This window comes from Acuticoccus yangtzensis (assembly GCF_001927245.1).
Lineage (GTDB): Bacteria > Pseudomonadota > Alphaproteobacteria > Rhizobiales > Amorphaceae > Acuticoccus > Acuticoccus yangtzensis.
Genome location: NZ_MJUX01000002.1, coordinates 115,344 through 172,610 on the forward strand (window position 1 = coordinate 115,344; position 57,267 = coordinate 172,610).

At 69.9% G+C, this 57,267-nt stretch carries 47 protein-coding genes (1 of these 47 cut by a window edge); 20 read left to right on the forward strand and 27 right to left on the reverse strand.

Annotation, left to right across the window (positions count from 1 at the left end):
- The 7 genes from BIX52_RS06755 to BIX52_RS06785 all read right to left on the reverse strand — a co-directional run.
- A protein-coding gene (locus BIX52_RS06755) for an MSMEG_0569 family flavin-dependent oxidoreductase (protein WP_075220739.1) crosses the window boundary here: on the reverse strand, positions 1-375 show its 5' end (the start). It extends 930 nt beyond the left edge of the window; only the first 375 of its 1,305 coding nucleotides appear in the window; the start codon lies at positions 373-375; its stop codon lies beyond the left edge, outside the window.
- Positions 376-401: 26 nt separating this feature from the next.
- Positions 402-689 carry an MSMEG_0570 family nitrogen starvation response protein gene (locus BIX52_RS06760; protein WP_075220296.1) on the reverse strand — a complete coding sequence of 96 codons (288 nt, stop codon included), beginning with the start codon at positions 687-689 and terminating at the stop codon, positions 402-404.
- Positions 682-1,689 carry a sll0787 family AIR synthase-like protein gene (locus BIX52_RS06765; protein ID WP_342743816.1) on the reverse strand — a complete coding sequence of 336 codons (1,008 nt, stop codon included), beginning with the start codon at positions 1,687-1,689 and terminating at the stop codon, positions 682-684. The genes BIX52_RS06760 and BIX52_RS06765 overlap by 8 nt, the downstream gene beginning before the upstream one ends.
- Positions 1,686-2,231 (reverse strand): MSMEG_0567/Sll0786 family nitrogen starvation N-acetyltransferase, encoded by a 546-nt coding sequence (locus BIX52_RS06770; RefSeq protein WP_075220297.1) that lies wholly within the window; start codon positions 2,229-2,231, stop codon positions 1,686-1,688. Before BIX52_RS06770 ends, BIX52_RS06765 begins: the two co-directional genes overlap by 4 nt.
- On the reverse strand, positions 2,228-3,331 hold the full coding sequence (locus BIX52_RS06775; protein ID WP_108676450.1) for an MSMEG_0568 family radical SAM protein: 1,104 nt from the start codon (positions 3,329-3,331) through the stop codon (positions 2,228-2,230). Before BIX52_RS06775 ends, BIX52_RS06770 begins: the two co-directional genes overlap by 4 nt.
- Positions 3,324-4,355 (reverse strand): Nit6803 family nitrilase, encoded by a 1,032-nt coding sequence (locus BIX52_RS06780; RefSeq protein ID WP_075220299.1) that lies wholly within the window; start codon positions 4,353-4,355, stop codon positions 3,324-3,326. The genes BIX52_RS06775 and BIX52_RS06780 overlap by 8 nt, the downstream gene beginning before the upstream one ends.
- Positions 4,356-4,683: 328 nt before the next feature.
- Positions 4,684-5,166: an MSMEG_0572/Sll0783 family nitrogen starvation response protein gene (locus BIX52_RS06785; RefSeq protein ID WP_075220300.1), complete on the reverse strand. Its 483-nt coding sequence runs from the start codon at positions 5,164-5,166 to the stop codon at positions 4,684-4,686.
- 265 nt (positions 5,167-5,431) lie between these two features.
- Here BIX52_RS06785 and BIX52_RS06795 point away from each other — a divergent pair, with 265 nt between their 5' ends.
- Positions 5,432-6,997: an aminotransferase-like domain-containing protein gene (locus BIX52_RS06795; RefSeq protein ID WP_245803145.1), complete on the forward strand. Its 1,566-nt coding sequence runs from the start codon at positions 5,432-5,434 to the stop codon at positions 6,995-6,997.
- Between the two features lie 31 nt (positions 6,998-7,028).
- On the opposite strand, the gene BIX52_RS06800 is transcribed toward BIX52_RS06795, so the two are convergent.
- From BIX52_RS06800 to BIX52_RS06830, 7 genes are all read right to left on the reverse strand, one after another.
- Positions 7,029-8,111, reverse strand: coding sequence for an NAD(P)/FAD-dependent oxidoreductase (locus BIX52_RS06800; RefSeq protein WP_075220301.1), 1,083 nt, complete (start codon positions 8,109-8,111; stop codon positions 7,029-7,031).
- 185 nt (positions 8,112-8,296) lie between these two features.
- Positions 8,297-9,160 (reverse strand): cation diffusion facilitator family transporter, encoded by an 864-nt coding sequence (locus tag BIX52_RS06805; RefSeq protein WP_075220302.1) that lies wholly within the window; start codon positions 9,158-9,160, stop codon positions 8,297-8,299.
- Entirely contained in the window at positions 9,157-9,357 is a 201-nt protein-coding gene (locus BIX52_RS23445) for a hypothetical protein (RefSeq protein WP_170126407.1), read from the reverse strand. The genes BIX52_RS06805 and BIX52_RS23445 overlap by 4 nt, the downstream gene beginning before the upstream one ends.
- Positions 9,358-9,534: 177 nt before the next feature.
- Positions 9,535-12,474, reverse strand: a complete 2,940-nt coding sequence (locus tag BIX52_RS06815; RefSeq protein ID WP_075220304.1) for a M10 family metallopeptidase C-terminal domain-containing protein — start codon at positions 12,472-12,474, stop codon at positions 9,535-9,537.
- A gap of 223 nt (positions 12,475-12,697) precedes the next feature.
- Complete coding sequence (locus BIX52_RS06820) at positions 12,698-14,077, reverse strand: class-II fumarase/aspartase family protein (RefSeq protein ID WP_075220305.1); 1,380 nt, start codon at positions 14,075-14,077, stop codon at positions 12,698-12,700.
- 8 nt (positions 14,078-14,085) lie between these two features.
- Complete coding sequence (locus tag BIX52_RS06825; protein WP_075220306.1) at positions 14,086-15,066, reverse strand: TAXI family TRAP transporter solute-binding subunit; 981 nt, start codon at positions 15,064-15,066, stop codon at positions 14,086-14,088.
- A 35-nt stretch (positions 15,067-15,101) separates the two neighbouring features.
- Entirely contained in the window at positions 15,102-17,213 is a 2,112-nt protein-coding gene (locus BIX52_RS06830; RefSeq protein ID WP_075220307.1) for a TRAP transporter permease, read from the reverse strand.
- A gap of 138 nt (positions 17,214-17,351) precedes the next feature.
- On the opposite strand from BIX52_RS06830, the gene BIX52_RS06835 reads away from it, so the two are divergent.
- The 6 genes from BIX52_RS06835 to BIX52_RS06860 all read left to right on the forward strand — a co-directional run bounded on the left by BIX52_RS06835 (position 17,352) and on the right by BIX52_RS06860 (position 24,036).
- Complete coding sequence (locus BIX52_RS06835) at positions 17,352-18,077, forward strand: GntR family transcriptional regulator (RefSeq protein ID WP_075220308.1); 726 nt, start codon at positions 17,352-17,354, stop codon at positions 18,075-18,077.
- 190 nt (positions 18,078-18,267) lie between these two features.
- Positions 18,268-20,337, forward strand: a complete 2,070-nt coding sequence (locus tag BIX52_RS06840) for a hypothetical protein (protein ID WP_075220309.1) — start codon at positions 18,268-18,270, stop codon at positions 20,335-20,337.
- 243 nt (positions 20,338-20,580) lie between these two features.
- Positions 20,581-22,284 (forward strand): alpha/beta fold hydrolase, encoded by a 1,704-nt coding sequence (locus BIX52_RS06845; RefSeq protein ID WP_075220310.1) that lies wholly within the window; start codon positions 20,581-20,583, stop codon positions 22,282-22,284.
- A complete protein-coding gene (locus BIX52_RS06850; protein ID WP_075220311.1) occupies positions 22,281-22,556 on the forward strand; it encodes a DUF1294 domain-containing protein in 276 nt (91 codons plus the stop codon). Before BIX52_RS06845 ends, BIX52_RS06850 begins: the two co-directional genes overlap by 4 nt.
- Before the next feature lie 10 nt (positions 22,557-22,566).
- Positions 22,567-22,821, forward strand: a complete 255-nt coding sequence (locus tag BIX52_RS06855) for a bacteriocin (protein ID WP_075220312.1) — start codon at positions 22,567-22,569, stop codon at positions 22,819-22,821.
- 321 nt (positions 22,822-23,142) lie between these two features.
- Positions 23,143-24,036: a sugar kinase gene (locus BIX52_RS06860; protein WP_075220313.1), complete on the forward strand. Its 894-nt coding sequence runs from the start codon at positions 23,143-23,145 to the stop codon at positions 24,034-24,036.
- Between the two features lie 21 nt (positions 24,037-24,057).
- Here the strand turns inward: BIX52_RS06860 and BIX52_RS06865 are convergent, their stop codons facing one another.
- Positions 24,058-25,137, reverse strand: coding sequence for a glycosyltransferase family 32 protein (locus BIX52_RS06865; RefSeq protein ID WP_075220314.1), 1,080 nt, complete (start codon positions 25,135-25,137; stop codon positions 24,058-24,060).
- Positions 25,138-25,342: 205 nt separating this feature from the next.
- On the opposite strand from BIX52_RS06865, the gene BIX52_RS06870 reads away from it, so the two are divergent.
- From BIX52_RS06870 to BIX52_RS06885, 4 genes are all read left to right on the forward strand, one after another.
- Positions 25,343-25,957, forward strand: a complete 615-nt coding sequence (locus BIX52_RS06870) for a flavin reductase family protein (protein WP_075220315.1) — start codon at positions 25,343-25,345, stop codon at positions 25,955-25,957.
- Positions 25,958-26,298: 341 nt separating this feature from the next.
- The gene (locus tag BIX52_RS06875) at positions 26,299-26,973 is read left to right on the forward strand and encodes a GntR family transcriptional regulator (RefSeq protein WP_075220316.1); all 675 of its coding nucleotides are present in this window, start codon (positions 26,299-26,301) and stop codon (positions 26,971-26,973) included.
- A 296-nt stretch (positions 26,974-27,269) separates the two neighbouring features.
- On the forward strand, positions 27,270-27,758 hold the full coding sequence (locus tag BIX52_RS06880) for an NUDIX hydrolase (RefSeq protein ID WP_075220741.1): 489 nt from the start codon (positions 27,270-27,272) through the stop codon (positions 27,756-27,758).
- Positions 27,759-27,792: 34 nt separating this feature from the next.
- Entirely contained in the window at positions 27,793-29,283 is a 1,491-nt protein-coding gene (locus tag BIX52_RS06885; RefSeq protein WP_075220317.1) for an inorganic phosphate transporter, read from the forward strand.
- A 99-nt stretch (positions 29,284-29,382) separates the two neighbouring features.
- Here BIX52_RS06885 and BIX52_RS06890 read toward each other — a convergent pair whose 3' ends face one another.
- From BIX52_RS06890 to BIX52_RS06900, 3 genes are read right to left on the reverse strand one after another with little or no spacing between them, the layout of a single operon-like run.
- Positions 29,383-30,423: an ABC transporter substrate-binding protein gene (locus BIX52_RS06890; protein WP_083660086.1), complete on the reverse strand. Its 1,041-nt coding sequence runs from the start codon at positions 30,421-30,423 to the stop codon at positions 29,383-29,385.
- The gene (locus BIX52_RS06895) at positions 30,423-31,973 is read right to left on the reverse strand and encodes a sensor histidine kinase (RefSeq protein WP_075220318.1); all 1,551 of its coding nucleotides are present in this window, start codon (positions 31,971-31,973) and stop codon (positions 30,423-30,425) included. The genes BIX52_RS06890 and BIX52_RS06895 overlap by 1 nt, the downstream gene beginning before the upstream one ends.
- Positions 31,966-32,637 (reverse strand): response regulator transcription factor, encoded by a 672-nt coding sequence (locus tag BIX52_RS06900; protein WP_075220319.1) that lies wholly within the window; start codon positions 32,635-32,637, stop codon positions 31,966-31,968. Before BIX52_RS06900 ends, BIX52_RS06895 begins: the two co-directional genes overlap by 8 nt.
- Before the next feature lie 447 nt (positions 32,638-33,084).
- Here BIX52_RS06900 and BIX52_RS06905 point away from each other — a divergent pair, with 447 nt between their 5' ends.
- From BIX52_RS06905 to BIX52_RS06920, 4 genes are all read left to right on the forward strand, one after another.
- Positions 33,085-34,056 (forward strand): Bug family tripartite tricarboxylate transporter substrate binding protein, encoded by a 972-nt coding sequence (locus BIX52_RS06905; protein ID WP_075220320.1) that lies wholly within the window; start codon positions 33,085-33,087, stop codon positions 34,054-34,056.
- Between the two features lie 464 nt (positions 34,057-34,520).
- Entirely contained in the window at positions 34,521-34,961 is a 441-nt protein-coding gene (locus BIX52_RS06910; RefSeq protein ID WP_075220321.1) for a tripartite tricarboxylate transporter TctB family protein, read from the forward strand.
- Positions 34,962-34,970: 9 nt separating this feature from the next.
- Positions 34,971-36,503: a tripartite tricarboxylate transporter permease gene (locus BIX52_RS06915; protein WP_075220322.1), complete on the forward strand. Its 1,533-nt coding sequence runs from the start codon at positions 34,971-34,973 to the stop codon at positions 36,501-36,503.
- Positions 36,504-36,506: 3 nt separating this feature from the next.
- The gene (locus BIX52_RS06920; RefSeq protein ID WP_075220323.1) at positions 36,507-37,529 is read left to right on the forward strand and encodes an AbrB family transcriptional regulator; all 1,023 of its coding nucleotides are present in this window, start codon (positions 36,507-36,509) and stop codon (positions 37,527-37,529) included.
- 41 nt (positions 37,530-37,570) lie between these two features.
- Here the strand turns inward: BIX52_RS06920 and BIX52_RS06925 are convergent, their stop codons facing one another.
- The 5 genes from BIX52_RS06925 to otsB all read right to left on the reverse strand — a co-directional run bounded on the left by BIX52_RS06925 (position 37,571) and on the right by otsB (position 44,287).
- Complete coding sequence (locus BIX52_RS06925; protein WP_075220743.1) at positions 37,571-39,097, reverse strand: phospholipase D-like domain-containing protein; 1,527 nt, start codon at positions 39,095-39,097, stop codon at positions 37,571-37,573.
- Positions 39,098-39,216: 119 nt separating this feature from the next.
- Positions 39,217-40,629 carry an alpha,alpha-trehalose-phosphate synthase (UDP-forming) gene (locus BIX52_RS06930; RefSeq protein WP_075220324.1) on the reverse strand — a complete coding sequence of 471 codons (1,413 nt, stop codon included), beginning with the start codon at positions 40,627-40,629 and terminating at the stop codon, positions 39,217-39,219.
- 255 nt (positions 40,630-40,884) lie between these two features.
- Entirely contained in the window at positions 40,885-41,688 is an 804-nt protein-coding gene (locus tag BIX52_RS06935; RefSeq protein ID WP_083660087.1) for a delta-class carbonic anhydrase, read from the reverse strand.
- A 101-nt stretch (positions 41,689-41,789) separates the two neighbouring features.
- Complete coding sequence (locus BIX52_RS06940; protein ID WP_208990458.1) at positions 41,790-43,565, reverse strand: glycoside hydrolase family 15 protein; 1,776 nt, start codon at positions 43,563-43,565, stop codon at positions 41,790-41,792.
- Positions 43,562-44,287 carry a trehalose-phosphatase gene (gene otsB, locus BIX52_RS06945; protein WP_075220326.1) on the reverse strand — a complete coding sequence of 242 codons (726 nt, stop codon included), beginning with the start codon at positions 44,285-44,287 and terminating at the stop codon, positions 43,562-43,564. The genes BIX52_RS06940 and otsB overlap by 4 nt, the downstream gene beginning before the upstream one ends.
- A gap of 317 nt (positions 44,288-44,604) precedes the next feature.
- On the opposite strand from otsB, the gene BIX52_RS06950 reads away from it, so the two are divergent.
- Positions 44,605-45,573 carry a zinc transporter ZntB gene (locus tag BIX52_RS06950; protein WP_075220327.1) on the forward strand — a complete coding sequence of 323 codons (969 nt, stop codon included), beginning with the start codon at positions 44,605-44,607 and terminating at the stop codon, positions 45,571-45,573.
- A gap of 39 nt (positions 45,574-45,612) precedes the next feature.
- Here the strand turns inward: BIX52_RS06950 and BIX52_RS06955 are convergent, their stop codons facing one another.
- From BIX52_RS06955 to BIX52_RS06970, 4 genes are all read right to left on the reverse strand, one after another.
- Complete coding sequence (locus tag BIX52_RS06955; protein ID WP_075220328.1) at positions 45,613-46,587, reverse strand: 5-oxoprolinase subunit C family protein; 975 nt, start codon at positions 46,585-46,587, stop codon at positions 45,613-45,615.
- Positions 46,584-47,288: a 5-oxoprolinase subunit B family protein gene (locus BIX52_RS06960; RefSeq protein WP_075220329.1), complete on the reverse strand. Its 705-nt coding sequence runs from the start codon at positions 47,286-47,288 to the stop codon at positions 46,584-46,586. The genes BIX52_RS06955 and BIX52_RS06960 overlap by 4 nt, the downstream gene beginning before the upstream one ends.
- Before the next feature lie 31 nt (positions 47,289-47,319).
- Positions 47,320-48,078: a LamB/YcsF family protein gene (locus BIX52_RS06965; protein WP_075220330.1), complete on the reverse strand. Its 759-nt coding sequence runs from the start codon at positions 48,076-48,078 to the stop codon at positions 47,320-47,322.
- A 72-nt stretch (positions 48,079-48,150) separates the two neighbouring features.
- Positions 48,151-49,488, reverse strand: coding sequence for an aspartate aminotransferase family protein (locus BIX52_RS06970; protein WP_075220331.1), 1,338 nt, complete (start codon positions 49,486-49,488; stop codon positions 48,151-48,153).
- 230 nt (positions 49,489-49,718) lie between these two features.
- Here BIX52_RS06970 and BIX52_RS06975 point away from each other — a divergent pair, with 230 nt between their 5' ends.
- The 4 genes from BIX52_RS06975 to addB all read left to right on the forward strand — a co-directional run bounded on the left by BIX52_RS06975 (position 49,719) and on the right by addB (position 57,105).
- Positions 49,719-52,007, forward strand: coding sequence for a sensor histidine kinase (locus BIX52_RS06975; protein WP_075220332.1), 2,289 nt, complete (start codon positions 49,719-49,721; stop codon positions 52,005-52,007).
- Between the two features lie 87 nt (positions 52,008-52,094).
- Positions 52,095-53,525, forward strand: coding sequence for a tRNA (adenosine(37)-N6)-threonylcarbamoyltransferase complex ATPase subunit type 1 TsaE (gene tsaE / locus BIX52_RS06980; protein ID WP_083660088.1), 1,431 nt, complete (start codon positions 52,095-52,097; stop codon positions 53,523-53,525).
- On the forward strand, positions 53,522-54,238 hold the full coding sequence (locus BIX52_RS06985) for a nucleotidyltransferase family protein (protein ID WP_075220333.1): 717 nt from the start codon (positions 53,522-53,524) through the stop codon (positions 54,236-54,238). The genes tsaE and BIX52_RS06985 overlap by 4 nt, the downstream gene beginning before the upstream one ends.
- Complete coding sequence (gene addB, locus BIX52_RS06990) at positions 54,235-57,105, forward strand: double-strand break repair protein AddB (RefSeq protein WP_075220334.1); 2,871 nt, start codon at positions 54,235-54,237, stop codon at positions 57,103-57,105. Before BIX52_RS06985 ends, addB begins: the two co-directional genes overlap by 4 nt.
- The last annotated feature ends 162 nt before the right edge of the window (positions 57,106-57,267 follow it).

Below are 57,267 nucleotides of genomic sequence, written 5' to 3' on the forward strand. Positions count from 1 at the left end.
TGCGAAGCGCCCGTCCGGCAGCCGCGTCACGCCGGTGACCTCCACGCCCTCGCGGATGTTGGGGCGGGCACGCTCGGCGAAGGCCATCAGATAGTCGGTGATCTCGCCCTTCACCATGAAGCCGTGCGGATCGGTGCCGCCATAGTCGGCGTAGGAGAAATCCGGCAGGCGGCACTGCCAGTTGGGCGTCACCAGGCAGAAGCTGTCCCAGCGGTTCTCGCGCCAGGAGTGGAACATGGCGTGCCGCTCCAGCACCACGTTGCGGATGCCGGCCTTGTCGAGATGGTAGGCGACCGACAGCCCCGCCTGCCCCCCGCCGACGATCAGCACCGGCACATGCGCCCGCCCGGCGCCTCCCGTGGCGGACCCGCCCATGACGGAGGCGCCCATGATCTCGTTCTTCATGAGGTGATCTCCAGGCATGTCACCCGTGCGGCGTCGTCACCGGCGAAGGCGGCGGCGCGGGCCTCGATGCGCACCATCTGGGCGCGGGCGTTGGAGCAGGGGTAGCCATATTTCGCCTCCACCCGGTCCGAGGCGCGGCGCATGGCCTCGCGCGACAGGGCCAGGAAGTCGGCCAACGGATAGGCGGTGCCGGGGGCGAAGATCTCGGCGACGACGCTGGAGGGGGAATAGCACCGCTCCTCGCCGCCGTCGGGCCAGCGCACGGTCCAGAAGGTCTCAGGCATCCATGTCCTCCATGCGGGCGAAACCGAGATAAGGGTCCGCGGCGTGGTCCCAGAAGAGCGCGGTGCGGCCGCCTCCGGTCAGCGTCACCGTGCTGCCTTCGGTCACGTCGCCGATGACGCGGGCGCCGATGCCGCGCACGGAGAACCGGTCCAGCACGGTCTCCGCATGGGCCGGCGCCACGGCGAGCAGGAAGCCGAAGCTCGGGAAGGTGCGGAGCCACCTGACAGGCGCGACACCCTCCGGCGGGGCCAGCGCGTCCACGTCGATCGTGATGGCGACGCCGGAGCATTCGGCCAGCATGAGCGCGGTGCCGATGATGCCGCCCTGGCTGATGTCCTTGCCCGCCTTGACGAGATCCGCCTCGGCAAGTTCCGGCAACACCTCGAGGTCACCGCGCAACCGATCGACCGGCGCATCCAGAAAGGCGCCGAAATTGTCGAACCCGGCATAGGCGCCGCGCGTGTCGATGGCGGCCACCAGGAGGTCGCCCGGCGCGGCGTCGAAGCTCGTGATCAGCGCCGTCGCGCGGCCGAAGATGGAGGCGGCCAGCGACAATTCGGGCGCGGCGAAGTTGGTGTGGCCGCCCACCAGCGGCACGCCGTAGGCTGCGGCGGCGGCCTTCATGCCGTCCATCACCGGGCGCGCGGCCTCGGCGTCGGGCGCCCAGATCTGATCGACTACGGCGACGGCGCGACCGCCCATGGCGGCGATGTCAGACACGTTGACCATCACAGCGCACCACCCCGCGAACCAGGGCGAGGCGTTGACGAAGGCGGGGATGAAACCCTCGCCGGCGAAGAGGTCGTAGCCGCCGTCGCGCGGCAGAACCGCCGCGTCGTCGCCCGGCCGGCCGGCGGACGCGGCACCCAGCCCCAAAGCCGCCGTGGACCGGGCGATGGCGAGCTTGGAGCGGATCGACGGATGCGCCGCGAGTTCCGCCGCCATCGCCTCCACGCTCATCGGCCCTTCACGCACGGCCAGGGGCGCGGTGTCCGTCACGCGGCCCTCCGCACGGGACGGAACCATCCCGCCTCGGGGTCGGCGCAGGCGGGATAGCGCGACAGGTCCACCTGCATCTTGGCGTGCGGCACACCGTGGAGGTCCACCGCGGCGAGGGTGCGCCAGTGCATCCGCTCGAAAAGCGGCACGTTCTGCGTCTGCACGTGGGCGAAGAAGGTGTCCGCGCCGCGCCCGTTGGCGGTGGAGACGGCGAGGCGGATGAGCTCGGTGCCGAGCCGGTGGACGTGGCGGAAGTCCCGGTCGACGGCGAGGCGCGATCCCCACCAGAGGCCCGGCGCCTCCTCGTGGATGCGCACCGTGCCCACCACCTGGTCGGCCTCCCCGGCATAGGTCGATATGGCGACGAGGTGGGTGGCGATGAGGTCGATATCGTCGCGGTCGTCACCGGAAAAGATCGCCTGCTCGTCGACGAAGACGCGCCGCCTGAGGGCGGCCGCGCCGCGCGCCTCGAACGGCTGCGAGGCGGCGCGGATGAAGTAGCCGGGCGAGCGGAACTGATAGTCGCCGAGGTCGAGGATCATGCCGGCACCTTCAGCTTCTCGTAGACCGACAGTGCCGAGCATGCGCCGCAGCGCCCGCAGCCGGCCTTGATGTCCTCCGAGCGCATGCCGGCGGCCACGATCATCTCGCCCAGCGGGCGCAGGATGGCGGCCATGAACTCCGGCGAGGGCGAGGGATGGCTTTCGAGCGGCGTCCCCGAGATCGGCACGAACGGGACGACGAAGGGGTAGACGCCGATGGCGGTCAGTCGTTCGCACATGGCGAGCACCGCTTCCGGCGGATCGCCCAGCCCGGCGAGGATGTAGGTCGATACCTGCCCCCAGCCGAACACCTTCACGGCCGCGGCGAAGCTCGAGAAGTACTTCTCCAGCGGCACCGACGCTTTGCCGGGCATGATGCGCGCGCGCACCTCCGGCGTAACGGCTTCCAGATGCATGCCGAGCGTGTCGATGCCGGCGTCGGCCATCGTCTGGTGCCATGCATCGTCTTCCGGCGGCTCGCACTGGCCTTGGAGCGGCAGGGCGACGCGCGCCTTGATCGCCCGCGCGGACTCCGCCAGCACCTTGGCGCCGCGGTCCTTTCCGGCGGGCGTGCCGGTGGTCAGCACCATGTGCTTCACCCCGTCGAGGCGGACGGCGGCCTCGGCGACTTCGGCGAGCTGCTCCGGCGTCTTGTGCGCGACGGTGCGCCCGGCGGCCAGCGACTGGCCGATGGCGCAGAACTGGCACGTCTTCTTGCGGCTCTCGTAGCGGATGCAGGTCTGCAGCACTGTCGTCGCCAGGACATCGCGGCTGTGGAGCGTGGCGATGTGGCTGTAGGGCACGCCGTCCGCGGTCGTGAGGTCGTAGAAGCGCGGCCGGGAGGGGAAGCGCACGGTGGCGACGGGGGCGCCGTCGCGGGTGACGCGGGCGTTGCCGTGTGCGTCCGGCTTCTCGACCAGGAAGGGCGAGGCGAAGGCGGGGGCGGTGTGGACGGGGACCATGACGGTGACGCCGTCGATGGTGATGGCCTTGTGGTCGCTGGGGCCGGCGCCGCCGCGGCGGGCTTCGTGTCCCGCTCCGGGATCGACGAGGCGCATCCCGTGGCTTTGCAGATCGTTGATGAGATCGCCGTCAGGCATGCTCGCCCTCCTCATCGAAGTGTGCCGCTGCGGGCGGCGCTGCGCCCTCGGGTTGCATATGCCGGGCCATCTCGTGCGCCCCCTTCATCTCAGGCCGTGCGATATGGCGCGGTGCGGTGGGCCGCGTGTCGTGCACGAGGTGGAGAAGCTCGGGCCTGGCATAGTGGCCGACCGAGTCCATCATGCGTTTGCGTTTGGCGATCAGGGCCATGTCGAGGTCGGCGACGAGGATGCCTTCGCCCTCGGTCAATGGCGGCGCCAGGTGGCGGCCTTCGGGCGAGACTATGCAGGTCATACAGCCGTCCGAGATCGCCTTGTGCATCTTGGGGTCGGGATGGATCTCGGCCATCTGCTCGGGCGTCAGCCACCCGGTGGCGTTGACGACGAAGCAGCCCGATTCCAGCGCGTGGTGGCGCATGGTGACCTCGATCTGCTCGCCGAAGACGGGGCCGACGAGGCTGCCGGGGAAGTGGCTGGCGTGGATTTCCTCGTGCTGGGTCATCAGCGCGTAGCGGGCGAGCGGGTTGTAATGCTCCCAGCAGGCGAGCGCGCCGACGCGTCCGACCTTTGTGTCCACCACCCTCAGCCCGGCGCCGTCGCCTTGGCCCCAAACCATGCGCTCGTGATAGGTCGGCGTGATCTTGCGGCGTTTGAGGGCGAGGCTTCCGTCCGCGTCGAACACCAGCTGCGTATTATAGAGCGAGCCGTGGTCGCGCTCGTTGACGCCGAGCACGACGACGGCGCCGTGGCGGCGGGCGGCTTCGGCCACCGCGTCCATCTCTGGCGAGGGAATTGTGACGGCTTCGCGGATGAGCGCCATGTGGGGCGCGCCCTGCTGCACCGGCGGCAGGACAAAGGAGAAGTAGGGGTAGTAGGGCACGAACGTCTCGGGAAAGACGATGAATTGCGCGCCCTTCCCCGCCGCCTCGTCGATGGCGTTCAGCACGCGCTCGATCGTCCCGGCGCGTCCCGAGAGGTCGGGGGCGATCTGGACGGCCGCGGCGCGGATCGTGTCGGTACGCATGGGCGATCCTCGTGTATGGGCGCGCGGTCGCGAGCTTGGAAGTGCCGATGATGGCGGTGCCCGATGGCGGAGTGGGCCGGGGTCAAGTGTTCGCCCGGACCCGCGCGCAGACCGCCTCTTCAGCGGGCGAGCACGGGGAGGACGGGCACTTGATGCCGGTCCGCTCCGCCGCAGCCTTGCATCAGGTGTTCAGAGGGAGGGTGCTCTTCGCACCCTCACCTGAACGCCTGCCCGCTGGCGAAGCGGGGGAGCGCGAGGGGGAACACCCTCGCAGAAGCCTCTCGGGCGGCACCGCGTTCGGGCATCCGGCGCAGCGCCGCCACAGGCATTAGACCGTCCAGGTATCGAGGATGACGGCGTCGGCCTTCTTGTGGATCAGGATGCAGTCGAGCACGTCCTGGGGCGCGATGGGCACGATGCCGGGCAGCAGGGACGGTTCGCCGTGGCCGTAGAGGGCCTGGAGGGCGAAGCGGCAGGCGTAGACCTTGCCGCCTTCGCCCATGAACTTCTTCAGGTTGGCGGCGAAGTTCTGGTGGCCGGGGAAGGCTTCGTCGCCGAGCGTCGGAAAGCCGCGCTGGATGCCGAGGGTGACGCCGGGGCCGTAGAGGAGGATCGAGGTCTCGTAGCCCTTACGGTTGAGGCGGATGGCGTTGAGGATATTGACGAGACCGATGGACCCTTCGAACGCGACCGTATGGAAGGTAACGAGGGCTTTTTCGCCCGGATCGGCTTTGACGTCTTCGAAGACCTTCTGCTCGTAGTCGACGAAAAAGTCGCCGTCTTTGTGGGCTTCCTGGGTGACTGCGGGCATCGGCTGCTCCTTGGGTGGCTGCTGGGGGCGATGCTGCGCCCGACCCAAAATGCCGTCAATACGCATTCAATACACAGTCAATAATTGCTGCACAATGCCATCAATTTAAGCGACGTCTCGGGCATTTTCGCCCGCAGGATGTGCAACCAAGGCGCTCAGCGGAAGGATACAGCATCCGGACGTGGATGCGGCCACCCGTCACTTGCCATGAATCCATACAATGTGCTTCAATGCATGGTGGGACGCAGACGGAGCATCCATCCGCATGATCAATTGGACCCCGGACCTCGGGTCGTCGAACAGGCCGCGCTACATGTCGATCGCCGAGGCGATCGCACGCGACGTTGCGGCCGGGGCCTTGTCGCCGGGTGATCGTCTGCCTCCCCAACGCAAGCTCGCGGCGCGGCTGGGGATCGACTTCACCACCGTCTCGCGCGGTTATGCCGAAGCGCAGGCGCGCGGCCTCGTCGCGACCCATGTCGGGCGCGGCACCTTCATCAGCGCCGCGGCTCCGGCGATGGCCGCGCGGCCGGCCGGGATTCCCGTCCCCCTCCATCGCGCGGCGACTGCCGATGGAGGAGCGCCCACGGACGCCTCCGGTCCGGGCGCGAACCCGCACATCACCAACGGCCCCGCCGCAAACGCTCTCACCGCGAACGGCCCCATGGTGAACGGCCCCATCACGAACGGGCCCGGTGCGGGGGGCCCCGCCCTCGCGGCGCCGGACCCCGCCCGCGTCGTCGCCACCGACCTGTCCATGAACCTGCCGCCGGAACCGGCGGACCCGGCGCTCATCGCCCGCATGCAGGAAGGCCTCGCCACCGTCTCGGCCAACCTCATCCACCTGTTGCGCTATCAGTCGGCGCTCGGCTCGGAGAAGGACCGCGTCGCCGCCTCTACATGGCTCAGCCTGCGCGGCATGGTTCCGCGACTGGAACGCATCGCCGTCACCCCCGGCGCCCACCCCACCATGGTGGCGATCCTCTCCATCCTCGCCTCCCCCGGCGACACGGTGCTGTGCGAGGCGATCACTTATCCGGGCCTGCGCAACATCGCCGGGCGCATGGGCATCACGCTCGCCGGGGTCGCCATGGACGAAGGCGGCATCATGCCGGACGCGCTGGAGCGTGCCATCAGCCAGCACCGCCCCAAGGCGCTCTACCTCAACCCCACGCTCCAGAACCCGACCACCATCACCATGCCGGTGGAGCGGCGCCTCGCCGTCTCGGAGGTGATCAATCACCACGGCCTGCCGCTGATCGAGGACGACGCCTACGGTTTCATCCCGCCCAAGGCGCCGGCCCCGCTCGCAGTCTCCGCGCCGGATCTCACGTGGCACATCGGCGGGCTCGCAAAATGCATCGGGGCGGGGCTGCGCCTCGCATTCACGGTGGCGCCCTCGGGACGCGATGCCTACGCACTCGGCCAGGCGGTCAAGGCGCTCGCGGTGATGCCCTCGCCGCTCTCCATGGCGCTCGCGACGCAGTGGATCGAGGACGGCACCGCCGATCACATCCGCCGCTTCATCCGCTCCGAATCGGCCGAGCGCCAGCGCATCGCCGCCGAGGCGCTGGACGGGTTCGACTTCCTCGCCGCCGACAACGCCTTCAACATCTGGCTGAGCCTGCCGGAGGGCGTCAGCCGCTCCGACGTGATGACACGAATGGCCGGGCGCGACATCGGCATCATGCCGTCCGATGCGTTCACGGTGACAGGCCCGCCGCTGGAGCGCCTGCGCGTGTGCCTCGGCGGCGCCATCACCCGCGAGGCGCTGCACACCGGTCTCTACAGCCTCGCCGACGCGATGGTGCCGAACGCCTTCCTCGGCTGAGCCGGCGGCGCAGGTCCGCCGCGATCCCGCCTCACCCCGTCACGAGGCGTCCCGGATGAAGCGGCGGCAAACGCTCCGGCCGCAGCGCGTCGAGCGAAACGTGAGCGGTGCTTCCGGTGCCGATCAGCTCGGCCAGCGCCTCGCCCGTCGCCGGGGCGTTGAGGATCCCCCACACGCTGTGCCCGGTCGCCACATAGGCGCCCGGCATCGCCTCCACGGCGCCGACGAGGGGCCAGCCGTCCGCCGTCACCGGGCGGAAGCAGGCGCCGCGCGTCACCACCGGGCAATCGTCCAGCGCCGGGGCGAGGCGGCGCACGATGGCCTCCAGCCGCGCGAAGGCGCCGGGATCGGGGCCGACGTCCAAAGGGTCCATCGGCAGCGCTGTCTGGGACGAGATGGCGCAGACATAGGTGTTGCCGTCCGGCCGCGGGAAGATCTCCGGCGTCGCGCGGCCCTCCGGCCCCTCGCACTCCAGAAACAGCGCCTCGGCCGGCAGGCGGTCGCCGGTGCGAAGCACCATGCTGTGCCCCTTCAGCCCGTAGATGATCGGCATCGGCAGCCACGCCGCCGCCAGGATCGACCAGGGCCCCATGGCGATCACGACGCGGTCGGCCTCCAAGATGCGGCGCGCCAGACGAACGCCCTCCACCGCGCCGCTGCGTCCGCGCACCAGCCCTTCCACCGCGCCGTCAACGCGGCGCGCGCCCTTCGCCACCGCGGCCTCTGCGAGAGCGCGGGTGAACGCCTCGGGGATCACCTGGGCGGTGGTGTCCGGCCCGCCCAGCGTCTGCACGATCTCGACAGGGCCGAGCCAGCCGACCGGCCCCTCGCGGGGGTCAGCGGTCTCGCGTCCGGCATAGGCCGTCATGCGCCGGTAGCCCCAATCGGCCGGAAGGCGCCCGGCAAGCTCCTCGTGCAGAGCGAAACTGCGCCGCGCCAAGCCGGCCACGGGTTGACCGTCGCACCAGTCCAGTGCCAGAAAGCCGCCCGACTTTCCGGACGCCGCGCATGCCACATCGGCGCGCTCGACCAGAGTCACGTCCGCGCCCGCCTCGGCCAGAAAGAACGCCGTCGCCGCGCCGACCGCCCCAGCTCCGCACACCACCACACGCATCGTCCGCCCTCCTGCCGTGGCGCCGCCGGGTGCCGGACGGACCGGGTGTCGCCGTCGCGGCATCGGCCGACGCCGCCACGCTGTCGCCCCGCACGAAGTGACGCGGGACGCAATATGCTTGCCATGCGCCGGCTGCGCCACCCTCGCGCAGCGTGCCAACGCCGGCCGATGCGCCGGCGCCCCGCTCAGCCGGCGTGGCCGAACACCGGCATGTCCCCCGCTTCACAGGGCTCGCTCTCGAACTCCAGCGTGCTGTGGCCGATCCCATGGGCCGCTGCGATCGCCCGTTTGATCGCACCCTTGATCGCGTCGACCTCCCCCAGCCGGTGCGGCGGGACGACGATGTGGCAGTCGAGCGCAACTTCGTGCTCCTGCATCTGCCAGAGGTGAACGTGGTGGACATCCTCCACGCCGTCGACGGCGCGGATGGTGGCAAGCACGGCCGCCGGATCCATATCGGGCGGGCTCCCCAGCATCAGCGTGCGCACCGGACCACCGATTTCGATCGCCGCGAGGTAGAGGATGTAGGCGGCGATCGCCAGTGTGATGGCCGGGTCGATCCAGCGGATATCGTAGAGGATGATGAGGATACCGCCGCACACCACCGCCACCGAGGCGAGCGCATCGGACAGGTTGTGCAGGAACATCGCGCGGATGTTCACGCTGTCCCGCTGCATCTTGAACGTCAGAACGACGGTGAAGGCGTCGATCACCAGGGCGACGGCGCCGAGGATGACGACGGTCCAGCCCGCTACCTCGGACGGCTCGATCAGCCGCATGATCCCCTCGTAGACGAGATAGACGCCGACCACGATGAGCGTCGTATAGTTGATGAGGGCGGCGACGATCTCGATGCGGCCGTAGCCGAAGGTCATGCGCTCGTCGGCCGGGCGGCGGGCGATCTTGCGGGCCGCCAGCGCGATCACCAACGACGCCATGTCGGAGAAATTGTGCAGCGCATCGGCCACGAGGGCGAGGCTGCCGGACAAGATGCCGCCGATCACCTGCGCCACGGTCAACAGCGCATTCGCCCAGATGGCGAGCGTCACTCTGACGTCGCCGCTCGACGGGTCGAGGTGAACGTGACCGTGATGGCCGTGCCCACCATGACCATGCCCACCATGACCGTGCCCGCCATGACCATGCCCCGCATGATCGTGTGCGCCGTGGCCATGTCCGCCGTGGTCATGTCCGCCGTGGTTGTGGCCGCCGTGGCGGTGCGCGTCATGACTGTGGTCTCGGCCATCCTGCCCGCGGGCGCCTTCATGGCCACGATCTGCGCCGGTGCGGCGTTCGATCTCCTGCGACACGGCAACTCCCTTCTTTGGCCGGAGGCTCCGGAACGCGCCCCCTCGGCCGATCAGTTGCGCCGAATGCCGTGGCGCATCAAGGCCGCAGACGGCCGCAGCGCCTCGCCCATCCGTCAGAGGAGAAAGTCGGTCCCAAGCGGAACACCCGCTCCGGCGAGGAAAATCTCCAGCTCGGGCGCAGCATAACCCGCGGTATTGATGCCGAGGAGAACACCGCCTTCGACCTCCACCGCCCCCACCTGGCCCCGCGCCGTGACGGCGTCCGTCCCCACATAGACGAGTGGCTGGCCTCCGCCGTCCGCTCCGTCGGCGCCGAACGCGGACAGGTCGATCACGTCCTCACCGCCTTCGAAATCGGTGATCACGTCGCGCGCAGCGGGCCCGGCACCGGCGTCCCCCGGCGCGAACGCGAAGAGGTCCGCCCCCGCGCCGCCCGTCAGCGTGTCGGCGCCGGTGCCTCCGTCCAGCGTGTCCGCCCCGGCGCCCGCGTTCATCACGTTGGCAAGCGTGTTGCCGAGAAGCAGATTGCTCTCCGCATTGCCGAAACCGGCCACGACGGTGGACGCAAGCTGCAGCGTCTCCACATGCCGCGCCAGGTGGTAGTCCTCCACGTAGGCGATCACCCTGTCCGTGCCGGCGTCCTCCGCCTCGATGACGACGTCGTCCCGCGTGCCGTAGACGATGAAGGTGTCGTCGCCCGACCCGCCCTTCATCGTGTCAAGGCCGTTGCCCCCGTTGACGAGATCGTCGCCGCCGCCGCCGCGCAGCAGGTCGTCACCGCCATACCCCACCAGGGTGTCGTCACCCAGATAGGACCGCAGGAGGTTCGCCCCGGCGTTGCCGTGGAGCGCGTTGGCGAGGCTGTTGCCCTCCGCATCCCGCGCTTCGTCGGTCATGCGAAGGTTCTCCACCTCGTCCGGCAGGATCGTGATGGCGAGATCGCTGAGGATCGTATCCGTCCCGCCGTCCGCCTCCTCGACGATCACCTCTTTGGGGCTGTCGATGATGTAAAGATCATCGCCTGCACCGCCGTCCAGAATGTCGGCCGTCCCGTCGCGCGGGTCGGCGCCGTTCAGCGTGTCGTCACCGCGACCGCCGGTCAGCGTGTCGCGGCCCGCACCACCGTTCAGGCTGTCATGGCCCGCCCCGCCGATCAGCGCGTTACGGTCGGCATTGCCGATCAGCGTCACCCCGCCGTCATGGCCGATCAGCGTGTTGCCGACCCCATAATAGTCGTTCCCGGTGAGCCCCGCTGTGACGATGAGACGCTCGACATAGCGCGGCAGGACATAGCCGTAGAAGCTCGCAACCACGGTGTCCGTGCCCTTGCCGAAAGATTCGATGACCTGATCGCCGGGCGTCTCCACATAGTAGACGTCGTCGCCCGCCCCGCCGTACATCCGGTCGCTGCCGCTGTCGCCGTTCAGCGTGTCGTCGCCGTCGCGGCCATAAAGGCTGTCGTCCCCGGCGCCGCCGGACAGCACATTGTCCGCGGCGTTGCCAGTCAGCCGGTTGACCCCCGCGTCGCCCGTCGCCCGCACCGCGCTGCCGGTCAGCTCGATGTGCTCGAACTCGTTCCCCACGGTGACGTCATAGGCCGCACGCAAGGTGTCCTGGCCGTCGCCGCCATTGACCACGTCCTCCGGCGTATCGGAGATGACGACATCGTCGCCGATATTGCCCCGCAGCGTGTCCGCGCCTGCCCCGCCGTCGACCGTGTCGTCGCCGCGATAGCCGGTGACGAGGTTGTCGCGCGCGTTGCCGACCGCCAGCACGTCGTCCCAGGTCCGCACCCGCAGATCCTCGACGTGGTCGGGAAGAGTGTAGGCGGAGGCGTAGAGCCACACCTCGTCGTGACCGCCGCCCTCCACCTCGATGATCGTGTCGCGACCGTCGTTGACGACGTACCGGTCATCGCCTCCGCCGCCGATCAGCGCGTTCGTGCCGGCGCCGCCGCTGAGGTAGTTTTCGGCGTCGTTGCCGATCAGCGTGTCGTTGCCATAGTCGCCGCTGAGGCTGACATAGGGCGCCACGGACCCGCTGGCGTCCAGCAGGTTATCCGCGGAATTGCCGCTTCCGCCCGACCCCTCGCCGATCAGATAGAGGTCCTCGAAATCGTCCGGCAGAAAGGCCGAGCCGGTGACGTAGACGGTGTCGTGACCCTCGCCCGGCGCCTCGATCAGATTGCGCCGCGAGCCCTCGACCACAACGTAGACGTCGTTGCCGGCCCCGCCGTAGAGCGTGTCTAAGCCGAACGCGGACCTCAGCGTGTCGTCGCCATCGCCGCCATGGAGCGCGACGTAGGTGCCCTCGCTCGTCAGCGCGTCGTCGCCGCCGAGGCCGTAGAGCGTCTTGTTGGGCCCGAAGGCGGTCATCACATTGTCGGAGGCGTTGCCGGTCCCGGCGACCGCGCCGGCGCGCAGTTCCAGCCCCTCCACGTTCTCCGCCAGCGTGATGGTGCTGAAGGCGACGATCGTGTCGAACCCCTCGTCGGAGTTCTCCGTCACGAGGTCGCCCGCCACGCCGTAGAGGATGTAGACGTCGTCGCCCGCGCCGCCCTGGGCGACGACGCCGAACGCCTCGTTGCCGCGGATCGTATCGTCGCCGCCGTTGCCGAGGATGGTCGTGAGGCCGTTCTGACTGCCGACGAGGGAATCGTCCGCCGCACCGCCGATCAGCGTGCCGGAGCCGGACGGGACCGCCGAGAGCATCTCGACGTGGTCCGGCACCTCGTAGACCCAGCCATCGTAGAACAGGCGCAGGTAGACGATGTCGTAGCCCTCGTCCGCCGCCTCGACGACCGTGTCGGCCTCGCTCTCCACACGGTAGACGTCGTCACCGGCGCCGCCCGCCAGGGTGTTGGCGCCGGTGTTGCCGGCGAGCAGATCGTCGCCCTCGCCGCCGTCGAGACTGTCGTCCCCGGGGCCGCCGATGAGAACGTCCGCCCCGCCGAGGCCGGTCAGCGTGTCGTTGCCGCCGAACCCGTCGATCCAGTCGTCGCCGGGAGTGCCCGGCAGTAGCTCACCTGCGGGAGTGCCATCAATCGTCGCCACAACGCGCTCCAATACGAAATTGCAAATAAACAACAGCGTTATGGAGCAGAGCCTATACTGAAAGGGCTGTCACGAGTAAGGCAGCGGCGCCCAAAGGTACGATATTTTGTAAAGACGACCGCCACCAGTTAATCGCTCGCACCACCTCCCGCGACGCCTGGCGTTGGCCGCCACGTCCGGCTTCCGCGACGCCAGGCCTCCTCGACGTGAGGCTTCCGCGAGGTCAGGCTTCGGCCGCGACAGGGCGTTCCGGCGCGCCGCCGTCGACCGCGCCGCCGTGCGCCGCCGCAATGCGGGCGAGCACCGCGTCGATCATCACATCCTGCGCGCCGCGGCTACCGGCGACGTCGAACACGGCGGGCGGCAGAGCGTAGCCCTCCTCCGCGGCGACGGCGGCGAGGTCGCGCCCCGTGGCCGCCGCCGTGTGGCAGAGGCCGTGCAGCAGACTGTGCGCCGCCACCCGGCCGTGGGTCGCCGAGAGTGCCATCATCGCCGCCTCGGCATAGATGAGACCGTGGGTGGCGCCCAGGTTGGAGGCCATGCGTTCCGTGTCCACCTCCAGCCCGGCGAGGAGATCACGCGCGACCGCCGCGGCCCCCGCCGTCAACGTCACCGCGCTGACGATGGCGCCGCGCTCCAGATAGCTGGTGCCGATGGCGCGGTCCTGGTCCTGCAGCATCGCCTCCAGCATCTCCGCCGGGGCCGACCGCCCCCGCCGCGCCGCCTCGATGATGGCCTCGCACAGCACAGGATTGCGCTTCTGCGGCATGGTGGAGGAGCTGCCCCGCCCCGCCGCATAGGGTTCGCGCAGCTCCGCCACCTCGGTGGACATGAGGAAGGTGATGTCCCCCGCCATCTTGGCGAGCGCTGCCTGCGCCGCCACCAGCGCGTGGACGAGGTCGGCCAGCCGGTCGCGGCTGACGTGCCAGGTGATGTCGGGAACGCCGAGGCCGAGCCTCCGGGCGAGAGCGGCGCGCACCGGCGCTCCGTCTGCGCCCAGCGCCGACAGGGTCCCCACCGCGCCGCCGAACTGCACCACCGCCGCCGCGTCGAACGCCGCCGAAAGCGCCGCCGCCCGCCGCGCGATCTGGTCGAGCCACACGGCGCAGCGGTAGCCGAAGGTGATCGGCGCCGCGTGCTGCAGCTTGGAGCGCCCGGCCATCGGCGTCGCGCGGTGCGCCTGCGTCAATGCCGCGAGGGTGCCGATCGCCTCGTCCAGCGGCCCCATCACCAGCGGTCGCGCGGCGACGAGCTGGAGCACCAGCCCGGTATCCATCGCGTCCTGGGAGGTGGTGGCGAAATGCAGCCACTCCCCGTCCGCTCCGGCCCGCTCCGCCAGCATCGCAACCAGCGGAACGATCGGATAGCCGACGCGCCCCGCCCCGTCTCGCAGCGCGTCGAGGTCGACGGAATCGGCCCGGCACAAGGCGGCGACACGCTCGGCCGCCGCCGCGGGGATCACACCGAGCGCGCCCTGCACCTCGGCCAAGGCGCGCTCGAACTCCAGATAGGCCTCGACCGTCGACCGGTCATCGAACAGCCGCGCCGTGTCGCGAAAGGCGGGCGTTGCGGCCAGAAGACCGTCGACGATCGCACTCATCATCGCCCCGCTCAGTCGACCGGCTTGATGGCGTCGGGCACGTCCACGCCGATCTCGGCATAGTAGCGCGCGGCACCCGGATGCAGCGGAATGAACGTGTCCTTCGTGATGTTCTCGGCCAGCGTGTCCTTGGCGGCCGCATGGGTCGCCTTCAGCCGGTCGTTGTTCTCCAGGATCGCCTTGGTGATCCCGTAGGCCAATTCCTCCGGCATCGACTCGTCGACGACCACGAAGTTCCACATCGCCGCCGTCGCCAGATCCGTGTCGACGGACTTGTAGGTGCTGGCCGGAATGTCGAACGGCACCGCCGACGGGTTGGCCTCGATCAGCTTGGCGCGCGTCTCCTCGCTCATGCCGAAGATCGTCACGTCCTGCGTGGTCTCCAGCTCGGAGAAGGACGGGTGGGGCATGCCGCCGGCGAGGATGAAGGCGTCGAGCCGGCCGTCGGCGAGCTGGCTCGTCTGGTCGCTGGAGCTGCCATATTGCATGTTGGCCTCGATGCCGAGCGACTCCAGCCAGCGCACCCAGTAGACGCCGCCGGTGCCCGCGCGCGGACCGGAGCCGACGCGCTTGCCCGCCAGATCGTCCAGCGAGTCGATGCCGCTGTCCTTCAGCGCGATCATCTGGAACGCGGTCGGATACATCGCCACCAGCGCGCGCATGCCGTCATAGGACTTGCCCGGCATCAGCTCGGACGTGCCTTCCATCGCCTCGAGAGCGGGACCGGAGGTGACGAGGCCGATTTCCGTCTGACCGCCCATCAGAAGGATGAGGTTCTGCGGCGGGCCCTGCGTCTGGCGCGTGGAGGTGGGAATGCCGACCTCGTCGGTGATGATCTTGGCGAGACCCTCGCCATAGACCGCGTAGACGCCGCCGGGCGCCGCCGTCGCGATCGTCATCGACGAGGGCATGTCCTGCGCCATCGCCGGCGCGGCCATGGCGAGCACCGCCGCCACGGCGGTCGCGGTCAGCCAGGTGTTGCGTTTCGTCATTGTCGTCCTCCCGAGTTGATTTGATTGAGGTGCGTTCACGCCGGGGCGAGGCTGCGGTGGCGCCAGCGGCACCAGGCGAAGAGCGCCGCCGCCAGAACGAGCCCGGCGATGTCGGTCGGGATGCTCGCCCACAGGATGAGAATGCCCGCGATGAGCGCCACCGCCCGCTCCGCCGGTCCGATGGGGCCGAACATGTAGGCCTCGCTGGCGGTGGCGAAGAGGTAGACCGCCACCAGCGCCGTGGCGAACACGAAGACCGTCATGCCCCAATGGCCGAGGAGCAGGATTTCCGGGCTGGTGTAGAACATGAACGGCAGCAGGAACGCGGCGAGGCCGAAGCGCATCGCGCGGACCGACGTCGCCCACGGCTTGCCGCCCGACAGCGCCGAGGCCGCGAACGCGGCGATCGCCACCGGAGGCGTGATCGCCGAGATGACCGCGCAGTAGAACACGAACATGTGCGCCGCCAGCGCCTCCACGCCCATCTGCTGCAGCGCCGGCGCCACCACGGATGCGGCGATGGCGTAGGCCGCGGTCGTCGGCATGCCCATGCCGAGGATGATCGACACCGCCATGGCGAGGATGAAGGCGACCATCAGGTTATCGCCCGCCACGTCGAGCAGCACCGAGGAGAACCGGCCCGACAGCCCGGTGAGGCCGAGCACGCCCACCACGATGCCCGCGCACGCCATCACCGAGATGAGCTGCAGCGACTTGCGCGTGGTGTCCGAAAAGCCGTTGAGGCAGGCCGAGCCGAGCGCCGGAAGCACGCCGCGTGCGCTGCGGCCCGTGGCGAGCGCGGCCACCAGCATCGCCGCCGCCGCCGCGAGGCTCGCCCACAGGCAGGCGACGTTGATCGCGAAACCGGAGAAGGGCGCCAGCGTGTAGAGGACGGCCGGCAGCGCCAGCACCGCCGAATGCAGCTTCAACTCCCGCCCCAGCATCACGATCAGCGTCGAGACGAGGCCCCAGGTGCCGGCCGCGATGATCGAGTAGCCGGACAGGAGGATGTAGAGGAGCACGTAGAGCGGCAGCAGCAGGAAGACGTCGTTCTTCAGGCTGGCGAAGGTCGGCAGGTCCGCCCGCTTCACCCCGTGCAGATGATTGCGCCGGGCATGCTTGTCAACGTTCATGTACATCGCCGCGTAGAAGAGCAGGCACGGCAGCGCCGCGGCGAGGATGATCTCCGCATAGGGAATGCCGGTGATCTCGGCCATGATGAAGGCGCCCGCCCCCATCACCGGCGGCACGAGCTGCCCACCCGAGGACGAGGTCGCCTCGATCGCGCCGGAATCTTCCTTGGAGTAGCCGAGCCGGCGCATCAGCGGGATCGTGAACGTTCCCGACGCCACCACGTTGGCGACCGCCGAGCCGGAGATCGTGCCGAAGAAGAGGCCGGAGAACACCGACACCTTACCCGGCCCGCCGCGCGCCGCACCGAACACCGCCATGGCAACGCGCATGAAATAATCACCCACGCCCGACGCCTGCAGGAACACCGCGAACGCGACGAAGATGATGATGTAGCGCGACGAGGCTCCCACCGTCAGGCCGAAGATGGCGTCCTGGCTGTAGAGGAAGGAGAAGGCGTTGGCGGTCTCGAACCCGGAGTGGCGCAGGATGCCCGGCAGCCACGGGCCGATGAAGATGTACGACACGAAGGCGAGCGCGATCAACGGCAGCACGACGCCCGAGGTGCGCCGCGCGAACTCGATCACCACCAGCGTACCGGCGACCCCGCACGCGAAGTCCCACGGCGTGGTGATCACCCCCGCGCGCATCATCAACTGGTTGAGATTGACGCCGACATAGACCGTGCAGGCGAGCGCCGCGGCGATCAGCAGGACGTCGTACACGGTGATCCGCGTGCCGCGCTCGAAGCTGAAGCCGCGCAGCGCCACGAAGGCAATGACCGCGCCGAGGTTCACGTGGAGGACGCGGTACATCCACTCGTCGATCGACCAAAAGTTCAGCACCGCGAGGTGGAACAGCGCGTAGGCGCAGGAGGCGACGATCAGCGCGCGAGTGAGGACGGGACCGAACAGCCGGTCCGCACCTTCCGCGTCGTAGGCGGCGGCCTTTTCGGCGTCTTCAACGCCTGCGGCTCCGGTGGCCGCCGTCGCACCGGCAACATGTGCCCCGCTCATCGTCCCTCCCCTGGCGCGCCGGTCATCGCGGCTGCACCCACGCGACTTATTCGAACAAGTCATCTTGTGCGGACGCTAGTCTTCAGCGCGCTCTTATGTCAAGCAGGTTCCCCATAGGAGAGGAGGCGCACCGGAACCATGAAACGACGCTCCGACGAGGTCGCCCAGCACATGATCGAGGCCATGACAGGCGGCACCTACGCCGTCGGCGACGCCTTGCCGCCGGAGTCCGAACTTTGCCGCCAGTTCGGTGTCAGCCGCGCGACGGTGCGCACCGCGCTCGCCCAGCTTCAGGCGCTCGGCCTCGTCAACCGCCACCAGGGCGCGGCGACGCGGGTCTTGGCGACCGAGGTGGCGCCGCTTTACGTCCACACCATGCGCGCGTCGGGCGATCTCATGCAGTTCGCCGGGCCGACGACGCGCACCGTGCACGGTATCGAGCCCTTCATCGCCGACGAGGCCTTCGCCCGCGAGCTGGACAACCGCCCCGGCCGCCGCTGGGTGCGCATCGGCCAGACCCGGCACGAGACGGCGCGCGACACCACCCGCCCCGTCGCCTGGACCGACGTCTATGTGGCGGCTGAGTATGGCGACATCGCCGAGGAGGTGCCGGGCTTCGGCGACCTCGTCTACAAGCTGGTGGAAAAGCGCCACAACGTGATCATCAAAGAGATCCGCCAGACCATCGTCGCCACCACGCTTTCGCCCACGGCGGCGGCGCGGCTTGATGCCGCTCCCGGCGAAAGCGCGCTGAAGCTCACCCGGCGGTATTTCTCCATCGACGACGGCTGCGCGCTGGTGGCGATCAGCCTCCTGCCCTCGTCCGTGTTCAGCTACGACATCACCTTGACGCGCCAGGTTTAGCGCCGCCGCAACGCTGCGGGGTCACCTGCCCCTTCACCCGCCTCCGGTCGCGGCGCCTTCACGCCATTGTGCCGATGCGTGCCCCAACACCGCCCGCTTTAAGGGGTTGGTCAAAGACACCACGTGTGCCAGAACCTCGTCCGGCTGTGGCTCGAGGGCAACAGTCACGCGCATCAATGAAGGGAACTCTATGCGGCTCCGCACGATCGCAACGGCAACCTTCGCCGTCACCCTCAGCTCGGCCGGCGCATTCGCGCAGGACACTGCCGCACCCGAAACCGCCCCGCCCCCGGCGTTCGACGCTCTGGGCGCGGTGCAAAGCTTCCTCACCTCGCCCGAGACGCTCGGCGCGGAGACCGCCACCGTCGGTGCCGTGTCCGACGAGAACGGCACCATCACCGCCACCGACGTTTCGATGAGCTGGCAGATCATGCTCGGCGACGGGCCTGCCGACGCGGCCGACGTCACCGTCACCATGACGATCCCCACGCTGGAGATCGGCGACTTGGCGCAGGACGGCGCAACCTACAGCGCCTCGCTCATCGCCGCACCGCGGTCGTCCCTGTCGATCAGCGCCGAGGGCGCGACCGAAAGCTTCGCCTACGACGCGACGTTCAACAACTACCGCGTGACGAATGTCACCTGGAAGCCCTTCCCCGCCATCGTCGACGATCCGGAGAGGCCGATCTCCCGCTTCATCCCGATCGTCGAATCCATGCTGGACCAGAGCTTCGACAGCGCCCGGCTCGGCGGCATCACCGGCACCATGACGCAGGATGGAAGCACCCAGTCTTTCGACTATGGTCCGAGCACGTTCGGCCGCTACAGCGACGGCATGCTGGAATCCTTCACCACCGGCGCCAGCTCCTCGACCCAGTCGATCGACGGCGCCGAGGCGGGAGGCGACGCGGCGGCGGGTGCGGCCGTGCCCACCACGCTCACCATCAACTATGGTGCGGGTGAAGGCGCGATGCTCGACTTCAAGCCGCTCATCGGTCTCCTGACCGGGCGCGGCGCGACGGACGGGCCCCAGACCTTCATGGGCTCGCTCAGCACCGGGCCGATCACCTTCGGCGCCGGCGACGTGATGAGCGTGCGCCTCGGGGATGCCAACGTCAGCGATGTCACGATCGATTCCAGCCGCGGCCCGATCCTGCCGCAGCTCGACGGCATCTATGACGCCATCGCCACCAACGCCGAGCCCGACCCCGGCGTGCTGATCGAGCTGCTCCTCAACACCTACGGCGCATTCGGCCTCGGCTCCTACACCATCGACGGGCTGACCGTGGCCACCCCGCAAGGGAGCGGCGAGATCGGCGGCTTCACCATCGAAAAGCTCGACGCAGGGGGCCTCGGCCGCCTCGCCTTCGACGGGCTGTCCATCCAGTCGCCGCTGGCCTCCGGCTCGCTCGGCAAGGTGGAGCTCGCCGACGTCGCCTTCCCCGAGCGCCAAGCCTTCATGAGCGCGATGATGGCCTCCGTCGCCGGGCTGGAGCCTGACCCGCAGACCATCTTGAAGGCGATCCCCTTCATCGGCCGCTTCACCATCGGTGATCTCGACTTCTCCAGCGGCCTGATCGGCGACATCGCCCTCGGCCTGTTCGAGACGCGCACCGGCAATTATGTCGAGGCGATCCCGACCGAGATTTCGGTCGAGCTCCAGGGGCTCAGCTTCCCGGCGGCGCTGCTGCAGAACCCGATGCTGCAAGGCGCGGCCACCGCCCTCGGCGCCGATCCGGTGGAGGCCAGCGGCGTCGTCGCGCTGAACTGGGACGAGGCGACGCAGCGCGTCACCTTGGACGAGGACGTCAGCATCACCGGCGTCGGCCGGCTCGCCATCAACGCGGCGATGTCGGGCATCCCGCGCTTCGTCTTCGCCGATCCCAACCGCGTCCAGGAGGCGATCGTCACCGCCGCCATCGACGGCTTCAGCGCCCGCTTCGAGGATGAGGGCGTGACGCAGTTCGCGCTCAGCACCATCGCCCAGCAGTCGGGCATGCCTGCGGCGCAATATCCCGCGATCATCTCCGAGCAGGTCGGCGCGCAGATCACCATGCTGACCAACGACGTGGCGCTCGCCAACAGCGTGTCGAGCGCGATCTCGTCCTTCCTGTCGAGCCCGCAGTCGCTGTCGATCGCGGCGAACCCGTCGAACCCGGTCCCGCTCGCCCAGGTGATGGGCGCGGCGATGACGGCGCCCCAGGCTATCCCGGCGCTGTTGAAGCTGGCGGTGGAAGCCAACACCCCCGCCGCGCAATAAGCCGGCCGCCCGGTCAGGGCGGGAGTTCACGAGGGCCGCCCCGGCGGCCCGCCCCTTCGCCGGCGGAACCAATGATGGACCGCTCGTGTTGTGCCGTCAGGGCGCCGCGTTCACCACAAGGTGCAACGCGGCGTTTTCATGTGCGGGGTCGCCCTGCGGTGCGCCGAGAGAGGCGGGCCCCGGACGGCCGGCCGGGAGGGCATCCAAGCCCGCGCCCCGGCGCCAGCGAACGGGGACAGCACCATGGCCATGCGCCACACCGGATCCGACCACGCCAGCCTGCCGGTCGAACCCGCGCCGAACGGCCCACCGCACCCTGCGCCCGGGCGTGGTCTGGAGCACGGGCAGGCGCATAGGCATGGGCAGGGGCGCGTCCAGGGGCGGGGCAGCGGCTGGGCCAAGTCGGGCGGCTGGCTGGGCGCGGCCGCGGTCTATGGCGGCGCCGCCCTCCTCGGCGCCTACCTCTACCAGAAGCGCTCGCGGAGCCAGGCGGAAGAAACCCATCCCCCCACCGGCCGCTTCCTCGATGTCGAGGGCACCACCCTCCATTATGTCGACATCGGCGAAGGGCCTGCCGTCGTCTTCATCCACGGCTCCGGCACCACGCTGGAAGACTGGTTCCTGTCCGGCGTGCTGGACCATCTGATCACCGGGCACCGGCTCATCGTGGTGGACCGCCCGGGCTACGGCTATTCGGAGCGCCCCGCCGGGGTGCGCTGGTCGCCCGAGCGGCAGGGCCGGGCCATCGCCCACCTGATGAGCCGCCTCGGAGCGGAGGGCGCAACCCTTGTGGCCCATGGTGACGGCGTGTTGCCCGCGCTTTCCATCGCCGTTCACGAGCCGCGCCGGGCGGGCGCCCTCGTCCTCCTCAGCGGCCTCTATTTCCCCGACGGTATCGGGCCCGAAAGCGCCGCGGTGCGCATGCCCGAGGTGCCGCTGGTCGGACCGCTGGCGCGCGTCACCGTGAGCCCCATGCTCGCCCGCTCTGCCCTTCCGGCGGTCACCCGCGCCGCCTTCTCGCCGCAGCCGGTGCCGCAGCGTTATATCGACAGTTTCCCGGCCGGGCTGGTCACGCGCCCGTCCCAGCTCGATGCCAGCGCCGAGGACGGGCGCTTCGTCGAGCGCGCGACCGCCCGCCTGTCGCGGGCCTATGGGCGCATCACGGTTCCGGTAACGGTGATCGCCGGCACCGGCGACGGGATCGCCGACCCGGCGCTGAACGCCCGCCGCCTGGCCGCCACCATCGGCCATGCGCGCCTGATCCTCGTGCCGGCCGCCGGTCACATGGTGCACCACAGTGCCCCCGCGCGAATCGCCGCGGCGGTGGTCGAGAGCTTTGCCGCGCCCGCAGCAACCCGCCCCTCTCGCGGCACAGAGGTGCGTCCGCGTGCGCTCGTCGACCCGGCGACGCCGATCGAGCCGGCATCCAGCAGGGCGGCCGCGCAACAGGCCGCCGCAGCGCCGGCCGATCCGGCGCGTGCCGATCCCGCACCGCAGGCGCCTTCGAACGACACCGGCCCCACGACAACGACGAGCGCCGCAGATCCGGCTCCGAAGGTCGCCACGCAAAAGGCCGAAGCCGCCTCGCCCGCCGTTCGCTCGCCCTCTCCCGGCGCGCGGACAGGCTCAGCCCAGCGCGAAAAGCCCGGCCCGCGCAGCAAGCCCGCCCGGCCCAAAAGCAGCGCGAAGAGCGGCACGGCAAAATCGGGCTCGGGTAGATCAGGCTCGGCGAAGTCCGGTTCGGTGAAGTCCGGTTCGGTGAAGTCGGGCGCATCCAGATCCGGCGCAGCGAAGTCCGGTTCGGGTCGGTCCGGCACGGCGAAATCCGGCGCGGCCGGGACAGGCGGGAGCAACGCTCGCGACACCAGCAGCGGTGGTGCAAAAGACGGCGCCTCCAAGCAGGGCGGCGCGAAAGTCGGTCCCGCCTCGTCTATACCGGAGGCATGACGCTACCCGCACTCGCCGCCCTCTGGCTCGCCCTCGTCAACCTCGTCTGCTTCATCGCCTTCCGGCACGACAAGCGCGCCGCCATCGCCGGGCGGCGCCGGGTGCCGGAGCGTGTCTTTTATGCCATGGCCGCGCTCGGCGCGGTCCCCGCCATCCTGATCGGTGCAAAATTCATCCGTCACAAAACCCGAAAGCAACCTTTTCGGGCTATCGTGTTCGTGATTTTTGCGCTCCAGGCCGCCTCTGTCATCGCCTGGCTGTCGCTTGGATGATGGAGTGACCATGAAGAAAATCTTCGCGATCGCCCTGGTGGCGCTGAGCGTCGCCGGCTGCAATTCCAACAACAAGGGCGACCGTGCGCTGGTGGGCGGCGCGCTCGGGGCGGCGACGGGCGCCACCATCGCCGCCGTCGCGGGTGGCGGCGCGGGCGCAGTGGTCGCGAGCTCCGTCGTCGGCGGTGCCGCGGGCGCGATCATCGGCTCCGAAACCGCGCCGCGCTGCGTGAACCAGTACAACGAGCGCGTTCCCTGCCCCTGATCCTGCGTCGACACGGCGGGCCACGGCCCTCCTTGTTCTCCGGCCACCCCGGAAATGAGAGCCGCCGGACGCGCCGTTCATGACGGCGTGAGCGCGTAACCCGCAGGCGATGCGGGCGCTTGCGCTCCACCGCGCCCTTCATCACTCTATGACCGGACGGCCCCTGCGGACGGGGCCATCCGGCGAGCGGCCGCCCCGGCTCCGGTTGGCACCGCGCGTGCCTCTTCGCGCCGGAGCGTCCGCGGCCCGCGCCGCGCGCGCCACCGAATCCGCGCCCACCGATCCCGCGTGTGGCGGCATCGCGAGACATGGAGTTTTCGTATGGAGGCCCTCTTCATCGGCCACGCCTACATCGACATCACCTTCCTGGCCGATAGCATCCCCACGGGCGACGAGAAGACGATCGCCGACGACTACGCCGTGGCCTTCGGCGGCAATGCCACCACCGCCGCCTTCTGCGCCGCGAAGCTGGGCCTCAAGTGCGACCTTCTCTGCCAGCAGGCGGACGACTGGCTGGCGCGCATGTTCCTCGACATGGCATCGCGCTACAAAATCTCCGTCCACGGCCGCAAGGTGGCCGAATCCTCGCTCTCCTTCATCATGCCGAACGACGGCAAGCGCGCCATCGTGCGCTGCCGCGACGCTCAATTCCTGCACCCTTTCCCCACGCTGAACCTCTCCGGCATCCGCGGCCTCCACATCGACGGCCACATGCACGACGCCGCGCTCCACTACGCCAAGGCCTGCCGCGAGATGGGCGTTATGACGTCGCTGGACGGCGGCTCGGCACGCCCCGGCACGGACGAGCTGCTGAACTATATCGACGTCGCCGCGATCTCCGAGCGCATGTGCGAGCAGATGCACCTCAACCCGCTGGCGATGCTGGACTATTTGCGCTCGCACGGGGTCAAGACCGGCGCTGTCACATTGGGCGAGCGCGGCCTCGTCTATTACGAGAATGGCGGCGAGGCGAAGACCATGCATGCGCTCGGCGTGCCGCATACGGCGGTGGTCGACACCTCCGGGGCGGGCGACGTGTTCCACGGCGCCTATTTCTACTCCGCGCTGGAGCGGCCGGGCCTCTCGTGGGCCGAGCATTTCGACTTCGCCCGTTCCGCCTCCGCCTTCGCCGTGCAGCACCTCGGCAACGAGGAATCGCTGCCGACGCTGGACGATATCGCCGCGATCCGCAGCGCCTACCCCGAAGCGGCCTGAGGCCCGGCGCGCCGGGACGGCTCAGTCGGCCGCCGCCTCGCGCTTCCAGTGCAGCCCTTCGCGCTTGTACTGGGGCGGGTTGGCGAGGAAGCGCCGCGCCGGCATTACGAACGTGTGGCACCAGCCGACCGGCATGACGCCGGCCGGCGCACGAACGCCGGACGCGCCCTCCCCCAGCCCCGCCTCGGCGAGATAATCCTCCACCGCGCGGGCGACGATCGCGGGGCCGGTGAGCTTTAGGAGGTTCACTTTGGCGAAGCGCCCGTCCGGCTCGCGCGCCGCGTCGGCGAGCTGTCCGGCGATGGCCGACAAAATTGCAGCGAAGAGCGGATGTCCCGGCGGCGAGGACAGGAACCAGTTGGCGATGTTGGTGCGCATCTCGCCGGTCCACTGGGCGAACAGCGGTACGGTGGGCGGCGCGTAGGGGATCGGCCGGGCGAGCGTCATATCCGCGTCGATATAGGTGCCGCCGTGGTGGTAGAGCTCCAGCACGCGGAAGATGTCGGCCTGCATGGCGGGGTGGAAGGCATCGTCGAAATGCGCCAGCCAGGGCACGCCGTCGTCCGGCATGGCGGCGATGCGGGCGCGCGCGCTCTCCAGCGTGTAGACGACGTGCTCGTAGCCCGTGTCGGCGGCGACGAGGGCCACCTGATCGATCAGCGTGCGGATCTCGTCCGGCGGCGCCTTGTCCCAGAACTGGACGATGCGGCGGGGCGTGGCGTCCGCGCCGGAGACCGCGGCGAAGTGGGCCGCCCAGTCGAGCCCCGACAGGTCGAGCGCGGCCTCCCATTTCGCGGCGGCCTTGGCGGCGTTCGGCCGCTTGCCGTTCGCCTTCGCGGCGGGGCCGGCCAGCGCACCGGCAGGCTTTTGCGCACGGGCGATGGTGTAGACGCGCGCGGCATTGGTGGCGGGCCAGCGATTGGCGGCCGCGTCGGCGGCGGCCTCGGTCGGCGCGACCTTGCCGAGCGCCGTCCGCTCCCCGCGCTCCGCTCCGCCTTTGGGCGCGGACGCCCGCGCTTTCGCGCCACCGGCCGAAGCCTCGCCCGTTGCGGGCAGGCCGTCCGCGCCGCCCTTGCCGCGCCCCAGCTTGAAGATACGCACGTTCAGACCCTCGTTCCGGACGGCGGCCCTACCTGGACGCCGCCCACCGCGGAACGTTATCGCCGCCGACGCGCAATTGCCACTCATCCGCCGCGCCGCCCCGTCCAGCGCCGGGCCGGACCCGGCCGAACTCTTTCGCTCCCCCGCCAGGGGGCCTAGACCTAACCGCGCCTCCCCGCATGGGCGGGCCACCCGTGGAGCCCCGATGTATTACGAAGACGATCTTCCCGCCGCGCTCTCCTTCGACCCCTTCAAGGCGATCGTCGCCCCCCGCCCGATCGGCTGGGTCGGCACCTTGAACGAAGACGGCATTCCCAATCTCGGCCCCTACTCCTTCTTCAACGCCATCTCCACGCGGCCGAACCTCGTCGCCTTCTCGTCGGAGGGGATGAAGCATTCGGCCGCCAATGCCAGGGCCACGGGCGAGTTCACCCTCAGCCTCGTCACCTATGCGCTGCGGGACAAGATGAACGCGTCCTCCGCCCACCTCGCGGACGGCGCCAACGAGTTCGCGGCGGCCGGCATCGAGATGGGCACCTCGCGCCGCATCCGCCCGCCCTTCGTCAAGGCGAGCCCCGCCGCGTTCGAGTGCAAGGTGGTGCAGACGATGGAGCTGACGGGGCTGGACGGGGCGTCCGCCGACAGCTTCCTCACGATCGGCCAAGTCGTCGCCGTGCATATCGACGATGCCTATGTCAGCGACGGCAAATTCGACGCTGCACGGGCCGAGCCGCTCGCCCGTTGCGGCTACCGCAACTACGCGGTGGCGCGCGAAATGTTCGAGCTCGGCCGGCCCGACGGACCTGCCGTCCCCGTCTGACCCGTCGCGCCGCCCCCTCGGCCGCTGGATCCAGGCAGCGGGGGTCGGCGTCCAGCGCGTGGATCCCGGCAAGATTCGCGCGGTCAGACATCCGCGAAGCGGCGCTTCAGAGAAAGAAAGGAACGATGCGCCACGCGAAGCATTGAGCAAGGGTGACGCGCTGGGCGGGGTGACTAATTCTGCGCAGCGTTCAACATGTTGAGTCTATTGGCGCAGCAGCGAACGGTACTGCATCCGGTGTCGCGCCGTTCAGATGTCGAGCCGCAGGGATGCCGAATATGCATGCTTGCATGAAATATAGGCTTGAATAGAGCGCCGATCCGATCTGTCGTTTGCCAAATATGCAGCCCGCCCATCCCTTCGATCCCATCGTTCCCGATGATCTCGTGCTGAAAGTGCGCGAACGGCTCGTCGAAGCCATCATCTTCGGCGAGATTGCCGGAGGCGAACGGCTGGTGGAGGAGACCTTGGCGGAGCGCTTCGGAATCTCACGCTCGCCCGTCCGCCGCGCGCTGCACGAGCTGGCGGCGCAGGGGCTTCTGGTGCGCAGCGAGTCGCGCCGTTTGATGGTGGCTCCGCTCGACCGCCGCACGCTGGACGAGCTCGTCGTCTGCTGCGTCCCGCTGGAGGGGATCGCTGCCGCGGGGGCCGCTGAAAACCCGACCGACGCCGAGCACAAAGCGGCGCTCGAACGTCGCTTGGATGCGCTGGAGCGGGCGCGCAGCGGCGGCAACATCCGCGACTTCTTTCACGCCACCGTCGCATTTCGCCAGTCGATCCACGCCATGTCGGGCAACCGGGCGTTGATCCGCATTCTGGGCGCGCTCGGCCTGCAATCGCAGCGCTACCGCTATGCCGCCTATCTCATGTTTCCGAGCGTGATCGACCTGTCGATGACGGCCAGTGAGGCGATTGCCGCGGCGGTGATCGCCGGTGACGCGGCCGCAGCGAGCAGCGTGACGGAGAACGTGATCACGCAGTGCTGGCAACATGCCCGCGGCGGCTTTTGTGACTGAGGCGGCGCGCGGGGTCCGGCGCGAGGCCGCGGGCTCCTGCCCGGCCGTCCGGCGATCGACGAACATTTAGACAGCACGCCCAAACAATTGGCTTGAATTATGCCACAATCCGGAGACAATCGCGGTTCAATGGCAGACTGCAGGCGCAACGTCCGTTCCTCGCGACAGGAGCGGGTGCTGCGGCTTATACTGATTCCGCGGTGCAGCGGGTCGGCCATCGGCCGCCTTCTCCCGGCGCATCGCGCTGGCCCCACCGCCACGACAACGCTCTGCCGCGAAGAGGAAACGGTTTGGTGATGTCGCTGATGAAGTTGGCGGTCGACGAGTTCCTGCGACCGCTGGTCCAACGTCCCTGCCTGCTTCAGGTGGCGGCCCTTTGTGTACGCGGCAGCGAGAGCGGACCGGAAATTCTCCTCGTCACCAGCCGCGGCCGCGGCCGCTGGATCATCCCCAAAGGCTGGCCCGAAGCGGGGATGGACGCCGTCTCCGCCGCCCGCCGCGAAGCCTGGGAGGAAGCCGGAGTCACCGCCGGCCCCGCCGCGAGCGCACCTTTCGCCCGCTACCGCACGGTCAAACGGCGCGAGAGCGGATTGGAAGAGCCGTGCGAGATGCTGGTCTTCCGGTTCGACGTGACCTCCGTCGCGTCCGAGTTTCCGGAGAAGGGGCAGCGGCAAATCACCTGGGCCAGCCCCGCCGCCGCGGCCGAACTGGTGGACGAGCCGGGCCTGCGCGACATCCTCCGCCGCGTCGGTGCGCCGGCGGCGGCCCCGTCGCGCGCCGAATAGACCCCGCGACCTCACGCTTCTGGCAATAGACGCCTTGCCCTCAGACGATTCCCGAACGCCCTTCAAGGACCTAGACAAGGATCTCGGCCGCATCGGCTCGGTCGAATTCGCCGCGCAGACGGTGGGCCGGCCGCTCGTCGCCCCGGCCATCGCCTTCGCCTTCATCGCCCTCGCGGCGGCCATCGCGTCGCTCTTCAGCGGCCTCACCCATACTCCGCTTCTGATCGTCGTGGCGGCGGCGATGTCCGCCTATATGGGCCTCAATATCGGCGCCAACGACGTGGCCAACAACATGGGCCCGGCGGTCGGAGCGCGGGTGATGACGATGGGCGGGGCACTCGTCCTCGCCGCCGTCTCGGAGACGGCGGGCGCGCTGCTGGCCGGGGGCGACGTGGTCGGCACACTCGCCGAAGGCATCATCGCCCCGGACAGCGTGGCCTCGCCGCGTCTCTTCATCATCGCCATGATGGCCGGCCTCGTCTCATCGGCGGTGTGGGTGAACATCGCCACCTTCCTCGGTGCGCCGGTGTCCACCACGCATTCGGTGGTCGGCGGCGTCCTGGGCGCTGGCCTGGTCGCGGCCGGCGCGTCGGCCATCAACTGGCCCATGCTCGGCGCCATCGCCGCAAGCTGGATGGTCTCGCCGCTGGCCGGCGGCGCCGTCGCCGCACTCATCCTCGCCTTCCTGGAATGGCGCATCGTGCGCAAAGACGACATCATCGCCGCCGCGCGGGTCTGGGTGCCGGCCTCGGTCGGGCTGATGGCCGGCGCCTTCACCACCTACATCGCGCTGCGCGGCCTGCCGCGGGTGGTTCCCATCTCCTTCCTCGCCGCCGCTTCGGCCGGCGTGGCCGCAGGGCTTGCCGCCGCGCTCGCCAGCGTGCCGTTGGTGCGCCGGCGCGCGGCGGGGCTGGAGAACCGCAAGCGCGCGCTGAAGACACTGTTCGGCCTGCCGCTGATCATCGCCGCCGCACTCCTGTCCTTCGCCCACGGGGCCAACGATGTCGCCAACGCGGTCGGCCCGCTGGCGGCCATCGTGCAGGTGGCCATGGCCGGCAACGTCAGCGCCGATGTGGCACTGCCCTTCTGGGTGCTGATCCTCGGCGCTGCGGGCATCTCACTGGGCCTCTTCCTGTTCGGGCCACGGCTGATCCGCATGGTGGGCGAGGAGATCACCAAGCTGAACCCGGTGCGCGGCTTCTGCATCGCCCTGGCGACGGCGATCACGGTGATCACCGCGTCCGGCCTCGGCATCCCCGTCAGCACGACGCATATCGCCGTGGGCGGCGTCTTCGGCGTCGGCTTCTACCGCGAGTGGGCGGAGGAGCGCCGCGCCAAGGACAAGGCGCCGAAAGAGGGGGACGGGGAGAAGAAGTCCAAGCGCCAGCCGGCCGAAGAGCGCCGGCGGCGCCGCCTCGTGCGCCGCTCCCACGTGCTCACCATCTTCGCCGCCTGGGTCATCACGGTTCCCGCGACGGCGCTGCTGTCGGCCGCGCTCTTCGTCATCATCAACGCCCTCGACTGATCGCCGCGCACCCGCCGTCCGCGGCGCCGCTTCTCGCGCGCCACCGCGGCGGATCGGCGGCGGATCGAAGCCGGCGGGGCTTCCGCCTCGCCGCCGCCTTCAGGGCGCCTGCACCATGAAGGACAGGCGCCACTCGTGCAGAAAGCGCGCCTTCTTCAACTGGTCCAGGAATGTGAGAAGGCCCGGTCCCAGGCGCACGGGCATGCGCGACGCCTTCGCCTCGGCATCGCCCGCCGCGGCGGCCAGCGGAAGAAGCTGACCGCCCGCCTCGATCGCCGCCTGACCTTCATCGGAGACGAGGTAGGCGACGAAGCGCTCGGCCGCATCCGGCGCCGCCGCCCAGACGGGCACGAACGCCGATCGGGCGAAAACGAGCGTGTAGTCGCTGAGAAAGTGGACGGCGAAGCGCGGGTCGCCCTCCGCCGCCGCGAGCGCGTAGGAGCCGATCACGTTGTAGGCCAGCATCATCCGGCCGGACGCCACCTCTTCGATCATCAGGTTGGTGCAGCAGAAGGTCCGCGCGCCTGCCCGCCCCAGCGTCTCGACCAGGCGGGTGGATTGGTAGCCGCGCGCGGCATCCTGCGTGGCGAACATGTAGCCGACGCCCGACCGCTCGATATCGTAGGTGCCGACACGACGGTCGTAGATCTCCGGCGCGTCGCGGATCATCGAGGCGAGCTCGGAACGGCTGCGCGGCAAGCTGCGGTCGGCGAAGGCGTCGACGTTGTAGATCATCGCCACCGGCTCGGCGGTGAACCCGAACAGCTCGCCGCGCCAATTGGCCCAATCCGGCCCGGCGGCGCCGATGTCGAGCCGGCGGGCGAGGCCGTCATTGACGAGGTCGACCTGAAGGTCCGCTGCGGACGATATGACGACGTCGGGCCGGATGGCCCGTTCCGGCGCCCGCGCCGCATCGCGCACGGCCAGCGCCAGCTCGCTGGTGTTGAACTCGGTGTATTCGACGTGGATGTCCGGGTTGGCGCGGGCGAAGGCGTCGAGCGTCCCCCGCAAGGCGCCGACGTCGGTCGCGCTCCAGATGCGCAGAAGCTGCGGCTCCTCCTCCGTGCAGCCGGCAAGGACGAGGCAGAGCGCCAGAATGAGGCCGGGCGCCGCAAGGAGGCCGGCGAGCCGCGAGCGCATCAGCCGCGCCCCGCAGCGCCCGGCGGGATCCGGCCCCGCTCCGGCGACGGGCTCCGGCCCTGCTCCTGTGAAGGGCTCCGGCCGCGCTGCACCGCCCGCGGCAGGACGAGAACCGCCTCCAGCCCGCCCTCTGCCGCATCGCGCAGGAGAAGGCGGCCCTTGTGCCCCTCCGCCACCGCGGCGGCGATCGCCAGGCCGAGACCCGAGCCGCCGCGGTCGTCGCGTGTCACGAAGCGCTGCAGCACCGCGGCCTTGTCCACCTCGGCGATGCCGGGGCCGCGGTCCGCCACGACGAGGTCCACCGCCGCACGCCCGCCGATCTGTGACGCGGCGAGGCGCAGCTCGATCGTATTGTCGGCCGGGCCATGGCGGATCGCGTTGTCGATCAGGTTCTTCAGCGCCTCGCGCAGCGCCACGGGGTCGCCGATCACCCGCGCCCCGTCCGCCCCCGGCTCGACCTCGACGCCGAGGGCGATGGTGTCGGGCACGCCGTCGCGCAACGTGTCCTCCAGCGTGCGGCGGAACAGGGCGGCGAGATCCACCTCCGTCTCCTCCGGGTTGTCGGCACGGTGGATCACCATGGCGTGGGACAAGAGCTGATTGGTGAGGTGGATCGTCCGCCGCACCCTCTCGCGCCCCTTGGCGAGCTGCTCTTCCGGCGGCATGGCGGCGGTCGGCTCCAATGTGCTCTCGACACCGAACAGGGAGGTACGCAGCTGGTGCGCCACGTCGGCGATGAAGCTCTGCGCATTGTCGCGGCTGGCGCCCAGGCGGCGCATGAAGTCGTTGATGGCGCCGACGAGCGCGTCCGACTCGCGCGGCGGGGCGATGGTCAGCGGCGACAGGTCGCTCGGCGCGCGGCGGCGAATGTCCCGCTCGATGTCGACCAGCGGGCGGATGGCAAGCGCCACCCCGGTGCGCACCGCGAAGAGGCCGGCGACCGCCACCGCCGCCAGCGGAATGAGGCCTTTGAGGAAGAGGTCGTTGCGCATGTCCCGCCGCGCCAGCGTGGTCTGGCCGACGGCGATGCCGATGCGCGTCACCCGGCTCGCATCCGGCAGGTCGAGCCACGAGACGGCGAGGCGCAGCGGCTCGCCGCCGAACCGCGCGGCGGTGAGGCGAATGCCGTCGCGCGCCCCGGCTTCTGGCGGCGGGGTAAGACCGGGCAGACCGTCATCGCCGGTCAGCGTCACGCCCGTTTCGTCGGCGATGCGGTAGAAGACGCGGTCGTCCGGCGCGAGGGCCAGGATCTCGAATGCGGAGACCGGCACGTCGATCTCCAGCCCCGCGGGGGTCAGGGCGATGCGCTCCTGGATGGCGATGGCGGCGCCCGTCAGGATGAGGTCGTAGGTGCGGTCCGCGGCGGCCTGCGAATAGCGCCAGAGGCCGATCGACAGCAGCGCGACGATGACCGCGAAGAGGCCGGAGGCGCCCGCCGCCAGCCGCCGCTTCAGCGAGTAGGGCCGCCCGCTGCGCGTACCGTGCGGCCGCGTTACGGTCGCCGCCGCGCCGCCGCCGTCCGCGCCTCCGCCGGGGCGCGGCTCAGCCATCCGTCACGCTGGCGATGTAGCCGAGCCCGCGAATGGTGCGGATGTTGAGCGGCGTGTCGGTCAGCTTGCGGCGCAGGCGCGTCAACGTCTGCTCCACGGCGTTGAGGCTCGGCGCCTCGTCGAAGGTGTAGATGCGGTCCGCCACCTCCTCCTTGGTCATCACCCTGTCGAGGTTGGCGAGGAACAGCTCCAGCGCCTGCACCTCGCGCGGGCGCAGCTCCAGGTCCCGGTCGTCGATGCTGGCGCGGCGGGCGGAGCGGTCGAACACGAAGCCGCCCGCCTGGAAGCGGTTCGACGCCGCGCCCGAGCGTCGCCGCACGATCGCCCGGCAACGCGCCGCCAGCTCGCGGAAGTCGACAGGCTTGACCATGTAGTCGTCGGCGCCGACGTCGAGCCCGGTGACGCGGTCGTCAACCTGCGAACGGGCGGTGAGGATCAGCACCGGCGTGGTGTTGGCGCGGGCCCGCAGGCGCGACAGCACGTCGAACCCGGAGAGGCCGGGCAGGTGGACGTCGAGGATCACGAGGTCGAACACGGCGTGGGACAGGAGCTGATCGGCGCTGGTGCCGTCGTGCTCCACATCGACCGCATGGCCTTCCGCGGTGAGGCGTTCGCGGATCGCGGAGGCGAGTTCGGCGGTATCTTCCACCAGAAGAATACGCATGTGAGAGGTCCCCGCGCGCCGCTCCGCTTCGCCGCCCGCGCCACGGCTTGGGCGAGGCGCCGGAACGCCGCCCATCAGCCCCTGCACAATGCGCCGATGCCGGTCAATCGCAAATCGGTGTTGGCCCGGCCCGCTGCTGCGTCGCCGGTGCGCTGGTCGCCGACAGACCCTGCGCGCGTGGCGCCGCCTGTCGGCCGTGTCGCACCCAGCGCTGACGCGGCGCCCGTGGCATCGGCCTAACCGACCACTGCACATAATTTAGGCAGCTTCGGCCGCCTTGAGCCCGGCCTGTCAGCTTCGGGTCAGGTAGCGGTCAAAGTCGTGTCAGCCCTGTCAGATATTCATAGCTGCGATGCATCGGCGACTGGCCTGGCAGCGGATCCCCGCCCGCCGCTCCGATCCTCAAGAAACGCTTCGGTTCCGCGGAACCATTGGGAAGGAATCATCATGCGATTTGCCACCATCGCCTCCGCGGCGATCCTGTCGGCGCTCCTCGGCGGCTCGGCTCTGGCCGAGGACATCGCCCGGCCGGAGTGCGTCGCCCCGGCCAAGCCCGGCGGCGGCTTCGACCTCACCTGCCGCATCGCCCAGTCCGGGCTGAAGGATCAGCTCGCCAACCCGGTGCAGGTCACCTTCATGCCCGGCGGCATCGGCGCGGTTGCCATCAACCAGTTCAACACCAACCGCACCGACGATCCTAACGCCATCGTCGCCTTCTCCTCCGGCTCGCTCCTCAACATGGCCATCGGCAAATATGGCCAGTGGAACGAGGACGACGTGAAGTTCACCGCCACCGCCGGCCAGGATTACGGCGCCATCATCGTCAAGGCCGACTCCCCGTTCGAGACGCTGGACGACGTGCTCGCCGCGCTGAAGGAGAACCCGACCGGCGTGGTGCTGGGTGCGGGCGGCTCCGTCGGCTCGCAGGACTGGATGAAGGCCGCCCTGCTCGTGCGCTCGGAAGGCATCGACCCGCGCCAGATGCGCTACGTCGCCTTCGACGGCGGCGGCGACGCCATGGCCGGCCTCCTCGGCGGCTCCATTCAGGTCTATACCGGCGACGTCGGCGAGATCGTTTCGATGATGGAAGCCGGCAACATCCGCGTTCTGGCGGTGATGAACGACGAGCGTCTGCCCGCCCCCTTCGCCGACACGCCGACCACCGTCGAACTCGGCTATGCCGACGCCGTGTGGCCGATCATCCGCGGCTACTACATGGGCAAGAACGTGTCCGACGAGGCCTACAAGGCTTGGGTCGACGCCTTCGAGGCCGCCTATGGCACGGACGCCTGGAACAAGACCGTGACCGATCAGGGTCTCCAGCCCGTCGCGCTCGCCGGTGAGGAGATGCAGGCCGAGATGCTGAAGCGCGTGGAGCGGATGCGCACCATCGCCAAGGAAGCCGGCCTCATCCAGTAAGACGACCCAGCGGCGGGGGGCCTGCAACCGGGCACCTCCCTACCCGGCGAGGCTCCTTCGCCGCCGTCGCCCCTCGACGGCCACTCGCGCAGGGCCGGCCCTCCACCCGGCTTCGGCCGGCCGCTGATCCTCCGCCCGGCTTCGGCCGGACGCTGATCCTCCGCCCGGCTTCGGCCGGACGCTGAACCTTCGCCCAGCTTCGGCCGGACGCTGAACCTTCGCCCGGCTTCGGCCGGACGCTGAACCTTCGCCCGGCTTCGGCCGGGCATGGGCGGAGCTGCCGCCGGCGTCTCCCGGCAGCGGCTCCTCAACTGCCCCAGGGCCAGCTCCCCCGGTGCCCTGGGGCCCCTTTCGCGCGCCGCGCTCGGCGCCCCCTCAACGCAGTTCGCCCGCCCGTCCCGCGTCACGGGCCCGCTCCACGAACTCACGCGTGCCCGGCACGCCTCGCACCTTAAGGCACCACCATGGTCGACAGGCTCTTTGCCGGCGTCCTTCTCCTGGTCGCGATCGGCTACACCTACATCGCCTTCACCGCGATCAAGGCGCCGTTCCAATACGACCCTCTCGGCCCCGAATCGTGGCCGCAACTCCTCGGCATCGCCGCCATCCTGTGCGCCGGCTATCTCGTCGCGAAGCCGGATGTCGCCCGCTTCGGCCTCGCGCTCCCCACCTGGGCGCGCCTCGCCGTGCTCGTCGTGCTGCTCTTCGGCTACGCCTACCTGTTCCAGCCGGCCGGCTTCATCCTCGCCACATTCGCCTTCTGCACGCTGCTGTCGGTGATGCTCGGCTCGCGCATCCTGCCCGCCCTCGCCTTCGGGGCTTCGACCGGCGTCGTCGGCTTCTTCCTCTGCACGCGCATCCTGGAACTCAACCTTCCCGCCGGCGTGTTCGCCGCGTATCTCTAAGAGGCGAACATGGACGCCATTCTCACCGGCCTCGGCCAGGGCTTCGCCACCGCCCTCGACCCGCTCAACCTCTTCCTCGTCCTCGCCGGCTGCTTCGCCGGCACGCTGATCGGCGCACTGCCCGGCATCGGCCCCATCAACGGCGTGGCGATCCTGCTGCCGATCGCCTACGGCTTCGGCCTGCCGCCGGAATCGGCCATCATCCTCCTCGCCGGCATCTACTACGGCGCCGAATATGGCGGACGGATCTCCTCCATCCTCCTCAACGTGCCCGGCGACGCTGGCGCGGTGATGACCACGCTCGACGGCAACCCCATGGCCAAGCGTGGCGAGGCCGGGCGCGCCCTGTCGCTTTCCGCCATCGCCTCCTTCATCGGCGGCACCTTCGCCGTCGTCCTCATGTCGATGTTCGGTCCCGCCCTCGCCTCCTACGCGGTCACCTTCTCGCCGTCCGACTACGTGGCGCTGATGGTCTTCGCCTTCGCCTCGCTCGCGTCTCTCGTGGGCTCCAACCCGGTGAAGACGCTGTTCGGCGCCGTCATCGGCCTGATGCTCGCCTCCATCGGCATCGACGCCAACACCGGCGTGGAGCGCTACACCTTCGGCATCCCCGACATCCTCGCCGGCATCGACTTCCTCGTCGTCGTCATCGGCCTCTTCGGCATGGCCGAGCTCATCACCCTGGTGGAGCATCAGGCGACCGGCACGCTGAAGGCGCTGAAGATCGACAAGTCCTTCGTCACCATGGGCGACCTGGCGCGCACCAAGTGGACGATCCTGCGGTCCTCGATGATCGGTTTCTTCATCGGCATCCTGCCCGGCACCGGTGCGTCGGTCGCCTCCGCCGTCGCCTACGGCACCGAGAAGCGCGTGGCGAAGGACAGCCACACCTTCGGCACCGGCGACGTGCGCGGCCTCGCCGCCCCGGAAGCGGCCAACAACGCCGCCGCCGGCGGGGCCATGGTGCCGATGCTGACGCTCGGCATTCCGGGCTCCGGCACCACGGCCATCCTCCTCGGCGCGCTGCTCCTCTTCAACGTGCAGCCCGGCCCGCTGATGTTCCAGACCCGGCCCGAGATCGCCTGGGGCCTCATCGCCTCCATGTACATCGGCAACGTGGCGCTCCTCATCATCAACCTGCCGCTGGTGGGCCTGTTCGCGCGAATGCTGACGATCCCGCAGCAGTTCCTGACCCCCATGATCGGCGTTCTCGCCTTCATCGGCGTCTACTCGGTCGTCTCCAATCCGCACGACCTCTACATGATCACCGCGCTCGGCGTGTTCGGCTGGATCATGCGCAAACTTGACTTCAGCCTGGCGCCGGTGATTCTCGGCTTCGTTCTCGGCTCCCTGTTCGAGGACAACCTGCGCCGCGCCCTGTCCATCTCGGGCGGCGACTGGTCGATCCTGCTCAACTCGTGGAACTCGGTCGTGCTCTATCTTCTCGCCGCCGTGGTGGTGATCCTGCCCATTCTCGCCGCGCGTCGCAGCAAGCGCCGCGCCCTTCTCGCCGAGGGTGACACCCCCGTCATCCGGCCCTGAGCCATGCGGTCCGTCTTCGTCGCGCTTGCCCCGGCCCTCGCCGGGGCGGCGCTCTTCGTCGCGCTCGGCATCCCCGCCGGGGCGCTGATGGGGTCCACCCTCGCGGTCACCGCCGTCGCTCTCCTGCGCCTCGGCCCGCGCGTTCCCCAGCCGCTTCGCGACACAGGCTTCGCCACCATCGGCGTGACGCTCGGATCGGGCGTCTCGCCGCATCTGCTTTCGGACCTCGCGCGTTTTCCCGTCAGCCTCGCCGCGCTGACCGTCACCATCATGCTGGTGATGGCGATCTCCGGTGCCCTGTTGCGCCGCGTCTACAAGTTCGACAAGGCGACCACCATCCTCGCCACGTCGCCCGGCGCCATGTCCTACGCCTTGTCGCTCGCCACCGCGTCGGGCCACGCCAAACCGGACATGCCGACCGTGATGGCGCTGCAGAGCCTGCGCCTTCTCCTCATCACGATCCTGCTGCCGCCTGCGATCGCGCTGATCGACGCCTCTTCGGGCATCCCGCACGCCGCCATTGCGGTTCACGGCCCCTTGCCGCTCCTGCCGAGCGTCGTCCTCATCGCCATCTCCTTCGCGGTCGGCATCGGCTTCGGCAAATTGAAGGTGCCGGCGGCTTTTCTGCTGGCCGGCGTTGCGGTCAGCGGTCTCGGCCACGGGCTCGGCATCATCGAGGGGCGACCGTCGACGGCCCTCACCTTCATCGGCTTCGCGCTCGCAGGCGCCGTCATCGGCACCCGGTTCGACAAGATCACCGGTGCGGCTCTGCGCGCCCTGCTCGTGGCGGGGGCGGTTACGACGACGGTCGCGGTCAGCCTGTCCGGCGCGGTCAGCCTCGTCATGGCCCACGCGCTGGGCCTGCCGTTCGGCCAGGTCTGGGTTTCCTATGCGCCCGGCGGCGTGGAGGGGATGGGCGCGATGGCCCTCGCCCTCGGCTACGACCCGGTCTACGTCGCCACCCACCACATCTACCGGCTGCTGCTGCTCATCGCCGTTCTGCCGTTGCTGCTGCGGCGGCTGTGACGCGCACCGCCGGCTAGCGCGCCGGATCCATAGAGCACGGTCTAGCCGTCGCGGCTGGGGATCCGTCCGCGCGCCTCGAGCCGATTGCGGCGGGCGGCGCGCATCTGGTGGATCCGGCGCGACGGTGCGCGGCGCAGGAGGCTGCGCACAACGCGGCGCAGGCCCACAGGGCGCAAGGGGTCGGCCGCGTCCGACTCCGCGAAGAGCTCCTCCGCCAAGGTCATCTCGCGCGCCATCAAGGGCATCAGGTGCTTGCGGCCCGTGGAATTGAGCGCATCGATGGTGGCGATCAGCGAACCGCCCTTCGCCGCCAACGTCTCCGCCACCTCCTCCGGCGTGCAGCCCAGATGCTCGGCGATCAACCCGTTGCGGATCCGCGCGACGCGCGCCCTGCCGTCCCGATCCTCCCCCGCGTCCACGACGAGATCGCACTCCGAATCGTAACCCATCGAGCGATTGTTGATGTTGGCCGAGCCGACCTTCAGGGCCCGGTCGTCGGCGAACATGATCTTCGCGTGGACATAGATCGGCCGTCCCGCTTCGTTCACCGGATAGTAGATGCGGAAGCGGTGGTAGACGTCCGCCTCACGCAGCAGGCGGATCATGCGCACCCGCGCCGTGTCCATCGCCTTCGCCTCAAGCCAACCGTCCGCCGTCTGCGGGTTGATCACCACGATTTCCGGCCCGTCCGGCTCGGACAGGCGGTCGATCAGCACTTCGCAGATGCGCCGCGAGGCGAGATACTGGCTCTCGATGTAGAGGACATCCTTCGCCGCCCGGATCAGCGCGTAGAAGGCGGCCAGGATCTCGTTGATGTGCTCGCGGCCCTCGTAGCGCGGCAGCGTGCGCGCGATGCCCACGTCCACGTTCTCGAAGTCGACGAGAAGACCGTCCGGCCAATAGGCGTGCGGCCCGTCCTCGACCGGCGGCACCGGCGCCAGCTCCTCCCCCGTGGCCCAGTTCCAGCGCAACGCGGCGAGGCGCGCCAGGCCCAGCGCCGCATCGCCCGTCACGCAGGTGGTCACGTCGTGCCACGGCGGCAGAGGCGTACCGCGCGGCGAGTGTCGTCCCGGTCGCCCCTCCTCGTGGGAGCGGGTGTCCCAGCGTCCCATCGTCATGTCGATGCCGCCGCAGAAGGCGAGCTGATCGTCGACGATGAGGATCTTCATGTGGTGCGCCGAGGTGGTCGGGTGCGCGCTGTCGAGGCGGAAATCGATTCCCTTCGGCATCAGCCAGTGGAGGACGAAGGCCGGCGTCTCCCCCCGCCCCAGCGAGCGCAGGACGCCGATGTCCCATTTGAGGATCCGCACGTCGAGGTCGGGGCGTTCCTGCGCCAGCCACTCCATGAAGCGGCCGACGCGGTTGGGGCCCTCCACGGTGGTCTCCTCGGGCTCGAGCTCGATCCGCGCGTCGAAGTCCCAGCCGATGAGGAAGACGCGGTGTTTCGCCTTCAGCATCGCCGCCTTGGCGAAGCGATAATAGTCCGCCGCGTCGACGATGACGGAGAACCGCTCCGCCGTCTCGACCGCCCAGCAGGTCTCGCCCGTGGAGAGGAGTGTGTCAGTCATGGAAAAGTCGCCGTTCACGCACGGCGACATAGAGCGGGCGAGCGCCGCGCCAACGCCCCGGGCGCGAAAGGCTGGATTGCCCCGGCGCCGCGCGACCGGTTGGGCGCGGCCAGCGGGGCTCAGCCGCCGGGCACCGCGTCCGCCTCCTTCGCGGAGACGGTGTTGATCGAGATGAGATCGTCCAGGAACCGGCGCGACCAGGCGGACGCGGTGTTGGTCGTCACCTTGGCGTTCAGCGCCGTCCACCGCTCGATCCGCTCCTCGCGCGGCATCTGGATCGCGATGCGCAGCCCCTCCGCCAGCTCGTCGATCGAGTAGGGGTTGACGATGATCGCCTCGCGCATCTCCTCCGCGGCGCCGGCGAAGCGGGAGAGGACGAGGACGCCAGGATCCTCGGGGTCCTGCGCCGCCACATATTCCTTGGCGACGAGGTTCATCCCGTCCCTCAACGGCGTCACCAGGCCCACCGACGAGGCGCGGTAGATACCGGCCAGCGAGCGGCGCGGGAAGGAGCGGCTGATGAGGTGGATCGGCGTCCAATCGAGGTCGGAGAAGCGCCCGTTGATGCGGCCGGACAGCCCCTCGAGCTCGCGCTGGATCTCCAGATAGGCGCGCACCTCCGAGCGGGAGGGCGGCGCGATCTGCAGCATCGTCACCTCCCCCTTGTGCTCGGGATACATCTCCAAGAGGCGCTCGAACGCCTCGAACCGCTCGGGAAGGCCCTTCGAGTAGTCGATCCGATCGACGCCGACGATCTGCTTCTGCGTATCGATCTCACGGCGCATGAGGGCGAAATTCTCCGCCCCCTCGTCCGTCTTGTAGAAGTTGGCGAAGGCGCCGGCGTCGATGCCGATGGGGAAGGCGTCGGCCATCACCGTGCGGCCGAACACGGAGATGGAGCGGTCCTTGTTGCGCGTCCCCTGCGCCTCCTGAAGCAAGTATCGCTCGAACGCGGCGAGGTGGCTGTGGGTCTGGAATCCGACGAGGTCGTAGGCCGTCATCGCTTCGGCGAGGCGGCGGTGGTTGGGAAGCGCGGTCAGCACCTCCGGCACGGGAAAGGGAATGTGCAGGAAGAAGCCGATGGGGTTGGTCATCCCCGCTTTGCGCAACTCCTCGCCGAGGAAGAAGAAGTGGTAGTCATGCACCCAGACGATATCGTCCGGCTTCAAGAGCGGGATGAGACGCTGGGCGAACCGCTCGTTGACGCGCCGGTAGCCTTGTTCGAGCCGCTTGTCGAAGTCGGTCAGGTCGAGCCGGTAATGCATCGTCGGCCACAACGCACGGTTGGCGAAACCGGCGTAGAATTCGTCGTAGTCGGCCTGGGTGACGTCGATGGTGGCGGTGGAGACGTTGCCTTCTTCGTGGAGGCGCAGCGGACCGTAGGAGCCTTCCTCCGAGATCGACCCGGACCAGCCGAACCAGAGGCCGCCGCGCTCGCGCAGCACGTCGACCAGAGCGACGGCCAGACCGCCGGCCCGCCCGGTGTCAGAGAGCGGTCCAACGCGGTTGGACACGACGACGATGCGGGTCATGGATCGGCCTTTCGGTCGCGGTGGTCGGGCCCGAATATGTACCGCAAGCGGGCCCGCTGAAAAGGCGTTCCCTCCGGATTCTGCCGCTGCGGCGCGCGGCTGACCAAATTTTGCGCACCTCGGCCGCGCCTCCGAAACACCGGGCGATGTGCCGTCAATTCCTTGGCGCAGCGGGAGGATTCGCTCCGCTCCACGGCCGCGTTAGGCGATGCGGCGCGGTGATGCCAGGGTGCCGCACGACGCGGCGTGCTGGCGTCAATTGATCGGCGACAACAGCTCTGTCGCGGTGACGAGCTGGCGCACGCCGTGCGAATGGTGCTCGTCGAACACGTTGCCGTCGGCCGCCCAGGTGTGCAGCGAATTAATGTCGAGCTTGGCGCATTGCGGCCGCACGCTCCAGGTCACCAGGAGGGGCGAGCACAGCGCCTGGGTGTAGGAGGGACCGGTGGTCGATCCGGCGAAGACGACCGGCTCGCCCGTGTCGGCCGGAAGCGCCATCGGCTGCGGATGGGGCCGCCCGGCGGTGCCGCGATAGACATAGTCGTTGAAGTTGCGCGCCGCCGGGTCGTTGACGAGGAGGAAGACCTGCGCCTCGACCCGCAGCTCGGGATTGGCGCAGGCCGGCGACAGGCAGGATCCGAGCCCGGGGCCGGGATTGACGCTGCACGAGGTGAAGACCCAGTGCACCTCGATCGTGTCGCCCGGCTGCACCCCGGCGAAGTGCGGGTGTTCCACCGGGGCGAGCTCCGCCTCGGTCAACTGGTCGGCGTCGTTACAGCCGTAGCCGCCGTGTTCGTCATTGCCTTTGAAGACCTGGAAGCCGGGGCCGCGATGCTCGGCATTCGTGTGCGTGTGGATGTTGCACAGGTTGAGCTTGTCGGCCGCCGGCGCGGGCACCCAGGCGGTGGTGTTCATGCCGTCCCGCACCGAAATATCACGCGGCGTTTGCGGTCCGAAGCCCTTACACAAATCCTCGGCCGAGACGGGTCCGGCCACGGCGAGGCCCAAGGCTGCGGTGACGGCGGCGGCGAGCGCGCACGAAAGGCGGCGAGACATCATCGATCGATCCCCCAGGAGCGCGCCCGTCGGCGAGCGCGGGGTCATAATACAGAGGCGCGCCGAAGATGACACCCAAAAGGTTTCAACTTTCGTCCGCGCCCTTACACCACCTTGTCCCAGCGCCGCGACAGACGAACGGCGCCGTTAATAATGCCAACCATTGAATAAGTCTGCGGGAAATTGCCCCAAAGCTCGTTTGTGTTGGGGTCGACATCTTCCGACAGAAGGCCGAGATGGTTGCGGCAGCCCAGCATTGTCTCGTAGATCTCGCGCGCTTCTTCGCGCCGTTCCATCCGGCCCAGCGCGTCGATGTACCAGAAGGTGCAGACGTTGAAGGCGGTTTCCGGCCGGCCGAAATCGTCGGCGGCGTGGTAGCGGTAGAGGTGGTCTCCGCGGCGAAGCTTCTCGCCGATCCGGTCCACCGTGCCGACGAAGCGCGGATCCAGCGGGTCGATGAAATTCACTTCGGCCATCAGCAGCAGCGAGGCATCGAGATCCTCGCCGCCGAAGCTTTCCACGAAGGCGCCGACCTTGGGGTTCCACGCCTCCTCGCAGATGCGCTTGTGCACCTCGTCCGCCCGCGAACGCCAATGCTTGGGCGAAACGCCGAGCGAATTGGCAATCTTGGCGAGACGGTCGAGCGCGGCCCAGCACATCAGCGACGACGAGGTGTGGACGCGGGCGCGCGTGCGCAGCTCCCAGATGCCGGCGTCCGGCTCATTGTGGAGCATGAAAGCGCGGTCGCCGATCACCTCGAGATGGCGGAAATCCTCCATCGTGCCCTGGCGCATCAACCGCTTGTCGAAGAAGGCCTGGGCGGCGGCGAGCACGATGTTGCCGTAGACGTCGTGCTGATAATGCTCGTAGGCCTGATTGCCGACGCGCACCGGCCCCATGTCGCGGTAGCCCGGAAGGTCGGCGACCTCCTCGATCAACGCCTGCTCCAGACCGATGCCGAACACGGGCTGGATGTGCCCGCCCTTGGTCAGCGCGATGACGTCGCGGATCCAGGCGAGGTAGTTCTCCAGCGTCTGCATGTCGCTGAGCGCGTTGAGGGCGCGCACGACGAAGAAGGCGTCACGCAGCCAGCAATAGCGGTAGTCCCAGTTGCGCTCGGACCCGGCATGCTCCGGGATCGAGGTGGTGGCGGCGGCGACGATGGCGCCGGTTTCCTCGAACGTGCAGAGCTTCAGCGTGATCGCCGCGCGGATCACCGCCTCCTGCCATTCCAGCGGCAGGGCAAGGCGTAGCGTCCACAGCTTCCAATAGGCTTCGGTCTGCTCCTGGAAGTCACGGCCGATGGAGGCGGGAGAGGCGGTAAGCGACTCGTCGGGCCCCAGGAACAGCGTCAGCTCGCGCTCCAGGACGAAGAAGGATTCGTCGCGGATATAGGTGATCGGCGCGTCCGTCGTCAGGCGGATGGCGATGCCGTCGCCGACGAAGCGCACATGGTTGGAGCCGGACGTGATCTGCGGCCGTTCCTTGCCCCAATGGAAGCGCGGCCGCAGCACCACCTTGACGCGCGGACGGCCGGAGATGGGGCGAACGCGCCGCACGATCTGCGCCGGCCGGAAGGTGCGCCCGCGCGAGGCGAAGCGGGGGCAGAAATCGTCGATCTCGATCGTCGACCCGTCCTTGGCGACGAGCTGGGTGCGCAGGATCGCTGTGTTCTCGATATACCACTGCTTGGAGTGGGAATAATCCTCGATCTGGATCGAATATTGGCCGTCGCCGGGAGGACCGTTGGTGCCGAGCAGCGAGTGGAAGACCGGGTCACCATCGGGGCGTGGGAGGCACCACCAGACGATGTTCGCTTCGTCGTCGACGAGGGCTTGGACCGAGCAATTGCCGATCATGCCGAGGGCGAGAGTGCTCAAGCGGGAACCCCTGCGAGATGTGCGAGCCAAGTATGGACGGCGGCGACGTCGGCGAGTCGGTGCGGCGCGTCGGTCGCCCCCTCGCCCACTTTGATTCCGAAACCGCCCAGCGCGCCCGCCGCGCGGATCCCGTCCTCGTCCGTCACATCGTCGCCGATGAAAATCGGGGTGCGGCCCGCGAAAGGCGGGCTTGCCATGAAGGCGCGCACGGCGGCGCCCTTGTCGAAGCCGCGGCGCTTGGCCTCCACCACCATCTTCCCGCAGATGAGGTGGAGCTCGGTCAGATCCGCCGTCGCCCTCTCCATCGCGTCGATCACGTCCTGCTGGCGGGACGGGTTGGCGCGGTAGTGGACTGCGAGACCGGCGCCCTTGTCCTCCATCGACACGCCGTCGCCCAGGAAGGGGAAGGCGGCGATGCGGGCGCGCAGCGTTTCCATCTCCGCCGGGGCGGGCTGATGATGAACCTCGTCGCCCGGCGCGGCGCGATGCTCCAATCCGTGCATCCCGGCCGCGGCGATGGGAATCCCGAGGAACCCGTCGATGTCCTGGATCTGCCGGCCGGAGACGACGGCGACGGCGCCTGACGTGCGCGCGACGAGCCGCTCGATCAGCGTGTGAAGGGAGGGCGCGACGACGACTCCGTCGGGACGATCGGCGATGTCAACGAGCGTGCCGTCGAAGTCGAGGAACAGCGCCGGACGCTCCGGCACGGGTGGGGTCATGGTCTTCCGGCTCGCCGAATCTGGAGCGGGCCCCCAGTGGCCGCTGCACTGCACCATGCCTTTTCATCCCTTTTGGGGCAACCGCTTCGTCCGCTCGGCGCGGCATCGGCGCGCACACGCGCAAGCCACGGGTGACGGCGCGGCCGCCTGGCCCAGTTGGCGCGCTCCCCGCGAGCGGCTATGCGCAACCCCGCGACCGCTCCACCTTTGCCCCGGTGAACGACGGTCCGAGGGCGACAAATGAACGAGACACCGGGGATTGAAGCGCCGGGAACGAGCGACCGGGCAACGCCGATCAGGGGAACGAGAGACTGGTGATGGACAGCCACATTCATTTCGCCCTCCTCCTCAGCGGGTCCAACAAGGGCACCGACGTGACCAACGAGGCCGAGATCGCGCTGCTCGCCGCCAAGGACCGGCCGGTGTGGATCCACCTCTCCGCGGACCACCCCGACACCGAAGCCTGGATCGCCACCCACCTGACTTATCTCCCCGAAGCGGTGCGCGAGGCTATGCTGGAGCCGCAGACGCGCCCGCGCACGCATCGCACCGGGGCCGGGCTTCTCGTCATCCTGCGCGGCATCAACTTCAACGCCGGGGCGGACCCGGAAGACATGGTTTCGCTGAGGATCTGGGTGGACGAGCACCGCATCGTGACCCTGTCCCGCCTGCGCCTCCAGACGGTGGCCGATGTCGCCGCCATGGTGCGCACCTCCGGCGGACCCGAGCGCCCCGCCGGCGTGATGGCCGAGCTGGTCGAGCAACTCACCGACCGCATCGAGGAGCACACCAGCAACCTCGAGGAGCGCGTCGACCGGCTGGAGGCCGCGACCATCGCCGAGCCGGACGAGGCGATGCGCAAGGAGGTCGCCGACCAGCGCCTCGAGCTGACCGAGCTGCGCCGCTTCATCCCGCCACAGCGCGACGCCGTGCGCCAGCTCTGCCACATCCCACTGTTCGCCACCGACGAGGCGGACATCCTGACCGAGCAACACGACCAGCTCGTGCGCGTGGCAGAATCCCTCGACGCCCTGCGCGAGCGTCTCCACACCATCCGCGACGAGTTGCAGAGCGCGCAGGCCGAGAGGCTGAACCGCAACCTCTACGTGGTCTCTGTCATCTCGGCCGTGTTCCTGCCGCTCGGCTTCCTCACCGGGCTGATGGGCATCAACGTCGGCGGCATTCCCGGCGAGCATTCGCGCCTGGCCTTCTGGGTCTTCAGCGGCCTCTTGTTGGTGATCGCGCTCGGCGTGCTCGCCCTGTTGCGCAAGGCGAAGATCCTTTAGCCCGCCTCGCCCCGCGCGCCAGCAACCGGCGCGGCAAGGCTATTTCTCCGCGCGGATGACACCGTCGACGAGGTTCACCCGCGCCAGAAGCTCGGCATCGACGGTCGTGCGCACGCGCGGCGCCGGGCGGTCGATCGCCTTCAGCAGCGCGCGGCGGCGGGCATGGGCCTCCTCCACCGTCGACCACACCATACGCACCTCGTCCCGCGGGCGGCGCTGCGCCAGACGTGGCCGGTCCGCCGCCGCGACGACGCCGATCTTCGGGTAACCGCCGGTCGGCGCGCGGTCGGCGAGCTGGACGATCGGCCGGCCGCTTCCCGGTACCTGGATCGCCCCTTCGACGATCCCGTCCGACACGATGTCGTGGCTCACCGCCTCCACCTTCGGCCCTTCCAAGAGGTAGCCCATGCGGTCCACCGCGTCGGTCAGCCGGAACGGCTCGGAGGCGAACTGCGCGCGGATCGCCTCGGAAAACATGTGGTGCTGCGGGCCGGGCAGAACGGCGATCGGCCCTTTGTCGTCGTAGGGATCGTCGAACATCTCCGGCCCTGCGGGCTGGACCGATGTGCATGCAAAACCGCCGGCGAGATCGCGCTTGCCGAAGCCCGTGCGCGCGTTCGTGGCGAACGAGCCGAGCACGGGGGCGCCGAAGTCGATCCCCTCCACGGTGACATAGGCCCACATGCCGGTGCGGCCCGGCGTCAGGCTCAAGGTCTCGCCCGGCTCCAGCGTCAGCCTGAGCGGCGGGGTCAACACCGCCTCGCCCACCCGCACGGTAAAGCCGGGGCCGGTGACGGCGAGGCGCACCGGACCGCCCTCGGCCGCGAACCGCGCGCCGCCGGGGCCGACTTCGAATGCAGCGGGCGCCACCACCAGCCGCCGCGCCAGGCGGTAGCGCACCCAGTCCATTGGCCCCGATTCCGACACGCCGTAGCGCATCGCCCCGCGCCGCCCGCCGTCCTGCACCGTGATGAACGGGTTGGGGTCGACGACCTTGATCCGCGCGCCGCTCATGTCGCACGCCTCACGCCGCCGCCCTCGGCCGCCAGCCGCTCCAGCTCCGCCGCGCCGACCGGCTCGAAGGTCAGCCGGTCGCCCACCGCGAAGGGGACCATGGGGTCGCGCGCCGCGTCGAAGAGGGTCAGAGCCGTGCGGCCGACGACGTACCACCCCGTCGGCATCGACACCGAGGCGAGCGCCGCCATCCCCGCCGCGACGATGATGCTTTCGGACGGGATCGGCGGACGCGGCGTCTTGCGGCGCGGCACGGTGAGACCCTGGTCGATGCCGGAGAGATAGGCATAGCCCGGCGCGAACCCGTACATGCCGACCTGATAATGGCTGGCGATCAGCCGCTCGCGCACCGTGTCGGCGGGAAGGTCCAGCGCCGCCGCCACTTCGCCGATGTCCTCGGCGATCGGGTCCTCGAAACAGGCCGGGACGATCCACTCCGTGCTGACAGCCGCGGCGCCCGTCGTCTCGTCCGGCAGCGCCGAAAGAAGCGCGGCCTCGTCCGTCACGTCGGGGTCGAAGAGGACGAGGACGGAGCGGAAGGTGGGCACCGCCTCGACGAAACCGTCCGGCGCCGCGGCCATCAGCGCCGCATAGAGCGCCGCGACGCGCTGGCCCACCGCGGCGTCGATCACGTCGCCATATTCGATCACGAAGGCGGCCTCGCCGCTCGGGCGCACGGTCGCCCCGTCGAGCCAGCCCATCAGCGCGGGACCGCCGGCCGGACGGCGGGCATCACGCGAACGACGCGACGCGCACGCCCGCCGCCTCCAGCGCCGAGCGCACCGCCGCCGCCACGCCCACCGCATGCGGGTTGTCGCCGTGGACGCAGATCGAATGGATCGGCGTCTTCACCACCGTGCCGTCGCGGGCGATGACGCCGCCCGCCTTCACCATCGCCACCGTGCGCGCCGCAGCCTCCTCCGCCTCGTGGATGATCGCACCCGGCTTCGCGCGGCTGACGAGCTGCCCGTCCGACTCATAGGCGCGGTCGGCGAAAATCTCGGACGCCACTGTGAGCCCCGCCGCTTCGCCCGCCTTCTCGAGCTCGGTCGCCGCCACCGCCAGCAGCGTCACCGATGGGCAGACGGCCCGCACCGCCTTGGCGATCGCGTCCGCCGCCTCGCGGTTGGCGCAGGCGAAGTTGGACAGCGCCCCGTGCGCCTTCACATGCGCCACCTTGACCCCGGCGAGCGCGGCCATCCCCATGAATGCGCCGAGCTGGTAGGCGACCATGCGCGTGATCGCGTCCGGCGCCATCGGGATCACGCGCCGCCCGAAGCCCGGCTTGTCCTCGAACCCCGGATGCGCCCCCACCGCGACGCCGTTCGCCTTGGCGAGCTTCAAGGTCTCGACCATCGTGTCCGGGTCGCCGGCATGGAAGCCGCAGGCGATGTTGGCGGTGGTGACGATCTTCAGGATCGCCGCGTCGTCGCCCATCGCCCAGGGCCCAAAGCTCTCGCCGCAGTCGGCGTTGAGGTCGATCGTTCGCATGCGGGGCTCCTCCACCGGCGCGACTGTGGCAGGAACGGCGCCGCCCCGAAAGGGCGGGCGCGCTCTCCCGGCTCAGGCCGCGGCGGGCAAAACGTCGCCGATCGCACCGGCGATGCGGTCGGCGATCGTCTCGACGTCCGCCGCGGTGATGATGAAGGGTGGGGCGATCAGGATATGGTCGCCGTGCACCCCGTCGATGGTGCCGCCCATGGGGTAGATCATCACGTCCCGCGCGAAGGCGGCCGCCTTGATCTTGGCGTGGGTCTTCGCCGCCGGGTCCAGCACCGCCTTGGTGTCACGGTCGGCGACGAGCTCGATGCCGAGGAAGAGGCCGCGCCCGCGGATATCGCCCACATTGGGATGCTGGCCGAGCCGGGCCTCCAGCGCCGAGGTCAGCGCCGCCCCCATGGCGTTGACGTTGGCGAGGAGGCCGCGCCCTTCGACCTCGTTCAGCACCGCGATGCCCGCCGCGCAGGCCGCCGGGTGCCCCATGTAGGTGTGGCCGTGCTGGAACATGCCGGAGCCGGACGCCACCGCCTGGTGGATCCCCTCGTTGACCAGCATGGCGCCGATCGGCTGATAGCCCGCGCCGAGACCCTTGGCGATGAGGACGATATCGGGCCGCACGTCGTCCGCCTCGGATGCGAACAGGGTGCCGGTCCGGCCCATGCCGCACATCACCTCGTCGAGGATGAGGAGGACGCCGTACTGGTCGCAGATCTCGCGGATGCGCTTGAAGTAGCCGGGGACGGCGGGGACGGCACCCATCGTCGCCCCCACGACGGGCTCGGCCATGAAGGCGGCCACCGTTTCGGGGCCGAGGCGCAGGATCTCGGCCTCCAGCTCGTTCGCGACGCGCAGCCCGTAGGCCTCTTCGCTCTCGCCGGCTTCCGCGAAACGCCAGTAGTGGCAGGGGGCGATGTGGCTGGTCGCGTCCGTCAGCAGCGGGGCGAACTGCTTGCGGCGCCATTCGTTGCCGCCGGCGGCCAGCGCGCCCAGCGTGTTGCCGTGGTAGCTCTGCTTACGGGCGATGATGCGCCAGCGGTCCTCGCCCTGCTCCAGAAAATACTGGCGGGCGAGCTTGATCGCCGCTTCCGCCGCCTCCGAACCGCCGGAGACGAAGTAGACCCGGCCGATCCCCTCCGGCGCGCGGGCGACCAGCATGGCGGCCAGCTCCTCCGCCGCGTCCGACGTGAAGAAGCCGGTGTGGGCGTAGGGCAGCCTATCGAGCTGGGCCTTGATGGCGCCGATCACCGCCTGGTTGGAATGGCCGAGGCAGGAGACAGCCGCGCCGCCCGACGCGTCGACGATGCGCCGCCCGTCCTTGGTGAGGATGTGGATGCCGTCCCCGCCGACGGCGACCGGCAGGTTCGCGGCAGAGGCGCGCTGAAACACATGGGGCGAAGGCATGGTCACTCCTGTCGGGCGGGGCGTGCGCCGACGATTTATTGCGAATCCGGGCGCGCCTTCAATGGCAACGTTGCCCTGTGATGGGGATGGGACCGGCAAGCGGGCCGTCGCCGCTGTGGGCGGGCGGATCATAAGCGGCGGTTGCGTTCCTCTTGGCGGCCGAACCGGTTAGTCTGGCCCCGATTCGCCGATGGAGATGGAATGAGCCACGCGCCAGCCCAGTGTGAGCGATGCTGACCGCCTGGGCCGTCACCGCAGCGGCGAGCGCGCTGGCCGGCATCGTCGTCGCCCGAGCGCGCCTCGCCACCCGCGCAGCCGGCGCTTCGGACGGCGCCGCCGCCGCCGGACACGCGAGCACTGCGGCCCGCATCGCCCTCGCGGACCTCGCCCTGGCGCGCGGCGCGGTGGGCGCGGCACGCCTGTTGCCGACAGGCGAGGCGATCACCTGCGGCACCGTGCCGGACGCTGTCACCGCCGCCATGCGGCCCGGCGCGGAGGGACCGCTCGGCGACGCGGTCGCCGCCCTCGCCCGGCACGGAACGCCCTTCACCAGCGCCATGGCCGAGGACGCCCCCGGCCCCGGCCGCATCGTCGCCGGCACGCTGGACGGCGGCCATCTCACCCTCTTCGTCCTGCCCGAGGCGGTGGAGAGCGCCGCCGCCCCCGTCGACGCCGCGGCGCGCATCAAGGACCTCATCGCCGGCGGCCCCTTCCCGGCGTGGGTGGAGCGCAGCGGCGACAAGGCGGCCGAGCGGCTGTGGTCGAACGCCGCCTATGCCCGCTGCGTCGGCACCGCGGCGGAGACGGACGGCCCCGCCCCACGCGGCGCCGACCCATTGCTCGACGCCAACGCCATGACCCAGCTCGGCGCCGCCAAGGCGGACGGACCGGTGTTCGAGCGCGTGCAGACCATCGTCGGCGGCGAGCGCCGCCACCTCGACGTCGCCGCCGAGCTGCGCGACGGCACCCTCGCGGCGCTGGCGGTCGACGTCACCGACACCGTCTCCGCCCTCACCGTCTCGGCCCGCGCGCTGGAGAGCCACGCGGCGACCTTCGACCTTCTCGCCACGGCCATCGCCATCTACGGGCCGGACCGGCGCCTCGTCTTCCACAACGCCGCCTTCCAGCGCCTGTTCGAGCTTCCCGCCGCCTTCCTGGAGCAGACCCCCGCCGAGGACCAGGTGCTCGACCGCCTACGCGCAGAGCGACGCCTCCCCGAGACTGCCGACTTCCGCGCCTGGAAGCGCGACCAGCTGAAGGGCTACGAGACGCGCGAGAGCTTCGAGCGGTGGTGGCACCTGCCGGACGGGCAGAGCCTGCGCGTCATCGCCAATCCCGGCGCCGACGGGGGCGTCACCTACGTCTACGAGAACGTGACGCAGCAGCTCGCCCTCGAGCGGCAGTACAACGCGCTCTCGCAGGTGCAGGCGGAGACGATCGACAATCTCGGCGAGGGTGTCGCCTCGTTCGGCCCGGACGGGCTGCTGCGCCTCGCCAACCCCGCCTTCTGGTCGCTGACCGGAACGCCCCAGGCCGAGCTGGGCGAGCACGTCAACACCATCGCCGCGGCAGCGCCCGCCGAGGAGGGGGCGATCTGGGCGGCGCTGACCGAGCGCGTCACCGGCCTCACCGACCACCGCACCTCCACCGCCGGGCGGATCGAGCGCGACACCGGCCGCACACTCGACTACGCCTTCCTGCCGCTGCCGGACGGGTCGACGCTCGCCACCTTCGTCGACGTGACGGACACGGTGAACGTCGCCAAGGCGCTGAAGGACCGGAACAATGCGCTGGTGGAGGCGGACCGGCTGAAGAACGCCTTCATCGAGCACGTGTCCTACGAGCTGCGGTCGCCGCTCAACTCCATCATCGGCTTCACCCAGCTTCTCACCCGGCCGGAGTTCGGCGAGCTGTCCGCCAAGCAGCGCGAATATGCCAGCTTCGTCCTCACCTCATCCGAAGCGCTCCTCGTCATCATCGACGGTGTTCTGGACCTCGCCTCGATCGACGCGGGCGTGATGGAGCTGACCATCGGCCCGGTGGACGTCGCCGCCACGCTGCGCCAGGTGCTGGACGGGCTGAAGGACCGGCTGCAGGAAGCCGCCATCCAGGTGGAGCTGGACCTCGCCTCTGACGCCAAGAGCTTCGCCGGGGACGAGACGCGCGTCCGCCAGGTGCTCTTCAACCTCGTTTCGAACGCCGTGACCCATTCGCCGAGCGGCGGGACCGTCACCGTCACCGCCCGGCGGGACGGGGACTTCGTGGCGCTGTCGGTGCGCGACCGCGGGCCGGGGATCTCCGAGGACAAGGCCGAGGCGGTGTTCGAGAGGTTCAACACCACCGGGGCGCGCGGGCGGCGACGCGGGGTCGGGCTGGGCCTGTCGCTGGTGAAGAGCTTCGTCGAGCTGCACGGCGGCACGGTGGCCGTCGCGCCCACCGGCGGCACCGGGGCCGAGCTGGTGGTGCGCTTCCCGCGCGAGCAGGCCGGCGCCACGACACCCCTGATGGACGCCGCCTGAGGGTCGAACGACCGCGCCCGACGCGATAAGGTCCGCCCACCGGCCCCCCGCGCGACGGAGAGAGGCCGCCCAACGAATGGACGCCGCGTGACAGACGCCGAGACGCTCACACTCACCATCGCTTCGGAAGAGGAGATGGCCGCCTTCGGGATGGACCTCGCCGGGGCGCTGCGCCCGCGCGACAGGGTCGGCCTCGTCGGCGATCTCGGCGCCGGCAAGTCCACCCTGGCGCGGGCCGCCTTGCGGGCGCTGGCGGGCGATCCGTCGTTCGAGGTGCCGAGCCCCACCTTCACCATCGTGCAGGAGTATCCCGAGCTGTCGCCGGCGGTGCGCCATGTCGACCTCTACCGCGTTGAGGGCGGCGACACGGCCGAGCTCGGTCTCGGCGAAGGCGACGCGGCCGAGCTGATCGAGTGGCCGAAGGCGCCGCTGCCGGTCACCATCGCCATCGCCTTCGGGTCCGACGAGGACACGCGAGAGATGACGGTGACGGGCCCCGCCGCCTTCCTCACCCGGCTGAGGCGCCAGCGCGAGGCGGCCCGCTTCCTCGCCAGAGCGGGCTGGGGCACCGCCCGCCGCCAGCCGGTGAAGACCGACGCATCGACCCGGCTCTATGCCCGCGTCAAAGGCTCGGCCACCCGCGCCATTTTGATGGACGCGCCGCCGCATGAGCCGAGCGACTATGCCCGCCGCGCGCGCCTGGCGGACGGCAACATGAACGCCTTCCTCACCGTCGGCGACGCGCTGCGCCGCTCCGGCCTCGCCGCGCCCGCCACCATCGCCGTCGACACCGAAGCGGGCTTCCTGCTGATGGAGGATTTCGGCGACGACAAGGTGGCCACCGCCTCCGCGATCGTGCCCGACCGCTACATCGCCGCGATCGAGGCGCTGGCCGCCTTTCACGAGGCGCCGCCGGAGATGCCGCTCCCCGGCGACCCCGCCTTCGCCCCGCCTCTGTTCGATGCCGACCTTGCCGCCATCGAGGTCGCGCTGTTTCCCGAGTGGTATCAACGCGCGCCGCAGGATCCCGCCTTCGCGGCGCTGTGGCGGGACGCGATCGAGGCGCTGCCGCGCGACGGCGACCGGCTGGCGCTGCGCGACTTCCATTCCCCCAACCTGATGTGGCGCGGCGAGGAAGAAGGAATTTCCCGGATCGGCTTTCTGGATTATCAGGATGCGATGATCGCCCCCGCCGCCTATGACGTGGTCTCGCTCGGACAGGACGCCCGGATCGACGTTCCGGACGATGTCGAGGCCGCCATCGTCGACCGCTATCTGGCGCTCCGGCCCAAGGTGGACCGGACGGCGTTCATGCGCGCCTATCACGTGCTCGGCGCGGAACGGGCGACGCGCGTTCTCGGCGTCTTCCGCCGCCTGAACGACCGTGACGGCAAGCCTCAATATCTCGCCCACATTCCGCGGGTCCGCCGCGCGTTGGCGAAAAACCTCAATGCCGAACCGGCCCTTCTTCCGCTGAGGGACTGGTTCGCCCAGAATTCGGACGTGATGGCCACATGAGCCAACTTTCGGCGATGATCTTCGCGGCTGGCCGCGGCACGCGCATGCGCCCTCTGACGGCGATCACCCCCAAGCCGCTGATCGAAGTGTGCGGCCGCTCGCTGATCGACCACGTGATCGACCGGCTGGACGCGGCCGGGGTGAACCACTTCGTCGTCAACGTCCACTATCTGGCCGACATGATAGAGGTGCACGTTCGCCGCCATGCGCCGGGCAAGGTGACGATCTCGGACGAGCGGTCCAAGCTGCTGGACACCGGGGGCGGCCTCGTCAAGGCGCTGCCGCATCTGGGAACGGACCCCTTCTTCATCGCCAATTCCGATACCTTCTGGCTGGAAGGCGCCTTCCCGATCCTCGACCGCCTCAAAGCGACCTTCGACCCGGAGAGGATGGACGCGCTGCTGGTTCTCGCCCCCACCGTCACCGCCGTCGGCTACCACGGCCGGGGCGACTTCGACCTCGACACGGACGGGCGCATCGCCAGGCGGCGCGAACTCACCATCGCCCCCTTCGTCTATGCCGGATGCGCGATGATGTCGCCGGCGGCGCTCGCCGATCCGCCGGGCGAGGTGTTCTCGCTGAACAAGGTGTTCGACCGGTCGATCGCCAATGGCCGTCTGTTCGGCGTCAGGCTGGACGGGCTGTTCCTCCATGTCGGCACGCCGCGCGCGATCCACGCGGCGGAGCACGCGATCCGCTTCAGCGCGGCGTGAGGGTCTACGCGGTCGATCCGGCGGACCCGTTCCTGCCGACCCTGGCCGCGCGTGTGGCGGACGGGTTCTTCTGGCCGGACGGGCGGCTGCCGGACGACCCGCTGGCGCTCTCCCGCGTCACGATTTACCTGCCCACCCGGCGTGCCGCGCGTGAGCTCGCCACCGCCTTCCTCGACCTCGCCCCCGGTCGCGCGGCGCTGCTGCCGCGGATCGAACCGCTGGGCGATCCTGACGAGGAGCCGGAGGACCGGCCGGACGTCATGAGCCGGCTGGAGGCGCGGGTGGTGCTCGCCCGGCTCGTCGGCGCCTGGGCGGAGGCGATCAAGACGGGAGATCCGACGATGCGCCCGCTGGTCTCGGCCTCGGGCCCGGACACGGTGCGCCTCGCCGACGATCTCCTCGGCCTGCTCGACCAGGTGGAGACCCAGGAGGCGAGCTGGGACGACCTCCCCGGCCTCGTCGACCGCACCGACCTCGCCGAGCACTGGAAGATCACCACCGACTTCCTGACCATCGCCACCGAGATGTGGCCCGTCCACCTCGCCTCGATGGGCAAGATGACCGAGGCGGCCGCCCGCCGGGCCGACGCTGAGGCGGCCGAACGGCAGCTCGCCCACGCGACCGGGCCGATCATCGTCGCAGGGTCCACGGGCTCGCTGCCGGCGACACGGCGGCTGATCGGCGCGATCGCCGCGAGTCCCTGGGGCGCGGTCGTCCTCCCCGGGTTCGACCGGCGGGCGACCGCGGCGGACTGGGACGCGCTCGCCGCAGCGCCCGACGCACCGGGCCACGTCCAATTCGGCATGAAGCTCCTCGTCGACACGCTGGGCCTTGCCCCCGGCGACGTGGAGCGCCTCACCCCGCGCACACCGTCGGCGACACCGGAGGCGCGCACCCTCGCCCTCAACGCCGCGCTGCGGCCCGCCGCCGCAACGGGCTCCTGGATCAACGACCGCGCGGGCATCGACCTTCGCGCGGCGCTGGATGCCGTCACCCTTGTGGACGCGGCGGACGAGCGGGAGGAGGCCGCGGCGGTCGCCATCGCCATGCGCCGCTCGGTCGAGGCGGGGGAGCGGACCGCGCTCATCACGCCGCACCGCGATCTGGCGCGCCGCGTCACCCACCACCTCCTCCAATGGGGCATCAGGGTGGACGATTCGGGCGGCCTTCCCATCGGCCTGACGCCTGCGGGGACGCTCGCCCGGCTCGTCGCCGCCACGGCCTTCGGCGGCGGCGCGGCGGAGTGGCTGGCGCTCCTGAAGCACGACGGCGCCCGCTTCCCGGCCGAGGCGGGTGCGCTCGCCGAGGTGGAAAGGATGCTGCGCGGCCCGCGGGTCGATCCGGGGCGGATGATCGAGGCGATCGCCGCGGCGGGCGAGAAGGCGGCGACGCTCGCCACCTCCATCCGCAGCCTTTACGCTCCGCTGGCGGCGCTGGCGGGAACGCGCACCACCATCGGCGCCTTCGCCGCGGCACAGAAGGCGGTGATGGACAAGGTCGCCGCCCCCCTCGTCGGCTACCGCCAGAACGTGCTCGCCACCCTCGCCGAGCTGTCAGAGCGGCACGAGCTGACGATCCCCGCCGCGGACTGGGCCTCCACCTTCGAGGCGCTGATCGGCGGCGTGAGCGTGCGGGCGCGGCCGATGGACGATGCGGTCAACATCTTCGGCCCGCTGGAGGCGCGGCTTCAGTCGTTCGACCACACCGTTCTGGCGGGCCTCAACGAGGGCTCCTGGCCGGCCCCTCCCGATGCCGGCCCGTGGATGAGCCGCGGCATGATGGGAGCGTTCGGCATCGAGCCGCCGGAGCGGCGCATCGGCCTTTCGGTGCACGACTTCTACCAGGCGGCGCATCATCCGCGGGTGACCTTGAGCCGGGCGAAGATGGCGGCGGGCGAGCCCATGGTGGCGTCCCGCTGGTGGCAAAGGCTGACGGCGTTCGCGCAGGACGCGGCCGAGCCGGCGACGAAGCGCGGCGACGAGCTCATCGGCTGGGCGCGGCACCTGAACCGGCGCACGGTGCGGCCGACGGCACAGCGCCCTGCGCCCAAGCCCCCGGTGGCGGTACGTCCGAAGTCGTTCCGGGTGACCGAGATCACCCGGCTGGTGCGCGACCCCTATGCAATCTATGCGCGCCACGTCCTCGGCCTTCAGCCGCTCGAGCCGCTCGAGCAGGAGGCCGGCGCGGGTGACAGGGGCGAGTTGTTCCACGACGTTCTCGCCACGTTCATCGAGAACGGCCACCACCGCCACGCCGACGCGGAGGACCGTTTCCGCGCCGTGGCTCTAGAGGCGCTGAAGACGCTCGGCCTGTTCCCGGAGGCGCAGGCGCTATGGGGCGCGCGCCTTTCCTACATCGCCCCGTTCGTGGCGGCGGAGGAGGCGGCGCGGGTGGCGCGTGCGGACCGGGCGCTGGTGGAGGTCTCAGCGACGGCGCAGATCGGCGGGCTCACCCTGCGCGGGCGGATCGACCGCATCGACCTCGGCGTGGTGGGGGCCTCGATCATCGACTACAAGACCGGCACGCCGCCGTCGGCGAAGCAGGTGAAGTCCTTCCTCGAGCCGCAGCTTGCCCTGGAGGCGGCGCTCTTCAAGGCGGGTGCGGTGGAGGGTGCGCCGGCGGACCTGCCGCTGACCGACCTCACCTATGTGGCGATCGGCTCGGGCCGCAACCCGGTGGCGTGGAAGCCCGTGGCGGGCGAGGATGCGGCCGCGTTGGCGGAGGAAGCGCGGGAGCGCCTCGCCGCCCTCCACGCCCTCTACCAGAACCCCGAGCAAGGCTATCTGTCGCGTGCGCGGCCGATGCGGGAGGCGGATGTGGGCGACTACGACCACCTCGCCCGCGTCGCGGAATGGCAGAACGAATGACCGCGCGTCATCTTCACTCCCCGCCCTCGCTGCTGCCAAGGCCCTCCACCGTGCAGAGGTGGGCCACGGTGGCGCGGGCAGGCCTCGTGGCGCCATCGATACGTTTACCGCTCTGTATGCCCCTTTCGCCGGAGGACGGCGGGCAGGGTCAAGTGCCGGCCC

Excerpts from the sequence above, each read along its gene's own strand:
- BIX52_RS06760 (WP_075220296.1), bottom strand. The coding sequence starts at position 689 with ATGCCTGAGACCTTCTGGACCGTGCGCTGGCCCGACGGCGGCGAGGAG.
- BIX52_RS06770 (WP_075220297.1), bottom strand. The coding sequence starts at position 2,231 with ATGATCCTCGACCTCGGCGACTATCAGTTCCGCTCGCCCGGCTACTTC.
- BIX52_RS06775 (WP_108676450.1), bottom strand. The coding sequence starts at position 3,331 with ATGCCTGACGGCGATCTCATCAACGATCTGCAAAGCCACGGGATGCGC.
- BIX52_RS06780 (WP_075220299.1), bottom strand. The coding sequence starts at position 4,355 with ATGCGTACCGACACGATCCGCGCCGCGGCCGTCCAGATCGCCCCCGAC.
- BIX52_RS06785 (WP_075220300.1), bottom strand. The coding sequence starts at position 5,166 with ATGCCCGCAGTCACCCAGGAAGCCCACAAAGACGGCGACTTTTTCGTC.
- BIX52_RS06795 (WP_245803145.1), top strand. The coding sequence starts at position 5,432 with ATGATCAATTGGACCCCGGACCTCGGGTCGTCGAACAGGCCGCGCTAC.
- BIX52_RS06800 (WP_075220301.1), bottom strand. The coding sequence starts at position 8,111 with ATGCGTGTGGTGGTGTGCGGAGCTGGGGCGGTCGGCGCGGCGACGGCG.
- BIX52_RS23445 (WP_170126407.1), bottom strand. The coding sequence starts at position 9,357 with ATGGCCGAGACCACAGTCATGACGCGCACCGCCACGGCGGCCACAACC.
- BIX52_RS06820 (WP_075220305.1), bottom strand. The coding sequence starts at position 14,077 with ATGATGAGTGCGATCGTCGACGGTCTTCTGGCCGCAACGCCCGCCTTT.
- BIX52_RS06825 (WP_075220306.1), bottom strand. The coding sequence starts at position 15,066 with ATGACGAAACGCAACACCTGGCTGACCGCGACCGCCGTGGCGGCGGTG.
- BIX52_RS06830 (WP_075220307.1), bottom strand. The coding sequence starts at position 17,213 with ATGAGCGGGGCACATGTTGCCGGTGCGACGGCGGCCACCGGAGCCGCA.
- BIX52_RS06835 (WP_075220308.1), top strand. The coding sequence starts at position 17,352 with ATGAAACGACGCTCCGACGAGGTCGCCCAGCACATGATCGAGGCCATG.
- BIX52_RS06840 (WP_075220309.1), top strand. The coding sequence starts at position 18,268 with ATGCGGCTCCGCACGATCGCAACGGCAACCTTCGCCGTCACCCTCAGC.
- BIX52_RS06845 (WP_075220310.1), top strand. The coding sequence starts at position 20,581 with ATGGCCATGCGCCACACCGGATCCGACCACGCCAGCCTGCCGGTCGAA.
- BIX52_RS06850 (WP_075220311.1), top strand. The coding sequence starts at position 22,281 with ATGACGCTACCCGCACTCGCCGCCCTCTGGCTCGCCCTCGTCAACCTC.
- BIX52_RS06855 (WP_075220312.1), top strand. The coding sequence starts at position 22,567 with ATGAAGAAAATCTTCGCGATCGCCCTGGTGGCGCTGAGCGTCGCCGGC.
- BIX52_RS06860 (WP_075220313.1), top strand. The coding sequence starts at position 23,143 with ATGGAGGCCCTCTTCATCGGCCACGCCTACATCGACATCACCTTCCTG.
- BIX52_RS06870 (WP_075220315.1), top strand. The coding sequence starts at position 25,343 with ATGTATTACGAAGACGATCTTCCCGCCGCGCTCTCCTTCGACCCCTTC.
- BIX52_RS06875 (WP_075220316.1), top strand. The coding sequence starts at position 26,299 with ATGCAGCCCGCCCATCCCTTCGATCCCATCGTTCCCGATGATCTCGTG.
- BIX52_RS06880 (WP_075220741.1), top strand. The coding sequence starts at position 27,270 with ATGTCGCTGATGAAGTTGGCGGTCGACGAGTTCCTGCGACCGCTGGTC.
- BIX52_RS06890 (WP_083660086.1), bottom strand. The coding sequence starts at position 30,423 with ATGCGCTCGCGGCTCGCCGGCCTCCTTGCGGCGCCCGGCCTCATTCTG.
- BIX52_RS06895 (WP_075220318.1), bottom strand. The coding sequence starts at position 31,973 with ATGGCTGAGCCGCGCCCCGGCGGAGGCGCGGACGGCGGCGGCGCGGCG.
- BIX52_RS06900 (WP_075220319.1), bottom strand. The coding sequence starts at position 32,637 with ATGCGTATTCTTCTGGTGGAAGATACCGCCGAACTCGCCTCCGCGATC.
- BIX52_RS06905 (WP_075220320.1), top strand. The coding sequence starts at position 33,085 with ATGCGATTTGCCACCATCGCCTCCGCGGCGATCCTGTCGGCGCTCCTC.
- BIX52_RS06910 (WP_075220321.1), top strand. The coding sequence starts at position 34,521 with ATGGTCGACAGGCTCTTTGCCGGCGTCCTTCTCCTGGTCGCGATCGGC.
- BIX52_RS06915 (WP_075220322.1), top strand. The coding sequence starts at position 34,971 with ATGGACGCCATTCTCACCGGCCTCGGCCAGGGCTTCGCCACCGCCCTC.
- BIX52_RS06920 (WP_075220323.1), top strand. The coding sequence starts at position 36,507 with ATGCGGTCCGTCTTCGTCGCGCTTGCCCCGGCCCTCGCCGGGGCGGCG.
- BIX52_RS06925 (WP_075220743.1), bottom strand. The coding sequence starts at position 39,097 with ATGACTGACACACTCCTCTCCACGGGCGAGACCTGCTGGGCGGTCGAG.
- BIX52_RS06930 (WP_075220324.1), bottom strand. The coding sequence starts at position 40,629 with ATGACCCGCATCGTCGTCGTGTCCAACCGCGTTGGACCGCTCTCTGAC.
- BIX52_RS06935 (WP_083660087.1), bottom strand. The coding sequence starts at position 41,688 with ATGATGTCTCGCCGCCTTTCGTGCGCGCTCGCCGCCGCCGTCACCGCA.
- otsB (WP_075220326.1), bottom strand. The coding sequence starts at position 44,287 with ATGACCCCACCCGTGCCGGAGCGTCCGGCGCTGTTCCTCGACTTCGAC.
- BIX52_RS06950 (WP_075220327.1), top strand. The coding sequence starts at position 44,605 with ATGGACAGCCACATTCATTTCGCCCTCCTCCTCAGCGGGTCCAACAAG.
- BIX52_RS06955 (WP_075220328.1), bottom strand. The coding sequence starts at position 46,587 with ATGAGCGGCGCGCGGATCAAGGTCGTCGACCCCAACCCGTTCATCACG.
- BIX52_RS06960 (WP_075220329.1), bottom strand. The coding sequence starts at position 47,288 with ATGGGCTGGCTCGACGGGGCGACCGTGCGCCCGAGCGGCGAGGCCGCC.
- BIX52_RS06965 (WP_075220330.1), bottom strand. The coding sequence starts at position 48,078 with ATGCGAACGATCGACCTCAACGCCGACTGCGGCGAGAGCTTTGGGCCC.
- BIX52_RS06970 (WP_075220331.1), bottom strand. The coding sequence starts at position 49,488 with ATGCCTTCGCCCCATGTGTTTCAGCGCGCCTCTGCCGCGAACCTGCCG.
- BIX52_RS06975 (WP_075220332.1), top strand. The coding sequence starts at position 49,719 with ATGCTGACCGCCTGGGCCGTCACCGCAGCGGCGAGCGCGCTGGCCGGC.
- BIX52_RS06985 (WP_075220333.1), top strand. The coding sequence starts at position 53,522 with ATGAGCCAACTTTCGGCGATGATCTTCGCGGCTGGCCGCGGCACGCGC.